This window comes from Elusimicrobiota bacterium (assembly GCA_016182905.1).
Taxonomy (GTDB): Bacteria; Elusimicrobiota; Elusimicrobia; order UBA1565; family UBA9628; genus GWA2-66-18.
In genome coordinates, this window is record JACPFR010000014.1 from 56,098 (window position 1) to 112,574 (window position 56,477).

Consider the following 56,477-nt stretch of genomic DNA (forward strand, 5'->3'; position numbering starts at 1 on the left):
CTCGCCAAGAAAGACTTACAGGTCCGGACTCGCGCCGGCGCTAGCCCCGTCCGACTGTTTCTGGAAACAGTTCCGCCTAGAGGACCAGGCCGAAGCGCCGCGCCGCCGCGGCGTACGCCGCGTAGCCGGCGGCCGTCGCCGCGCAGGCCGCGCCGAGCGCCGGCCAGTAGCCCCAGCCGCGCTTGAGCAGGGCGGGGAGCACCAGGAAGAAGAGCAGCGAGGGCAGGACCGCCCAGAAGACCCCGCTCGTCATCGCGGCGGCGCGCGCCGTGTCCTTCGTCTCGACGTACAGCCACGTGACGGCGAGCAGCGACGATAAGGGAAGGGAGATCAGGATCGCGCCCGCGAAGGTCGAGCGCTTGCCGAGCTCGGAGGCGCCGGCGATGATCAGCGCGGACACGACGAGCTTCAGCGCGAAGAGCATCAGCCCTCGTAGCCCTGGGGGTTCTGCTTCTGCCAGTTCCAGGAGTCGGCGCACATCTCATCGAGGCCGCGGGTCGTCTCCCAGCCGAGCTTTTTCTTCGCCAGCGAGGCGTCGGCCCAGATGGCGGCGGCGTCGCCGGGGCGGCGCGGCATGATCTTGTGCGGGATGGTCTTGCCGGCGGCCTTGGCGGCGGCGGCGATCACCTCGAGCACGGAGTAGCCGCGTCCGGCGCCGAGGTTGACGGCCTGGGCGCCCTTGAACGAGTCGAGCTTGTCGAGCGCGGCGACGTGGCCCTGGGCCAGGTCCACGACGTGGATGTAGTCGCGCACGCCGGTGCCGTCGTGGGTGGGGTAGTCCCCGCCCCAGACGTTGACGGACTCCTGGCGGCCGACGGCGGTCTGCATGACGAACGGCATCAGATTGTTGGGCACGCCGCGCGGGTCCTCGCCGATGCGGCCGCTCTCGTGGGCGCCGACCGGGTTGAAGTAGCGCAGCAGCGCGATCTTCCAGCGCTTGTCCTCGCTCGCCAGCTCGTAGCACATGTCTTCGATATCTAATTTCGTCTTGCCGTAAGGATTCACGGCCGATCTCGGGTGGCGCTCATCCACGGGGTTTTTTTCGACGGCGCCGTAGACCGTACAGGACGACGAGAAGACGAGGCGGCGGCAGTCGCCCTTCTCCAGCGCCGCGAGCAGGTGGTGGGTTCCCAGGACGTTGTTGTCCATGTAGAGCTGGGGCTTCTCGACGGACTCCCCGACGGCCTTCAGGCCCGCGAAATGCATGACCGCGTCGAAGCCTTCCCCGATCAGCGCGTCCAAACCGTCGGGGTCGCGCAGGTCGAGCTTCTCGAGGCGCATCGGCTTGCCCGCCAGCGCCTTGACGCGCTCGATGGATTCCGGGGAGGAGTTGGAGAAGTTGTCGAAGCCGACGACCTCGTGGCCGGCCTTCAGCAGCTCGAGGCAGGCGTGGCTGCCGATGTAGCCCGAGGCGCCGGTGACGAGGACCTTCATCAGAAGGGCGTCATCGCGCTCTGCAGGTGGTAATAAGGAGGGCGCGCGCGGTAGCGCGAGATGCACTCCTTCATGATCTCCTCGATGAAGTCGGCGTAGTTGTGGCCGATCACCTCGGCGCAGGCCGGCACGCAGTCGCCGTCGGAGATCGACGGGTTCGGGTTGATCTCGAGGATGTACGGGTTGCCGGAGCGGTCGACGCGGACCTCTATGCGCGCGTAGTCGTGGCAGTCGAAGATGCGGTAGGCGTCGAGGCAGATCTCGGAGATCAGGGCGGAGAGCTTCTGGGAGTACTTGGCCGGCCTCTCGACCCGGATTTTTGAATAAACGGAATTCTCCTCCCACTTCGCCTGGAAGGGGTAGATGCCCCAGGTCCCCTTGGGCAGGTCGTCGAAGATGGAGCGCGACAGCGGCAGCACCTTCACGCGGTCCTCGTTGCCCATGATGGAGACGTCGACCTCGTCGCCCTCGATGAATTCTTCGATCAGAACGGGACGATTGTACTTCTCGAGGAGCATCGCGACCTGGTCCTTCAAGGCCTTCAGGCTCGTCACGACCGACATGTTCGAGATGCCGATCGAGTTGTCCGTATTGGCCAATTTGACCATCAACGGATAACGAAGGTCCTCGCGGATGGGTTCGTTCTTCTCGAAGACGTAGTCGAACTTGGGCGTGGGCAGGCCGTGCTGCTCCAGGATCTTCTTCACCTTGATCTTGTCGATGCACAGCGCCAACGTAAGAGGATTGGAGCCGGTGTATGGGATTCCCAAGCAGTCGAGAATGGCCGCGGCATGGGGTTCCAGCAAGGACGAATTATTGATCCGCTCGCAGACGTTGAAGATCATGTCCACGTTGGCGTTGGCGATCTTGTCGAACGGCAGCGGCGTTTCATTCATGTCGAAGAACGTGACCTTGTGGCCCTTCGATTCGACGGCCTTTTGGATATTCCGGCCCACCGACGTCAAATCCGAATGGACCGCACCTTCTTCGCCGCCTTCGGCGTCGAAGATATTGCAGAGAATCCCGACATGTAGAGATTTCTTATCGAACCCAGTACCACGCACTTTTTCAATGCGTGCGGATTGAAGGATGCGGCGGCGGGAGACTTGAGCCGCGCCGAAGCGGTTCTTGCGCCTGGTCTTTCCCAAAGACGAGGTCGAGTCGAAGCGCACGATGTTGATGGAGACCTGGCGCAGGGTCTCGTCGAGGTTCTCCTCGGCCTCGGCGTAGGTGTCGCCGCGGCCGACGACCCAGCCGATCGTCTCGAAGCCTTCCGGCGGGACGAGCACGGCGTCGCCGGGCTCCTTCTGCACCGCGATCTCGTGGACCTTGGCGGGGTCGGGCTTCTCCTGGGGGAACTTGACCCCGGTGACGACGCCGGAGTACTCGGGTATGAGGTACTTGCCGACGAGGTGGCAGCGGGGATCCTTGAGGCGCTTGGGGCGGCAGTCCTGGCCGACGGCGATGCGCGCGGCCTCCTCGATGACGTCGACCTCCCAGACGGTCTTGATCCAGTCGTGGAGGTAGTCGCCGCCCATGCGCGCGTTGATCTCGACGAGCTTGGGGCCCGAGGGAGTGATCTTCGCCTCGAGGTGCAGCGCGCCGTTGGTCAGGCCCAAAGTCTTGACGACCTCCTTGGCCATGCGCAAAGTGTCGGAGAGGTCCTTGTCCTCGTGCCGGGACGGCATCGCGTCGCCGGTCTCGACGAAGAACGGCTCCTTGGTCGGGAAGTTGTCGTTGAAGGCGTGGAACTTGACCTCGCCGTTCTGCGCCAGCAGGTCGACGTCGATCTCGGCCCCGTCCATGAACTCTTCCGCGAGGATGTCCGTGCCGTACTTGTAGATGGGATCGAAGGCCGGCGTCATGTTCGTCTTGATGTAGTCGAGCGCCTTCTTCGCCTCGTCGAGATTGTCGAGCTTGACGACGAACTGCGACTTCACGCCCCACGCCGGCTTGAGCACGAGGGGGAAGCCGATGCGCGCCGCGGCCTTCTCGAGGTCGGTGTGGCTCTTGATCAGCGCCCACGCCGGCTGGTACTTGCCGAGCTTGGCGTTCTCGAGCGTCTGGCGCGTCAGGTACTTGTTGCGCGCGTTGAGCGCGGCCTGCGGCGTGTGGCCGATCCAGCCGAAGCGCTGCGCCAAGGTCGCGCACAGCGGCACCGCGTTCTCCCAGAAGGTGATGACGCCGTCGATCTTCTGCGTCTTGACGAGCTCCTCGACCTTCGCCACGCACGCGACCTCGTCGAGCGGGTCGCATTCGACGAAGCCGTCGGTGAGCTTGCTGACCCAGTTCGCCTCGGAGGACATCAGGATCATCTTCGAGCCCAGCTCCTTGAGGCGCGTGTAGATGAACTTCTTCTTCGGGTTGGGCGAGGAGATGACGAGAAGGGTCTTGTTGCGGAGGTCGGAGGAAGGCTCGGCGGCGACGGGCTCGGCGTGGCTCATGATGATAGTGTAGGGCATTCCCCGACGGGAATCAAATCGGCTACAATCCGGGAATCATGACTCCGGATATGAACCTGGTCGGCCTGTCCCAGCCGCTGCGCCACGCGCTCCAGGCGCTCGCGGTCGTGGCCGCGCGCCCCGGCGAGGCGCTGGAGCTGACCGGGATCGCGCGGCGCTTCTCGCTGCCGGAGGCCGCGCTCGCGAAGAGCTTCCAGGCCCTGGTCCGCGCGGGCGTGCTGAACTCCCGGCGCGGCCCCAACGGCGGCTACCGCCTGGACCGTCCGGCGAAGGAGGTCACGCTCGCCGAGGTCATCGAGGCGCTCGGCGGCAGCGACCGGCGGCACGGGCGCTGCCTGCTCGAGGAGCGGCAATGCTCCGCCGGCGGGACCTGCGCGCTGCACGCCGCGGCCGTCGAGGCCGACGAGCGCATGCGCTCGTCGCTGCGCTCTCTCACTTTGGCCGATCTCAAGCTGCCGCGGAAGTCCAAGCGCGCTTGATCCCCGGCCTGCTCCTCGCCGCGGCGCTCGCCGTCCGCGCGGAGCCGGCCCCCCAGGCGTCGAAGCTTCCCGAGGACCTCGGCCCCGCGACGATCGACGTCTCGAGCTACCCTCCCGAGCAGCGCCGCGTCTACAAGGAGGTGTTCCTGCGCGTTTACGGGTTCCTCGACGGCGGCCCGGCGCGGGCGATCAACTCGCCCCTGCTCGAGATCGACCCCGCGGGGGAAGCGGCCGAGCGCCGGGCTCATCCCGGGGAGTACTCGGACGCGAGCCTCGTCGCCCCTTCGCGCGACGGCTGGCGCCGGGAGGTTCTGCGCGTCAAGCTGCGGCCCCCGTGCTGCGGCGCCTGCCCTGTCCTGTCGGGGGAGGAGGCGCGGCAATTGTGGAACTTTTTGGTGTATGATTCGGTTCGCCGCAAGACCGGCCCGGCCGCCGCGGCCTGGTTCTCGAGCCGCCGTGAGCTGATCCGCCGTTTCGCCGCCGGAAAGGGGGGGAAATGAGAATCATCGCCATCGCCGCCGCCGTGCTGCTGTCCGCGACGGTCCGCGCCGCGGAAACGATCGAGAACGCCGTCCTGACCGCCGCGCCCGAGGTCCCGCCGGCCGTCGCCCGCAAGGCCCCAGCCACGGTCAAGGTCCTGCTCGAGACGAAAGAGGCGACGGGTCCGCTGCTGGAGAGCATCGGCAATCCGACCTTGTACCGCTTCTGGACCTTCAACGGGACGGTGCCGGGCCCGTTCATCCGCGTGCGCGAGGGCGACACGCTGGACCTCACGCTGAAGAACCCCTCGACCAGTTCGATGGCGCACAACATCGACCTGCACGCGGTCACCGGTCCCGGCGGGGGCGCGGCGGTCACCTTGGCCAAGCCGGGCGAGACCGCGCGGGCCCGCTTCAAGATGCTGGCCCCCGGACTGTACGTCTACCACTGCGCCGCGCCGCCGGTCACCGATCACATCGCCAACGGCATGTACGGCTTGATCCTCGTCGAGCCAAAGGAGGGCCTGCCGAAGGTCGACAAGGAGTTCTACGTCCTGCAGTCCGAGTTCTACACGAAGGAGGAGCTCGGCTTCGAGGGGCTGACGACCTACGCTCCGGAGAAGGCCGCGGCCGAGACGCCGACCTACGTCGTCTTCAACGGCAAGCACGGCTCGATGACGGAGGAGGGAGCCCTGAAGGCGAAAGTCGGCGACAAGGTCCGCGTCTACTTCGGCAACGCCGGCCCGAACAAGACCTCGTCGTTCCACGTCATCGGCACGATCTTCGACCGCGTCTTCCGCGAGGGCGGCCTGGCGAGGAGCGACGAGAACATCCAGACGACGGTGGTCCCGCCCGGCGGAGCCGCGACGGTCGAGTTCACCCTCAAGGTCCCCGGCGCCTACACCTTGGTCGATCACGCGATCTTCCGGCTCGAGAAGGGCGCCGTCGGGCTGCTCAACGCCGAGGGCCCCGAGGCGCCCGACCTCTACCGCGCCGTGAAATAAGAGAAGCCGCGCGCGGGGCCTCCGGGGCTCCGCGCGCGGCTTTTTCGCGTCTTAAGCGACGAGCTCCGGCTCGCGGTTCCCGTCGGGGCGGGCGTCGGCGGCCTTCTTCTCATCGGCGAACGAGTGGCCGGTGGCCAGCCCGATCATGAACAGGATCAGCGCGACGGCGCCGAGCGCGAACACGGTGTCCCCGGGCGCGCGCAGCCACCGCAACGTCGACATCAGCGGCGTCTGCAGGAACTCGGGGCTGCGGGCGTACCAGTAGCCCGTGTCGATCGACGCGACGGTCTGCAGCAGCCCGACGGGCAAAAGGCTCATCAGGCACATCGCCATGAGCCCGCCGTTCATGCCCCAGAAGGCGACGGAGATCATGCCGTCCTTCCAGCGCCGCCCGGCCGTCGCCGCCCGCAGGCAGAACAAGGTCAGCCCGATGCCGAGCATGCCGTACACGCCGAACAGCGCGGCGTGGCCGTGCAGCGGCGTCGTGTTGAGCCCCTGCATGTAGTACAGCGCGGCCGGCGGGTTGATCATGAAGCCGAACAGACCCGCGCCGACCATGTTCCAGAACGCGACGGAGACGAAGAACAGCACCGGCCAGCGGTAGTCGCGCATCCACGGGGCGGCGCGCGAGACCCGCAGGTGGTCCCACGCCTCGTAGCCCATCAGCGCCAGCGGCACGACCTCGAGCGCGCTGAACACCGAGCCGAGCGCGAGCGCCACGGTCGGCGTGCCCGTGAAGTACAGGTGGTGCAAAGTCCCGATGATGCCGCCCGCGAGGTAGATCGTCGCGGCGAGCAAGGTCGCCTCGGCGGCCTTCGCGTCGTCGACGAGCCCCATCTTCGAGAACAGGAAGGCGATCACGACGGTGGCGAACACCTCGAAGAAGCCCTCGACCCAGAGGTGCACGACCCACCAGCGCCAGTACTCGACCATCGTCAGGTGGGTGTGCTGGCCCCAGGACAGGCCCGCGCCGTAGAAGCCCGCGATGGCGATCGCGGAGACGAGGAACAGCCCGAGCAGCTTGGAGGTCCCGGGCTTGGCCGAGACCAGCGGCGGGATCACGCAGCGGCCGACGAGCGCCAGCCAGATCAGCAGGCCGGCGAACAAGCCGATCTGCCAGACGCGCCCGAGCTCGACGTACTCGTAGCCCTGATGGCCCCACAGGAACCAGTTGTTCCCGGCGAACTTGTGGAACACGCTCGCCCACTCGCCGGCCAGCGAGCCGACGACGATGACGACGAGCGCGCCGAGCAGGACGCCGACGCCGAGGGCCTGGCCCTTCGGCTCGCGGCCGAGGATGATCGGCCCGATGAACAGCCCCGCGGCGAGCCAGCTCGTCGCGATCCAGAACAGGCCGAGCTGGATGTGCCACGTGCGGGTGACGACGTAGGGAAGCCAGCGGTCGAGCGGCACGCCGAAGAAGCCGTCGCCCTCGACGCCGTAATGGGCGGTGACGATGCCGACGCTGATCTGCGCGAGGATGAGGCCGCCGACGACGGCGAAGTAAGCGAGCGAGACCTTCTGCGACGCCGTCAGCGCGAGCCCGAGCAGCGGGTCGCGGGCCGGCACGTCCTTCTTGTGCTCGCCGCCGTGGCCGGCGCCCGCGTAGTACCAGACCATCGCGCAGATGCCGGCGAGCAGCAGGATGATGCTGATGCCGGTCCAGAACATCGCGGAGGCGGTGGGACGGTTGCCGATCAGCGGCTCGTGCGGCCAGTTGTTCGTGTAGGTGTGGACGCTGCCGGGCCGGTTCGTCGACGCGGCCCACGAGGTCCAGAAGAAGAACGCGGACAGCTTCAGGGCCTTGTCGGGATCGGTCAGCGCGCCCTTGGGCATCGCGTAGGCGTGACGGCCGTTGGCGAACACGTCCGAGTAGTGTTCAAGGTTGGAACGGAACGCCGCCGCGCGGTCCGCGGACACGGTCAAGGTCCCGGTCGCGGCGTCGTAGCCGTTGGTCCGGAACAAGGTCTCGGCGCGCTGGCGCAGGGCCGCCTGGCGCTCGGCGGGAAGGGCCGCGTACGACCCGGCCTTCTCCGCCTCGGCCCAGCCGTCGAGCACGGCCGTCAGCTCGCGGTGCAGCCAGTCCGCCGTCCAGTCGGGGGCGACGTAGGCGCCGTGGCCCCACACCGAGCCGACCTGCATGCCGCCCAGCGCCCGCCAGACGTCCTGGCCTTCCATGATCGCCCCGTCGGGGAAAACGGCCTTCCCGGTCTCATCGACGACCGAAAGAGGGATCGGAGGCTTGTGGTTGTTCATCTCCACGCCGACCCAGCCCAGGACGGCGAAGGATCCGACGATCACGACGGTGAAGGCGGCCCATAATTTTCTCATATATGCTCCTCGTGTACGGCTCGTGACAACCCCGTAGCAACATAAATGCCAGACATTAATCTCCGGAATAGCGGAGGAAGACCCCGCACGGGTAGGACCAAAGACCCTTTTACGCGGGACGCGGGCGGGTTAACCTGTATCTATGGAAAGAAGCCGCGGCGGCCGCGTCTGGACCTTCGCCGGAGCCTTGGCCTTGGCTCTGACGGTCGGCGCCATGGCCCGCCGCGCGACCCAGCCGAAGGTTTCGGAGGAGCTGCACGACGCCGTCGTCTCTCCGGTCGCTCCCGCCGCTCTCGGCGGCGCGCGCGTGGTCTCGCCGAACGCGGGCTGGTTCGCCAGCCCCGCGGGACGCCGCGCCGAGGCCGAGCGCGCGTTGATGGCCTCGCGTCCGGAGAAGAGATCCAAGGCGGCGCGGGCGCGCGCCAAAAGGCTGCGTCGCCAGGCCGCGCGCGAGCGCGCGCTCGCCGTGACCGCTCAGTAGCGCGGGTCGCGCGCTCAGTAGACCGGCTTGATCCGCGCCAGACCCGCCTCGAGGCGTTCCTGGAAGGTCTTATCGAGCACGTCGGCGCAGACCGCGTAGCGGATCAGCGGCTCCGGCGTTCCCGAGTTCCCGGGGGCGGAGAAGTGCACGCCGACGATGCCGGTCTCGGTGATCACGGCGCGGTTGAACGCCTCGTGGCGGTTCTCCTCGGGCAGCCTCTTGCCGAAGGCTTCCTTCGGGGTCTTCCACAGCGTGAAGAAGCCGGCCTCGGTCGCGCACGCGGGCCTCAAGCCGGCCTTCTTCAGAGCCGGGATCAGGTAGGCGAGGCGCTTCTCGTAGAGGCCGCGGATCTCGTCGAGGGCGGCCTGCGCCGCGGCGGGGGTATTCAAAAACTCGCCGTAAGCGGCCATGACGCCGGGGACGGGCCCTGAGTCGGTGTTGCCCTTGACCAAAATGAAGTCCTCGACGAAATCCTTCGAGCCGACGAGGGCGCCGAGGCGCGCGCCGGGGTCGTTGTAGGACTTGCTCACCGAGTACAGCTCGAGCCACTCGAGCGCGGGATAGTCCTTGGCCGCCGACGCCAAGGTGGCGTGCGTGCCGGCGGCGGCGAGGCCGGCGTAGGCGCCGTCGTTGACGAGGCGCATGCCCTTCTCGAGGCAGAAAGCGATGAGCTCCCGCCAGTCGGCGGCGGAGGCGCCGACGGCCGCGGGGTTGCCGGGGCGTATGACGAAGACGAGGTCGGCGCGGTCCGCGCCGTCTTTCTTGAGGGCTTCCTTGAGGCGCGCGACGTTGAGGCGCATGTTGTCGGCGCTCGTCAGCGGCCACACCGTGCGCCGGGCCGCGAGATAGGAGGCGCTCCAGGTCCCGATCACGTCGTAGGCGGGGAGGTTCGAGGCGACGCGGAACGAGTCGCGCCGGGCCCGGTCCGGGAGGTGGAGGGCGCAGGCGAGCGGGATCAAGGCGCTCGCGGTCTTGATGCCCGCGATCGGCAAAGCGCGCAGGGCGGGATATTCCTCGACGTCGATCCCGCCGTGGAGCGCGACCATGGCCTCGGCGAAGCGGAGCAGATTCTTGTCTTCCGCGTAGGTGTGGAAGTCGTAGCCGGGATCCTGCGCGTACTTCGCCTTGAGCGCGCGGATCGCCGCGGGGGGGACCCCGTCGGGGTTGCCCAGGGACAGGTTCAGCGGCTCGAGGCCCGTCCTCTCGCGATACTCCCGGATCAGGACGTAGATGAGCTGGAAAAGATTGATGCCCGCGGGCGGTATGAGCCGCATGCGGGCATCATAGCGGATTCAGAACGCGTCGTAGAAGCCCGTCTCCATCGCCTTGTCGCCGCCTTGGTTGTCGAAGTCGTCGCCGGGCTTGCCCTTGTCGTTGTTCCCGCTGCCGTTGTTGTCCTTCGCGGGGGTCGACGAGCCCGAGGTCGGGGTGGAGTTGGCCGCCGCGCCGTTGCCGTAAGCGCTGCTGCCGCCGGTGACGGGGTTCGGCGGGGGCGGGGTGTCCTTGGGGCCCTGCCGGACGCCGGGCGCGCGGCCCGCGTCGAAGCCCTTGCGCTTGTTGAACACGATCTCTCCGGCGTCGACCGTGTGGGTCCGGGTCTCGGCCTTCTCGTAGACGGGCTGCTGCCCCGTGGTCCGGATCAAGGCGCCCGGCTTGCTGTAGTTCGGAGGCGCCTCCTCGGCGCCCGGGACCGGGGCGGGCGCGTCGGCCGGGCCGACGGCGCTGCGGCCGCCGCTCCAGAAGGCCTTGCCGCCGCGGCGCACCCCGCGGGAGGAGCCGCGGGAAACGGCCTGCCGGCCGCCGCCCACGAAGGCGCGGCCGCCGTCGACCGGCGCCCCGGTGATCATGGCGTTCGTCACCGCCGGCGCCTGCCCGGACACGGGGGAGTTCGCCGCGATGCCGCCGCCGGGGGTGTTGACTGTGATCACGCGCCCCCCGGCCGGCGCGGCCATGGACGTGCGGCCGTTGACCGTGTTGAAGGCCTTGTTCGCGCGCTGCTCGGCCAAGGCCGTTTGCGCGGCGAGGACGGCGATGGCGGCGGTGAAGAGGACAGTCATGGCACCCCCGAAGTCATCCAGAGTATAACCCCGAAGCGTCAAAAAGTCATTACACGCCGCTAAAAAGTCGGTAAAGACCTTGCGCTCGCAAAATATGTAGAATGACCGCGGCGGGAACCTTCACCCGTCTCATATTCGTAACATGAGGGTGTCATGCTGTTCGTGCCGGAACGCACTAATATAGGGAAGCCGAAGGGACTTCCAGGAGAATTCTCATGTCGAACCGATTCACGGAGCGGGCCCAGCGCGTCATCCTGATCGCCCAGGAAGAGGCCAAGCGCCTCAATCACGATTACGTCGGCACCGAGCATATCCTGCTCGGCCTGATCGCTCTGGGTGAAGGCGTCGCCGCCCAGGTCCTCGCCAATCTCGGCGTCGACCTGCGCCGCGTGCGCTCCGAGATCGAGAAGATCGTCGGCACCGGCGACAACGTCATGCTTCTCGGGGAGATCCCCTTTACCCCGCGCGCCAAGAAAGTCCTCGAGTACGCCGTCGAGGAAGCCCAGCACATGGGTCACTCCTACGTCGGCACGGAGCACCTGCTCCTTGGCCTCATCCGCGAGGAGGAGGGCGTGGCCGCGCGCGTGCTCGAGAACCTCGGCCTGCGCCTCGACGTGGTCCGCGAGGAAGTCCTCAACCTCCTCGGCGAAGGCCAGTCCCAGCAGCAGAGCGGGGCGGGCGCCGGAGGCGCCCAGCAGGGCTCGGGCTCGCCGACGCGCACCAAGTCCAAGACTCCGACGTTAGACGAATTCGGCCGTGATCTCACGGCGATGGCCCGCGAGGGCAAGCTCGACCCCGTCATCGGCCGCGACGACGAGATCGAGCGCATGATCCAGATTTTGGCGCGCCGCACGAAGAACAACCCCGTCCTCATCGGAGATCCCGGAGTGGGCAAGACGGCGATCGTCGAGGGCCTTGCCACCAAGATATCAACCGCGGACGTGCCCGAAATCCTTCTCAACAAGCGGCTGCTCACGCTCGACCTGGCCTTGGTGGTCGCGGGAACGAAGTATCGCGGCGAGTTCGAGCAGAGACTCAAAAATATCATCGAAGAGATCCGCCGCTCCAAGGGCGCGGTCGTGCTCTTCATCGACGAGCTGCACACCGTCATCGGGGCGGGTGCCGCCGAGGGCGCGATCGACGCGTCGAACATGATCAAGCCCGCGTTGTCGCGCGGCGAGCTGCAGACCATCGGCGCCACCACGCTCGACGAGTACCGCAAGTACATCGAGCGCGACGCCGCCCTCGAGCGCCGCTTCCAGCCGATCATCGTCGACCCGCCCTCCGTCGACGAGACCTTCACCATCCTGCAGGGCCTCAAGGACAAGTACGAGGCTCACCACAAGATCAAGTACGACGACTCGGCGCTGCGGGCCGCCGCCGAGCTCTCCGACCGTTATATCTCCGAGCGCTTCCTGCCGGACAAGGCCATCGACCTCATCGACGAGGCCGGCTCCCGCGCCCGCCTGCAGTCCTCGGCCACGCCTCCCGAGTTCAAGGACAAGGAGGTCGAGATCGAGAAGGTGGTCAAGGAGAAGTCCGCGTCCATCTCCGGCCAGGAGTACGAGAAGGCCGCCCGCCTGCGCGACAAGGAGAAGGAGCTGCGCAAGGCGCTCGAGGACAACAAGAAGAAGTGGCGCGAGAAGCGCGACCAGTCCACCCCGACCATCACGGGGGAGGACATCGCCGCCGTCGTGTCCAAGTGGACGGGCGTGCCCGTCACCGCGCTCACCGAGACGGAGACCGAGAAGCTCGTGCACATGGAGGAGAACCTCCACAAGCGCGTCATCGGCCAGGAAGAGGCGATCAAGACCCTGTCCCAGGCGATCCGCCGCTCGCGCGCCGGCCTCAAGGACGCGAAGAAGCCGATCGGCTCCTTCATGTTCCTCGGGCCGACGGGCGTGGGCAAGACGGAGCTCGCCCGCGCGCTCGCCGAGTTCATGTTCGGCAACGAGGACTCGATGATCCGCATCGACATGTCGGAGTACATGGAGAAGTTTGCGGTCTCGCGCCTGATCGGAGCGCCTCCCGGCTACGTCGGTTATGAAGAAGGCGGTCAGCTCACTGAGGCGGTGCGCCGGAAGCCCTATTCCGTCGTGCTTCTCGACGAGATCGAGAAGGCGCATCCGGACATCTTCAACATCCTGCTCCAGGTGATGGACGACGGCCTGCTCAACGACAACCTCGGCCATAAGGTCTCGTTCAAGAACGTCGTGGTCCTGATGACGTCGAACGTCGGCGCGCGCCTCATCTCCAAGGGCAAGTCGCTGGGCTTCGCCGCGGCCGACACGGCCGATCAGGAGGTCCGTGACTACAAGAAGATGAAGGAGACCGTGATGGACGAGGTCAAGCGCGTCTTCTCGCCCGAGTTCATCAACCGGCTCAACGACATCATCGTCTTCCATCCGCTCAACGAGAAGGAGATGACCGAGATCCTCGTGATGATGCTGGCCAAGGTCCGCGCGAAGATCGAGGCGCAGGGCTTCAAGATCGAGTTCACGCCGGAGACCGACAAGTTCCTCATCAAGAACGGCTTCGACGTCAACTACGGGGCCCGTCCGCTGGCCCGCACGATCCAGCGCTCGGTCGAGGATCCCCTGTCCGAGGACATCCTGCTCAAGAAGTTCGACCGCGGCGACACCATATACGTCGACGTCGACGCGGCGAACGACAAGCTGTCGTTCTCGAAGAACCCGGCCGTCAAGGCGCAGTGACGCCGTCGGACCAGCGGACCGAGCTGCTGGGGCGGCTGGAGCGCCTCGTGGCGCTGCGGCGCATGCCCCGCGGCGAACGGATGCTCCGGCATCCGTTCGCCGCGGTCGCGCGCTCGGCCTCGATGCGGTGGCTCAACCTGCTCTTCGCGCTGGGCCGCTCGTCCCGTAAAGCGGCGGCGACCTTCTTCGGCGAGCGCATGACCGTCATCGTCCCTTCGGGCTACGGCGAGGTCTATCTGTACGGGGCCACCGTCGACGCCGACGCCGAGGTGCGGCTCAACAAATTCCTCATCCGCGAACTGGCCGAAGGGATGGTCTTCTTCGATGTCGGAGCCTGCCTTGGTTACTACAGCCTGCTCGCGTCCGCGCTCGTCGGGCCCAAGGGAGCGGTGCATACCTTCGAGCCGAACCCGACGTTGATCTCCATCCTGCGCGGCAACCTCGCCGGGAAGAGCAACGTGCGCGTCGTCAACAAGGCGATGAGCGGGTCCTCGGGCACCGTCCAGTTCCACGTCGCGCCGCTGCCCTTCATCGGCACCTCGTCGATCCGGGCCGACTGGCAGCCGCGCAAGACGGAGCTCGTCACCGCCGAGGCGACCTCCCTCGACGATTACTGCCGGTCCGCGGGGGCCTTCCCCGACGTCGTCAAGCTCGACGTCGAGGGCGTCGAGGACCTCGTCCTCAAGGGCGCCGAGAAGCTTCTCCGCGAGAAGTCTCCGGTCCTCATACTCGAGGTGTTCACGCCGGCCATCGAGTCGGACCGCGCCGCCCTGCGGCTTCTGCGCGAGAGCGGCTACGAGCCCCACGCCATCGCCGACGACGGACGGCTGAAGGCCCTGGATTACGAGGGGCTGGACCGGTACCTCGCGGAGCTCCGGGCCCGCTACCGGACCATCCAGGACTCGCCCAACGATTTCGACAACATCGTCTTCAAACGCGAAGCGACTGGCGAAGAGGCGCGCCGCCTGCTATCCTGAGAGAACCGCGCCATGAGCAGAATCGTCGTCGATAGACGCATCCGGTGGGAGGCCTTGCGGGCGCAGGGCACCGACCTGCTGCTGGTGTCCGCGGTCGTCGTCATCGGCCTGGCCTACGGCCTCGGCTATCGCCTCGACTGGAGCGAGGAGAACGGCCGCCCCGAGGAGGACCAGGAGGTGGCCGAGATCTCGGCCCCGGCCGCCCTCGCGCCGATGATCCCCGCCCCCGTCCCCGCGCCGGTCCCGCCGCCGGAGGCCGCGATCGCCCCCTCGCCCGCGCAGACGACGATCGGGCCCGCGCCGGCGCCGTCGATGGCCCCGCATCCGCGCGACGTCCAGTGGGAGACGATGACCGGGCAGCTCTCCAAGATGGCCGAGCGCTATCCCGGCCGGGTCTCGATCTACCTGAAGGACCTCAAAACGGGGCGGACCTGGACGCATCACCCCGACGACTTGTTCCCCGCGGCGAGCCTGATCAAGGTCCCCGTGATGATCGCGACCTTTTACAAGATCCGCGACGGCCGCCTCGCCCTCGACGAGAAGATCGCGATCACGCGGCGCAACCGCGTCGGCGGCTCGGGCTCCCTGAAGTGGCGCCCCGACGGCACGAAGCTCACCGTGCGCGAGCTGCTCGTCCACATGATCAACGAGTCGGACAACACGGCGACGAAGATGGTCCTCGACCACCTCGGCATCGGCTACGTGCAGCAGCAGTTCCCGCGCATGGGCCTCCTCTATACGGGCATTTATGAGGAAGGCATGAGCATCAAGGGCGGGCGCGTCATGCACGAGAACTACACGACCGCGCGCGAGATGGCCTCGCTGATGGACAAGATCTACACCGGCCAGGCCGTCGACAAGGTCTCCAGCGAGGTCATGCTCGAGATCCTTAAAAAACCCAAGGCCGTCGCCTCGCGCCTGGCCAAGGGCATGCCCGCGGGCTGGGACATCGCGCACAAGACGGGCCTCCTGCGCCAGGCCTGCCACGACTCGGCGATCTTCCTGACCCCGAACGGCGACTACGCGGTCACCGTGCTCACCGGTCAGAACCGTTCCTACTCGCAGGCCAAGGACTTCATCACCAAGGTCGCCAAAGTGACCTTCAACCACTACGCCGGCCCCCGGTACTACGCGAAGGCCGGCTCGCGCCGCAGGGCGCGGGCGGCGCGCTAGTCGTGCGCGCCCTCCTGATCGCCGCGCTCCTCGCGGCCCCGGCTTTCGCCGGCGACGACGGCTACGAGGACCCGCCCGCGATCCAGCGCTACCTCGCGGAGCTCCAGCTCGGCGACAGCCTCGAGGACGTGCAGCGCATCTACCCGCCGGCGCAGGACTGGCCCTCCCACGTCGACCCGCGCGGGCGCGTGACGCGCTACCGCGTCGAGCGCGGCTACGCGAAGAGCTTCCCGAGCTGGACGCAGGCGCTGCTGCTGGGCTTCAAGCGCGGGAAGCTCGTCGACATCCAGGTGGTCTACAACTCCAAGCGTTCCGGCGAGAAGACCGCCGAGGAGCTGGCCCGCGACCTGTCGCTCACCTACGGCGAGGGCGAGCGCACCCGCGACAAGTTCTGGTGGACCGACTCCCGCACGGTCCTGCGCGTGTTCCCCGTCGAGGTGCCGACCTTCAAGGACGGCGTGCGCGGCGTCGAGTGGCGCACCTCCATCCAGGTCCTCGACAAGGGGCTGTGGACGCGCACCGACTAGACGCTTAGCGCTACGGCTCCCAGGGATGGACGACGCGCGTCCATTCCCCGCGCCCGAGGACGGCGTCGATGCCCTTCATCAGCTCCTCGAGCCTCTCGGGCTTGCGCTCCCCGGAGAAGTTCAGGCTGCGTCCGCCCTCGGACGTCTTGATGTACAGCGCTCCGGAGCAGCAGTCCGCGCAGGAGGGGCGCCCCTGCAGGGAGAACTCGGAAGGCTCCTCCGGCATGCTCCTCCAATCCGAGTCCGCGACCAGGCGGAACAGCTCGGCGGCGTCCTTCGGCGCGAGCGTCATCTGCTCGCGCGAGGTCTTCGTCTTGCCCAGCTCGAACTCGAGCCCCTCGAAGATCACGCGCTCGGCCTTGCCGTCGCGCGCGATCGTGATCAGGCCGCGGCTGGCGGGCAGGGGGCAGGTGAAGGACTGGCGCACCTCCACGATGGGGCCTTCAGGCGCGGGAGCCGGAGCCGGGGCGGCGGGGACGCCGCCGCGGCAGGCGGCGAGGACGGCGGCGGCGAGCGCGAAGAAGAGCCTCATCCTGGATAGTGTAGGGAACTTTTCGGGGGGGTCGATCGTATGATAGAGCGGGGTCTCGAACAGCGTTCGAACAGTTATCGAACAATAATCGAACTTGTGTTCGAAAAGGACTTCTGCTATACTAATTCCCTTGGGACCCCGAAGTGACGGGGATCTCGAGGAGGGAGAAATCACTCAATGGGAAACATGGACACGGGCAAGTCGAAGGCGCTGGAGCTGGCGATGGCGCAGATCGAGAAGGCTTACGGCAAGGAAGCGGTGATGATGCTCGGAGACCGGGCGGCCAAGATCAAGATCGACGCGATTCCCACCGGCGTGCTGTCCCTCGACTTGGCGCTCGGCGTGGGCGGCTTCCCGCGCGGACGCATCATCGAGATCTACGGTCCCGAGTCCTCGGGTAAGACCACGCTCGCCCTGCAGGCCGTCGCCCAGGCGCAGAAGCTCGGGGGCGCCGCCGCCTACATCGACGCGGAGCACGCGATGGACCCGGGCTACGCGAAGGCGCTCGGCGTCGACATCGACGGCCTGCTCATCGCCCAGCCGAACTGCGGCGAGGAGGCGCTCGAGATCACCGAGAAGCTGGTGCGCTCCTCGGCCCTCGACGTCATCGTCATCGACTCCGTCGCGGCGCTCGTGCCCAAGGCCGAGATCGAGGGCGAGATGGGCGACAGCCACATGGGCCTGCAGGCGCGCCTGATGTCCCAGGCCCTGCGCAAGCGCACCGCGGTCGGCTCGCAGAGCAAGTGCACGATCATCTTCATCAACCAGATCCGCAACAAGATCGGCGTCATGTTCGGCAACCCCGAGACGACGACCGGCGGCCTGGCGCTGAAGTTCTACTCGACGATGCGCCTGGAGATCCGCCGCATCGAGAACATCAAGGAAGGCGACGTCGTCGTCGGCGCGCGCGCCCGGGTCAAGATCGTCAAGAACAAGGTCGCCCCGCCCTACCGCACGGCGGAGTTCGAGATGATCCACGGCTTCGGCGTGTCCCGCGAGGGCTGCTTGATCGACCTCGGCGTCGAGGCCGCGATCCTCGAGAAGTCCGGCTCCTGGTACCTGTACGACGGCGAGCGCCTCGGTCAGGGACGCGAGAACGCGAAGGCCTACCTCAAGCACCACACGGCCGTCGCCGAGAAGCTCGAGAAGGCGCTGCGCGACAAGTACCTCGTCGTCCCCGTGGACGCCAAGGCGGCGGCGGAGACCGACGAGGAAGCCCCGGCCCCGAAGGCGGAGCCCAAGACGGCGGGCAAGTCGAAAGCCTGATCGCTCGGACGTGAAAAGGGCGCCGGTCCTTCGGGGCCGGCGCCTTTTTCTTTCGACTGTTTCCGGAAACAGTCGACTGGTAGAATAGACCGATGACCGAGAAGGACAAGGACGCGGCCGCGCGGCTCGAGGAGTACTGCCGCTACTTGAGCCTGGAGCGGGGGCTCTCGCCGCGCACGGTGTCCGCGTACCGCTCCGACATCGGCGCCTTCTACGCCTGGGCGGCGGAGAAGAAACTCGTTCCGGCCAAGGCCGGCCGTTCCGACCTCGATGACTTCCTGTGGGCCCAGCGCGAGAAGGGGCTCAAGCCCACCTCTCTGTTCCGCAAGGTCGAGTCGCTCAAGTCCTACTTCGGCTTCGAGATGCTCGAGGGGGGCCTTGCGGAAAGCCCCGCCGAGACCTTGCGCACGCCGCGCGTGCCCGCGCGCCTGCCCAAGTACCTGACCAAGGAGGAGGCGGCCCGCCTGCTTACCGCGCCGAATACCGAGGAGTACGAGGACGTCCGCGACCGGGCCATGCTCGAGCTGCTCTACGCCTCGGGCCTGCGGGCGACCGAGCTCGTGTCGTTGAAGCTGGAATCGGCCAACCTGCAGGACGGCTGGGTCCGCGTCCTGGGCAAGGGAAACAAGGAACGGATGGTGCCGGTGCACGCCCGGGCGCTCGCGGCGATCAAGGTCTACATCGCCGAGCGCGAACGGAGATTCAAGAACCCCGCGGCGGAGCTTTTTCTCGGACGGACCGGGAAAAAATTATCGAGGATCCAGTTCTGGCGGCGCTTGAGCGAGCTCGGAAAGCGCGCGGGCATCAAGCAGCACCTGCATCCCCATCTGCTGCGCCACACCTTCGCGACGCACCTCCTGCAAGGGGGCGCCGACCTGCGCTCCGTCCAAGAGATGCTCGGCCACGCCGACCTGGCCACGACGCAGATCTACACCCATCTCGACGCCTCGGCCCTGAAGGCCGCGCACGCCAAACATCACCCTCGCGGATGAGCGATTCGTAGGTTACACTATGCGCATGAAAGCTTTGATCCTCGCTCTCCTGCTCGCCGGACCCGCGTTCGCCGCCGAGACCGGCCCCGACGAGGAGACGCGCGTCAAGATCGCCCAGTACATGCTCAAGACGCCGATGAACGAGGCCGACCCCACATTGGTCTCCGGCTTCATGAAACTCGACCCCGAGTCCTTGCCCAAGAAGATGCGCGACAAGGTCCGCGCCAAGCAGATGGAGATCGACGCCGTAGTCAAGATCCACAACGGCAAGAAGAAGGGCCCGTTCCGCTTCCCCGCGGCCTGTCAGATCAAGATCTACGAGGGCCCCGAGGGGATGCGGGTCATGAAGCTGATCATGGGCAACGAGGAGATCACCGAGGAGGAGGAGGAGTACCTCGAGCTGAAGGGGAACTGCACCGAGGAGCAGTTGATGTGCGAGTTCTCGCTGAACATCGTGATGATGCGGCCAAAGGGCAAGCCGCCGCGAAAGCACTATTTCGTCATGCAGGGGGACCCCCTGATGGCGTGGGTCGCCGAGAAGCGCGGCGGCGGGGCCAGCGCCGGCAACCAGTACTTCCAGGAGATGAAGCCCTCCTGCCAGAAGTCCGCCTCGCAGTAGCGCGAGCGAGACTGAAGACGGCCCGGGTCGCGTCAACCCCAAGCCCCGTCGGACATGATTCTTCCGCCGGGCCTCATCACCCGCGCGCTCATGCGCGGCGCCGCGACGCGGTTTAATCGGGCCAAGGGAGTGACCTTCGCCGGTGGCCTGGGTCTGCCGCGACAAGGGTGCGTTATACGTCGCGGACAGACCCCGGAGGGCGGGTCAATCCCGCCCGTCCCCGGCGAAGGCCACTCCCTTGGCCCGGCCCGTATCAGCGTCGCGCGAGCTAGCTGAGCTTCGAGACGACCATCGCGCCGCCCATCCCGCCGCCCGCGCACGCCGCGAGCATGCCGTGCTTGCCCTTCGGGTTGTTCTTGAGCGCGTGCACGAGGTTGAGCATCAGGCGCGCGCCGGTAGCGCCCAGGGGGTGGCCGACCGCCAGCGAGCCGCCGTTGGGGTTGAGCGCGCCGGACTTGTTCTTGGCCTCCCAGTCGTGGCCGAACTTGTCCTTGCCGAGCTTGAAGATGGAGAGCACGGTCGCCGCGAACGGCTCGTGCAGCTCGATCTGGTCGAGCTCCGAAAACTCGACGCCGGCGCGCTTGAGCGCCGTCGGGGCGGCCAAGGCGGGGGAGACGCCCATGTGCGCGGGGTTGTTGCCCTCAAAGCCCCAGCCCTTGATCTCGGCGAGTATCTCCAGGCCGAGCTCCTTGGCCTTCTTCGCGGTCGTGACGACCACGGCGGCGGCGCCGTCGGAGCGGCCGCAGGAGTTGAACAAGGTGACCGTGCCCTTCGTGCCTTCCTGGTATTTCTTCCCGTCGAGGAACGCGGCGTTGTCCTCGTAGAACTTCTGCATCGGGTAGGCGGAGTTGTCGAACGCGGCGGGAGCCTTGGCGAACATCTGCGGCTTGCCGATGAGGTCCTCGCGCAGGAAGGGGTACTCGTCCTTCTCGAGAACGGTCGCGCCGTTTCGGACGACGGGGACCACGCTCGAGGCGAAGAAGCCGGCGTTCCAGCCGGCGATGGTGCGGCGGAAGCTCTCGCGGGCGTACTCGTCCTGCTCCAGGCGGCCGACGCCGTAGATCTGGGCGCAGACCTCCGCGGTCGCGGCCATGTTGATGCGCTTGACGGGATCGGTCAGGCCCTGCTCCATCGCGTCGCACACCTGCACGTCGGGGGAGGCGAGGAGCTCGGCCCACTTCTCCTTGACGACGGACAGCGAGCGCAGCGGCTTGGCGGCGCGGCTGCCGTCGATCGAGTACGGCATGCGGGACATGACCTCGACGCCGCCGGCCAGGTACACCTCGCCTTCGCCGGCCATGATGAAGCGGGCGGCGGAGGCGATCGCCTCGATGGAGGACACGCAGTTGTTCTGCACCGTCACGGCCTGGACGCGCTCGGGAAGGCCGGCGTTGAGGGCGGCGACGCGGGCGATGTTCGGGGCCGAGAAGGCCTGTCCGACCCAGCCGACGATGACCCCGTCGACGTTCTCCTTCTTGAGCCCGGACTTGGACAGGGCCGCGGCGATCGCGTCGACCATCAACTCCTCGGGCTTGATGCCGGCCAGCGACCGGGAGATGTGGCCGATCGCCGTGCGGGCCCCGCCGGCGACGACGATGGTCTCGGATTTCGCGTTCATATCGGTGTCCTCCGCCAAAAGTGAGTGCTCCGGAACATCATATAATAACGCCCGTGAAGCGGCTCGTATTCGTCGCCAGCCATGTCGGCTACCCCATGGACCGCACCCCCCTGGGCGGCGGCGCCATGGTCGGACTTCAGCTCGTGAAGCATTGGAAGCCGGAGCCGGCGGCCTGGTCGTTGACCGTGCTCGGCTCCGGGCCGGAGGCTCCCGTCGGCGGCTGCGACTACCACCGCCTGGCCGAGCGCCCCGAGGGGCTCGTGGACCTGGGAGAGATGGACTACGCCCGCTTCTGCCGCGATTTCGAGACGGAGACGACGGAGTGGATCCTGGAGCGGCCCAAGCAGTACCGGCCGCAGGACACCGTCATCGTCGTCAACGACGTGTCCGAGGGTCCCGCGCTCGCGAAGCTGGCCGAGGCGGGCTACCCGATCCTGTCGATCTGGCACGTCGACGTGGTGGACTATTTCAACAAGCTCTATCTGCGCCGCATCGTCGCGCCGGAGAAGCTCACGCGCCTGCATGAGCGCATGCGCTCCCTCGGCTTCGACTGGATCCTGCCCGACGTCCTCAACCTCGTCTTCGAGAAGCAGCGGGAGACCGTCTACCACTCCTCGCGGATGATCGTGCCCTCGCGCGCGATGGCGGATACGCTCATGCGCTGCTACGGCGACCTCGTGGGCTACGAGGAGTTGTCGCGCCGGATCGTGGTCGTGCCCTGGGGCGTTTGGTCGGACCAGCCCGGCCCCGCCGACGAGAACCGCGCCAACGAGCTGCGCGAGTACCATGAGATCACCGATGAGACGACCGTGCTGATGACCTTGTCGCGGATCTCGCCGGAGAAAGGCGTGCATCTCTTGCTGGAGGCATTACGCCTTCTCGAGGTGAACGGCAAAGTGGCGGGTAAAGATATACGGCTGTTCATCTGCGGGGAGCCGGCGTTCATGATGGGCCAGGCGTATGGGCGGAAGGTGCGGGCGGCCGCGGCGAAGCTTAAGCAAGTGAAGGTCGTGTTCCCCGGCTACCTGGATGCGGCCGCTAAACGGGCCTATTTCCAGCTCGGGGACCTGTTCGTGTCCCCGTCCATACACGAAAGTTATGGATTAAACGTCGTCGAGGCCATGCACGCGGGCCTGCCGGTGCTCGCCAGCGACCATTACGGCGTGCGCGACACTTTGCCGCCCGACGCCGGGCGCCTCGTCCACTACCCGACCCCGAAGAAGGCGCCGCCGCTGCTGGCCGCGGCGCTCGAGGAGATGCTCGCCGACCGCGCCAAGCTCAAGAGGATGGGCGAGGCCGCCCGCGAGGCCGCGTCGGCGATGCCGTTCACCGCGGCGGCCGACGCCGTGCGCCTGGCCGCGCTGGGGCTGATCTCATGAAGCCGGGCTTGCGCGTCGGCATCACGGTGGACCTTCCGGCCCGCGTCGAGCGGCACATGAAGCCGCATCTCGAGGGTCTCGTGCGCCACCCGCTGTACGCGACGTGGGCCATGGTCTACCACATGGAGACCGCCGCGCGCATGCTGCTGGCGCCCTACCTCGACGCCGACGAGGAGGCGGTGGGCGGCGCGGTGCTGGTCAAGCACCTGCGCCCGGCCCGCATCGGCGCGCCGCTTCACGTCTTCGCCAAGCTGGTCAAGATCAAGGGCCCGCGCGTCTTCGCGCGCACCGAGGTCCACAGCCGCGGCCGCAAGATCGGCGAAGGCTCGGTGCTGCAGATCGTCATGACCCGGGCCCGCTTCGCCAAGCTCATCCAGGAGGCGCGCTGATGGAAGGCTACAAGCTCGTCAGCGAGGTCCCCGTGCGCTTCTCCGACACGGACGGCCTCGGACACGTGAACAACGCCAATTACCTGAGCTTCCTCGAGGTGTCGCGCATCGACTACCTGCACAAGGTCCTCGGCTGCGTGAACATCGCCGAGTTCGGCGTGATCATCGCCCGCGTCGAGATCGATTACAAGAGCCCCGTCCTTCACCACGAGAAGCTGCTCGTCGGCTGCCGCGTCTCGGAGATCGGCGGCGCCAGCATCAAGATGGAGTACCGCCTCGAGGACAAGGCCACCGGCCGGCTCGTCGCGGAGGCGAAGTCGGTGATGGTCTCGTTCGACTACGGTCTCGGCCGCCCGACCCGTGTGAGCGACGATTGGCGCAAGAAGATGGAGGATTTCGATGGGATCTCGTGAGGTCGTCGCCGTCGCCGCAGTCCGCTCCGCCGTCGGCCGCCTCGGAGGGGGGCTGTCGTCCGTGCGCCCCGACGACTTGGCCGGACATGTGATCGCCGCCCTGCTCAAGAAGGTCCCGGGCCTGGACCCGGCGGAGATCGCCGACGTCTACCTCGGCTGCGCCAACCAGGCCGGCGAGGACAACCGCAACGTCGCGCGCATGGCCGCGCTCTTGTCGGGCCTGCCGTTCTCGGTCCCGGGCGCCACGGTCAACCGCCTGTGCGCCTCGGGCCTCGAGGCGATCAACTCCGCCGCGCGCGCGATCCTCGCCGGCGAGGGCGACGTCTACGTCGCCGGCGGCGTCGAGAGCATGAGCCGCGCGCCCTACTCCCTGCCCAAGGCCGAGGCGGGCTACGCCTTCGGCAACCTGACCGCCTACGACACGGCCCTCGGCTGGCGCTACCCGAACAAGCGCCTGGCCGAGCTGTTCCCCCTTGAGAGCATGGGCGAGACGGCGGACAACGTCGCGGTGAAATACAAGGTTTCTCGCGGTGATCAGGACGCGTATGCGCTCGAAAGCCACCGCCGCGCCGCCAAGGCTCGCGACGCGGTGTTCTCCGAGGAGATCGTTCCCATCCCGGTGCCGCAGAAGAAGGGGCCGCCCGTCGACTACGTCCGGGACGAGACCGTGCGCGAGGACGCGACCCTCGAAAAATTGGCCATGCTCAAGCCGGTCTTCAAGAAGGACGGGTCCGTGACGGCGGGCAATAGCTCGACGCTGAACGACGGCGCCTCCGCGATGCTTCTGATGGAACGCAAGAAGGCCGACGCGCTCGGCCTCGCGCCGTTCGCGCGCTGGGCCGGCTCCGCGTCCGCGGGCGTCGAGCCCTCGTTCATGGGCATCGGTCCCGTGGCCGCCATCAACAGATTGACGTCGAGGATCGGCTGGAAGGCCGGGGATGTCGATCTCGTGGAGATCAACGAAGCGTTCGCGGCGCAGGCGCTCGCGTGTCAGCGGGAGCTCTCGATCGACGGCGGAAGATTCAACGTCAACGGCGGCGGGATCGCCCTCGGGCACCCTCTCGGCTCGTCCGGCTGCCGGATCAGCGTGACCTTGCTCCACGAGATGCGGCGCCGGAAGGCGAAGCGCGGCCTGGCCGCGCTGTGCATAGGCGTCGGCCAGGGTCTCGCGACGGCCTGGGAAGCGCTCTAGGCCCATGCTCGTGCTGTCGCGCGACGGAGCGTGGCTTTCCCGCCTCGAGCTCCTCGCCGAACGCGGAGGCTGGCCGTTCGAGGCGCGCGCGGCGCTTCCCGCCCCGAGCCGCACGCCGCCGCCGGAGCGCGCGCTGGCCGTCCTCGACCGCGGTCTCGCGGGTCCGGCTCCCGCCAAGGCCGTCTCGGTCCTGCGCTCGCTCTATCCGGGCGTCGCGATCGTCCTGGCCTTCGACGCGAGCGAGATGGACCACGACGCGGTGACCGCCGCCGTGTCCTGCGGCGCCGACGAGGTGGTGGGGAAGGCCTGGACCGACGACAACCTGTCGTCGCGGCTGGCGGTGCTGCGCGACCGCTCGCTGTTCTCCCAGACGCGCCTCAGCGCCGACGGCGCGCTCAGGGCGGAGCGCCGCGCGCATCGCGTCCACGTCAAGGCGCGGGGGCGGTGGAAGGAGCTCGTTCTCGACGCGGGCGGCTTCGCGCTGCTGTGGCGCCTGCTCGAGCGCGAGGGCGTGGCCGTGTCGCGCGCGGAGCTGGGCGAATCGCTCGCCGCGGCGGCCGGCCGCGAGCTCGAGGCGGGGACCGTGGCGCGCCGCCTCGGCGCCCTCAAGAAGGCGCTCGCCGCCTGGTCGGGCGACATCGAGATCGCACGCGGCGGCCTTTACCGGATCGTGTCCGCGCCGCGGCGGGCAAGATGACGGCGGACGCGGTCCTCATCGTCTCCTTCGGCGGACCCGACAAGCCCGAGGACGTCATGCCCTTCCTCGAGACCGTGACCCGCGGCCGCGGCATACCGCGCGAGCGCCTGGCCGGCGTGGCCGAGCACTACGAGCATATCGGAGGCCGCTCCCCGATCAACGAGATCACCCGCCGCCAGGCTTCGGCGCTGCGCGGCGTCCTCGCGAAGGCGGGAGACCGCCGGCCGGTCTATCTCGGCCAGCGCAACTGGCATCCGTTCCTCGAGGAGACCCTCGCGAGGATGCGCGACGACGGCGTGCGCCGCGCGACCGCCTTCATCACGGCGGCCTACCGCTCCGAGGCCAGCCTCGAGCGCTACGTCGCGGCCGTCGAGGCCGCGCGCGCGAAGGTCGGCGCCGACGCGCCCGTCGTCGACTTCGTCGGTCCCTGGTTCGACCATCCCTCCTTCATCGACGCGATCGCCGCCCGGGTCCGCGAGAAGGGATTCCCCGCCGGCGCGGAGTGGGTGTTCACCGCGCACTCGATCCCGTGCGTCATGGCGAAGGGATCCGCTTATGTTCAGGAGCTCCGCGAGACGGCGTCGCTCGTCGCCGCGAGGCTCGGCCTCGAGAAATGGCGCCTGGCCTACACGAGCCGCAGCGGCGACCCGCGCTCGGCGTGGCTCGAGCCGGACGTCTCCCGGGTGATCGCCGACGCCGCCGCGCTCGGCGTGCGCGACATGGTCCTGATCCCGATCGGCTTCGTCGCCGACCACGTCGAGGTGCTCTACGACCTCGACGTCGAGGCGAAGGCCGCGGCCGACGCCGCCGGCGTGCGCCTGCACCGCTGCGAGACGGTCGGGGACCATCCGTCGTTCATCGCGATGATCGCCGACCTCGTCCGTCCGGGCGCGCCGGCCGGCGGGGAGCTCGCCGTGAGCTCCGCGTCCACGCGCTTCCGCGACGGGCGGACCGCGGCGAAGGCGGGCGAAGAGTCCTCCGTCTGCTACTGCTTCCCGGGCGAGTCCGATCCGCCGTGCCGCCGTCCGCCTCCGCCCGCTGGGCGTCGCCCTCAGGCCTGAGAACTGTTTCCGGAAACAGTCGCTCCAAAAACTACTGATAATCACTATTCCCGGGAATAGCGATCATCAGTAGTGATCGGGAGGATCGGCGACGACGACTAATCTTTTCGCCGGTCCACGACGAACGCCGCAAGGACCGACCGCCTCCGCTCACCTCGGCGAGGCGTACGGCGCGGTGGATGGGGACCAGACGAAATCGAAGTAGCTCCCGTCGCTCGCCCAGACCTCGGCTCGCCCCAGGTCGGCGATCAAGGTCATGGGGATGCCCGGATGGTCGCGCTCCCCCTCGCGCACCGAGCCGAGCGTGTACATGATGAAGCGCGAGTCCGGCGTCCACTGCGGCCTTTTCCGGGCCCACATCAGCCCGTCCGGGTTCACGAAATCGGGAGAGAAGCCCGAATCCAACGCCTCGATCTTCCTCTTGTCCGCGTCGTAGACCCGCAATTCGCGTTCGCGCCAGAGATAGGCGACCTTGCGTCCGTCCGGCGACCACACCGGGAACGAACCCGCGGCTCCCAGATACTCCTTCTTGCGCGTCTTCGGGTCGTAGATCGCGAGCGCATCGTCGTCGGCCCCGGCGGTCTCGCTCCCCTCGGCGACGCAGACGACCCGGCCGTCCGGAGAGACGTCCGAGGAAGAGCCGCAAACCGTCTCGGGAGGGTCGGAGGGCTCGCCGGGGAGCGAGAGCACGATGCGTCCGACGGAGCCGAACGCGGCCCCATCGGCGGAATCCCTCACCGCTTTTTCCGCGCCGCCCCGCAGAGGAGCCTCCTTCCCGGTCGCGAGGTCGATCGATTCGACCGTGTCATCCAGCGACCGCCGGCCGTCGTAACGGCTGGAGAGCGCGTACAAGCGGCGCCCATCCTTGGACACGAGCACCCCCACCACCGCCCGGCGGAGGCCGGGGCGCTTGTCCCTGAATTGATGCGGATGCCGCACGACATAAGAGGTCGTCCCGCTCAACAGATCCAAGGACACCACGCCGTCGGGGAGGATGTAGAAGACGCGACGGCCGTCCGGCGACCATTTCTGCCCTTCGCCGCGCTGCTCGCCGTCCTCGGAGCGCGCGATGGGCTTATCCTCCCAAGGCACTCCGAGCCATTCGGCGCCTCCTTGCGCGAAGGCGGCCACGCGGCGCTCGGCCAGCGCGGGCACGCGCTTGAGACGGCGCTTGACCGCGGCCCCGTCGGCGGAGAAGTGCCGGTCGAGGCCGTCCGCGTCGAGCCGCAGGCGCGCGAGGTCCGCCTTGTCCTTCGCCTTGAAGACGGGATCCTGGTCCAAGGAGAGCGCCTTCTCCATCGCCGCGACGGCCCGGTCGAGCCGCCCCGTGCCCTCATACGCGCGCGCGAGGCCCCACCACGCCTGGCGCGGCTCCGCGCCGCTGCGGCGCAGGCGGGAGAAATGATCGAGGGCCCCTTCGAAGTCGCGCCGCTCGAGACGGCAGCCGCCGTATTCCCGATTGAGCTCGGGCAGATTGTTTGTGACGTTGAACGCCTTCATGAAGTATCTCTCGGCCAGGTCGCACTGCTTGTTGCCGGCGTAAGCCGCCCCCACGGCGGTGAGCAAAGACGGGTGCTTCGGCGCTTGACGAAGCGCCTTCCTCCCGGTCGCGGCCATGTCGAGATACCGGCCGCGGGCCCCCTGCGCGACCGACAGAGCGGAAAGCACGCTGAGGTCGAGAGGGTTGCGGGCGCTGGCTTTCTCGGCGAAGGCCAGGGCGTCCTCCGGGCGGCCCTCCCTGAGGAGCGCGCCGACGAGCGCCGGGACCGCGCAAGTCTGGGCGGGATCGGCCGCGTACTCGCTCTGAGCCAGGCTCGACGCTTCCTCGCCTCGTCCCGTCCCCGACAATGCCGAAATCCGGTAGCAGGCGTCGTTCGTCCACCCGGCCGGAGAGGCGAGAGTCGCCTCGTTCTCCGCTCGCATCTTATCCAAGTCCCCGTACAGCAGGTGCTCGTAGGCGCGGGCGTCGTGAAGGAAAGCGAAATTCCCGTCGCCGAGCTTTCCCGCTTCGTCCAGCGTCCGGCCGTAACCCATCACGTCCCCCGCGATCAGACGCAGCCACGCCTCGGCCTCGAGACCGCGGATGTCCCGAGGCTGGGCGGCGCGCGCCCGGGCGACGTGCTCCGTCGCTGCGGCGGGCCCGCCGCGCTGGAGCCAGGTCTGGGCGATCGAGAGCTCCCACAGGAACGGGTCCAAACGGGCGCCCTCGGAGGCTTTGAGCTTCGTCGCGGCGGCCTCGGGCTTGCCGGCGGAGAGCAGGTCGTAGGCCTGGAAGCTCGCGCTCGCCCAATCCAGGTACGGTCCCTTGACCCCGGCGCGCCTCGCCCGTTCGATCACGGCTCTCGACTCCCGGACGCTCGGCTGAGCGTTCGCAAGGAAATAAGCGTTGAGGTCGGTCGGGTTCGAGCTGAAGAAGGTCTCGTATTCGGCCGCCAGAGCCTCGAGCTGGCCGGTGTTGACGCAGGTGATCTGGTAGGCGCGGTGAAGAGCGGGGTCCTCGGGGTGCCGTTTGAGCTTGGCGCGCAGGAAGTAGAAGGCCTCGGCGGTCTTGCCCGAGTCATGCAAGGACCAGAACTTCTCGACTGGGTCCGCCGGCACGGGAGCCGCGGCCGCGGACGACCCCAGGAGCGCGCTCAGGAGGATCCCGATCATCGCGGCAGTATACCCCCGTCCCGGGAACCGCGCAAGCGCGCGGATTAAGCCGGGGACGCGGTCCGGCGGGAGGCGCCGGACGGCGGCCCCAATCCTGAAGGCTTGCATCGGCGCGAGTCACGTCTCCGCGACGCCGGACTGTTTCCGGAAACAGTTTGGCCGCTAATCTTTGCGCCGGTCCACAACGAACGCCGAGCCCGGCTTGCCCTTGGCGACCTTCTTGAGCTCGGCGCCGAGGTGCGCGACCTGCGCGAAGCCCGCGAGCTTGCGCTCGCGGTTGTGGCAGATGCCGATGGCGACCGAGAGCAGGGGGAACTCCTTGAGGTTGCCTTGACGGTCGCGGGCGACGATGGCGCCCCGCTTGCGGTCCTCCTCGCTATAGAAGGAAGGCGCGATCGCGTCGAAGTCGTCGCAGATACGCTGCGCCAGGGCTTCCATCTTGTCCGGCGTCGAGAGGACGATGAAGTCGTCGCCGCCGATGTGGCCGACGAAATCCGCGCCGGCGCCGCCGCGCAGCTGGTCGACGAGCACGCGCGCCGTGCCCTTGAGCACGCGGTCGCCCTCGTCGTAGCCGTACGCGTCGTTGTACGCCTTGAACTGGTTGAGGTCGATGTACAGGACGGCGAAAGGGCGGCCGTCGGCGGCGGCGCGCTCGATGCGCGTCTCGATGGCGAGGTTCCCGGGCAGGCGCGTCAGCGGGTTGGCGTCGATGCCTTGGCGGCTGCGCTTGAGGATCATGCGGATGCGCGCGAGGAGCTCGCGCACGTCGACGGGCTTGGTGATGAAGTCGTCGGCGCCGAGGTCGAGGCCGGCGACCTTGCTGTCCCGGGTGCCCGACGCCGAGAGGATGATGACCGGGAGGTTTTCCAACAGGGGATCCTGCCGCAGGGTCTCGCAGACCTGGAAGCCGGTCATGCGCGGCATCTTGAGGTCGAGCACCGCGATGTCGGGGGGGTTGGCCCGGATGGCCTCGAGCGCCGACTGCCCGTCGCCGACGGCCGTCACGACGAAGCCCTCCCGCTCCAGGGTCTCCTTGAGGGCCTGGAGGAGGTCGGGCAGGTCGTCCGCGATCAAGATGGTCGCGGGGCCGTGCTCGGATGAGGCGCCGTTCATGCGGCAAGGATAGCCCATTTTTGGTAGTGGGTCAATTTGAATCCTGACCGCTCAAGTATCTTGTTTTTCCTCGGATCGCGTGTTAAACTTTTGGCATGGCGAAACGGAAAAGGACGAAGGACGAGAACCAAATAGCGGCTTCAATTATAGATCAGCTCTCGCAGTTGTCAGGTGGAACAGATGGGAAGGACCCACTGGCAGTCCTCCTGGGCCGCAGAGGAGGTCTAAAGGGTGGTAAAGCCAGGGCAGCGGCGTTGAGTCCTGAGAGGCGCAAGGAGATAGCTAAGAAGGCCATTGCCGCCCGATGGTCTAAAAAACGCGCTTAGGTGGGATAGCAGATGCCATGGCGTTTGACATGGCAAATAGCATCTTGACGGGTAGGAAATTTCCTAGTACACTGTGTGGGAAGTTGTGGTACGTTGTAGTAATAAAAAGGCTGACAGACCACGTGGGGTGATCTGCCAGCCGTCCGACGGTACTACTGGTGCGTTTTCGCGAACGCCATCACGATCCCTAAGATCGAGATGACCAACTGTATCACGTCTATCATACGGCTCTCCTGGGGCCCTGGACCCCTCCAGCTCTAACTGGAGGGGTTTTTCACTTACAGGGCCCGGGGCAGTGCCCCGCAATCCCACAAACCCCAGGAGTTCGCGACCCGTCCATTGGAGCATACGGGCGCACCCCATGTCAAGCCCCTGGGGGTGGCTCGAAGAATAAAAAGAATAAAGTTGACAGCCTCCCTAAACCATGCTATACTTTCCGCATGGCTGAAACTAAGACCTCCGAGAGCGCCGCTGAGAAGTTCGCGGCAACTGACTATCCGACAATTGACCTTGAAACGGCGGTCAGCCGTGCCCGCGAGGTCTATAAAAACGACAAGCAGCACGCCGTCTCAATTGACGTTCTCGCAGAGCATTGGGGGTATAAGCCGAAAAGCAGCGGGCTGGGCCTGACGGCTTCTGCGCTGAAGAAGTACGGGTTGCTGACCAAGGCCGATATCGGTAAGGTCAAGTTGACGGAGCTGGCGCTCCACATCATTCTTGATGCGGAAAGCGCGGAAGGCGTTGCCGCGATTAAACAGGCGGCCACCACGCCGGAGCTCTACGGGACTCTCTGGAAAAAGTATGGTCCAGAGCTCCCCTCTGATACCAGCCTTAAAAAGATGCTGGTAATGGACCTCAATTTCCATGAGCGGATCGCCGTTGATGTGATGAATAAATATCGCAAGACGCTTGCCTTCGCAAAAATGGATCAAGGCAGCAGTGCGGCTATTCCCGAGGGTGGCGATCAGAAGCCGGCGGGAAATCTGCCTATCCAGCCGCAGATCCCAGCTCAAGTGATTCGCCCGAAGCAGCCGGGAGCCCGCGAGTTTCGTCTTTCGCTCGGAAACGGCGAGGCGTTTATCTCGGTTCCTCCGGGTACTACTGCTGAGGACGTGGACCTGCTGATTCAGACGCTTACTCTTTGGAAGCCTCGGATGGTTACGAAGGCCGAGTAATGACAAATTTGTCGGACGGAGGACGCATGAGCGTAATGCGCGCCAGGAGAGTTGTGCGGCCTGTTCAGGAGGCCGCCTAGAGATAGGTTTAAAAAAGCACTGGCCCAGAGGGTTGTTCCTTGGCGGGAACCTCTGAGCCAGCGCACCTAGCAACGGACCGTCGTACAGCGCCTCTCGTGGCAAAGCCAAGGGGGGCGCCGCTCTTTTTAGATTATAGCAGATAGGCTGGCCTTTATCCAGGCTTTCCCCCTTGACAATACTTGAGCGGTCAAGTATAATGTAGCCATGAACAAGCTAGACCCCACCCGACAGAAAGCCGTGATCGCCGCCCTTGTCGAAGGCAACTCCATTCGGGCCACTTGCCGCATGACGGGCGTTGCTAAGGGCACAGTCCTTAGCCTCTTGGCTCGTGTGGGCACTGCTTGCTCCGAGTATCAGGGTAAGAAACTGCGCAACCTCCCCTGCAAGCGGCTACAGGTGGACGAGATTTGGTCGTTCTGCTACGCCAAGGACAAAAATGTTCCGAAGGCTATGCGCACGACGAAGGGTATCGGGGATGTGTGGACTTGGACGGCGCTCGACGCTGACACCAAGCTTGTTCCGTCATGGTTCATTGGGGATCGTGGGGCGATCTCGGCCAAGACCTTCATGCTTGATCTTGCCGACCGCCTTGCCAATCGCGTTCAGTTGACGAGCGACGGCCACGCGGTTTATATCAACGCCGTCGAGAAAGCCTTCGGCGGCGATGTGGACTTTAGCCAGCTCGTAAAGATTTACGGCAACGCGCCCGGCGGTGAGGGAAAGTACAGCCCCGGTGAGTGCTGCGGGACGCGCAAGGAGCGCGTGAACGGTCGTCCTGACCCCAAGCATGTGTCTACTTCCTTTGTAGAGCGTCAGAACCTGACCATGCGTATGTGCATGCGCCGCTTCACGCGCCTGACCAACGCTTTCAGCAAGAAAGTCGAGAACCTCGGCCATGCCGTCGCGCTTCACTTCATGTACTACAACTTCTGCCGCATCCATCAGACCCTGCGCGTCACTCCCGCGATGAAGGCGGGCGTCACCGATCATGTATGGGAGATTGAGGAAATTCTCGCTTTGGTTTCAAATTGAACCACTACCCCATTTTTCCGAAAATTGACAGGTCGCGCCGACAAATCGTATGATGGCCCGTCGTCGCCGAAAATGCCGACTCTACCCGAGCAGTCTAAGGAAGGCCGGAAAAACGCCTTGGCTCTCGCGTTGAGCGTCGGCTGGGAGCTCGCGTCGTTCAGCCTGCTCGGCGTCGGTCTTGGATATTGGCTCGACAAGCGTTTCGGATCCTCGCCGTGGGGAACGCTCGCGGGCGCGCTCTTTGGAATCGTGATTGGACTCTATCGCCTCATCCGGACCTTCAGCCTTCCGAAAAACGGCGGCGCGGGCCGCCGCTGAAGGCGCCGTCGTCGCGGCGCTCGGCGTTCTCGCCGCGGGACGCGTCTGGTCGTCGCAAGCCGACCGGAGAAGCCTGATGATCGGGACGGCCGCCGCGTGGGCGGCGTCGTCGGTGAGCGTCGCCTGGCTGCTGTGGGCGAGGGGACGCGCGATGAAGACCTTTTGGTGGGCCTTCGGCGGCGGGATGGTTCTGCGGGCCGGCGTGCTCGGGGCCCTGGCGGTCTGGGGCTACGGCCGCGAGTCGTTGTCGTTCGAAGCTTTGCTGCTCTCGTACGTGTTCGCTCTGCTGGCGCTGTTGATGACTCTGGAGATGAGGCACCTCAGGATCAAATGAATTTCGAAAGCATTCTCGCGCACCACCTGGTCGACCACAAGACCTCCCATAAGGTCATCGCCACCGTCGCCGGGCTTCCCGTCGACATGGGCCTCTCCCCTCTGATCCGCACGATGTGGATCGCCTGCGCCGTCGCGATCGTCACCCTCACCTTCGCCGCCCGGTCCCAGTCGAGCCTGGCGCGGGTGATGCGCTCGATGTTCGAGCCGCTCGCCCTCTTCGTGCGCGACGAGATCCTCGAGCCGATCTTCGGCCACCACGCCGGCCACTATCTGCCCTACTTCCTCACCTTGTTCTTCTTCCTGCTGACCTGCAACCTGCTTGGCCTCGTGCCCAGCATGTCCGGCGTGACCGCGAACCCGTGGGTCACGGCGGCGATGGCGATCTGCACCTTCGGCCTGATCCAGTACGCGGGAGTCAAGGAACAAGGGCTGGTCTCTTATGTCGTGCACATCGTCCCCGGCGGCGTGCCGCTGGTCCTTTGGCCGCTGCTGTTCGTCATCGAGGTGTTCGGCATGTTCGCCAAGTGCATCTCGCTGTGCATCCGGTTGTTCGCGAACATGCTCGCCGGCCACGTCGTCTCGCTCGCGTTCCTCTGCATGATCTTCATCTTCTCGGAGATGAACAAGGTCGCCGGCACCGGCATGATCGTCCCGTCGATCGGCCTCGCCCTTTTCATCTACACGATGGACGTCCTGGTGTCGTTCCTCCAGGCGTACATCTTCACGTTCTTGACCGCCCTGTTCGTGGGCGGAGCCGTTCACCCGCACTGACAGCGGAGGTCGCACCCCGGAAGCCTTAAGGCGCCCGGGATCATGACGCATCAGGAGACTGACATGGACTACCTCGGACTTTCTTACCTCGGAGTTTTCTTGGGCGCCGGCCTCTGCCTCATCGGCGGCGCGTACGGCATCTCTAAGCTCGCCAGCGCGGCCCTCGAGGGCGCGGCTCGCCAGCCCGAGTCGGCCGGCGCGCTCCAGACGATGATGATCATCCCGGCCGCCATGATCGAAGGCCTCGGCCTGCTGGCGCTCGTCAGCGTCCTTCTCGCCGCGCTCGCCCTCAACGCGGGCGTTCCCGTCGCGAGCAAGTCCGCCTCGACCGGCACGGAAGCCCCGGCCGCGCACTAAGGATCAAAAAAGCCTCCCGGGCGGCGAGGACTTCCCGCCCGGGAGCACCGATTTTTCGTGATCTGACGCAGGAGCCGATAAAAATATGGGCGATCTTCTCAAACCCGATCTCGGGCTGACCGTCTGGACCATCGTGACCTTCCTCTGCCTGGTGGGCATCCTCAAGGCTTTCGCCTGGGGCCCGCTGCTGAAGTCGATCGACGAGCGCGAGGCGCGCCTGAAAGCCGACCGCGAGGGCGCCGAGAAGGCGCGCGCCGAGGCGGAGCGGATCCAGCGCGAGCTCGAGGCGCAGATGGCGGGCGTCCAGGCCAAGAGCAAGGAGCTGCTCGCCGCCGCGACGAAGGACGGCGAGGCGCTTCGCGCCCGCCTCAAGGCCGAGGCCGAGGCCGACGCCGCCGCGATCAAGGCGAAGACGACGCTCGATCTCGCCGCCGAGAAGGACAAGCTCGTCGGCGACCTGCGCAAGGAAGTCGCCTCCCTGTCCGTGCTCGCCGCCGAGAAGCTCCTCCACAAGTCCGTCGACGCCGGCGTGCAGAAGGCGGTTCTCGAGGGCTTCTTCAAGGACCTCGAGTCCACGAAGAAGGCGGGGAGCAACTAAGATGCAGGCCTCCGATCGCGTCCTGGCCGGCCGCTACGCGGCGGCGCTTTTCCAGGCCGCGTCCGCCAAGGGCGAAGAGCAGAAGGTCCAGGCGGACCTCGGCTCCGCGCACAAGCTCCTGCTCGACGCGATGGCGGCGCTCCGCCATCCGCGCGTTCCCCCGGCCAGCAAGAAGAAGCTGCTGCACGACGCGATCGGAGACAAGGTCGGCGCGACGACCCTCGGCTTCCTGAACCTGCTCGTGGACAAGAAGCGCTTCGAGCTGATGGTGATGGTGTCCGCCGTCTACGCGAAGCTCGCGGCCGAGAAGCGCGGCGCGGCGAAGGCGCACGTGCGCACGGCGAAGCCCCTGTCCCCCGACGAGCTCAAGACGCTCGCGGCCAAGCTCAAGACTTTCAGCGGCAAAGAGATCGAACTCGACGTAAAAGAAGACCCGGAACTGATCGGCGGCATCGCCGTGAAGATCGGAGACTGGGTCCTTGATTCCAGCCTGCGCGGACAGTTGCGCCGGCTGAAGGAGAGCTTCAACTAACATGGCCATCCGACCCGAAGAAATCACCGCCGTCATCAAGAAGCAGATCGAAGGCTTTTCCGGCTCCACGGAGCTGAAGGAAGAAGGCTCGGTCCTGCAGGTCGGCGACGGCATCGCCCGCGTGTACGGCATCGAGAACGCCATGTCGGGAGAGCTCCTCGAGTTCCCCAACGGCGTCATCGGCATGGTCCTCAACCTCGAGAAGGAGAACGTCGGCTGCGTGCTGTTCGGCACCGACACCTTGGTCAAGGAAGGCGACCCCGTGCGCCGCACCGGCAAGGTCGCCCAGGTCCCCGTCGGAGAGGCGATGATCGGCCGCGTCGTGGACGCCCTCGGCCGCGCGATCGACGGCAAGGGCGCTATAAAAACGGTCAAGAGCCGTCCCTTGGATATCGTCGCTCCCGGCGTCATGGAGCGCGCTCCGGTCGTCGAGCCCCTGCAGACCGGCGTCAAGGCCGTCGACGCGATGATCCCGATCGGCCGCGGCCAGCGCGAGCTGATCATCGGCGACCGCCAGACCGGCAAGACCGCGATCGCCATCGACACCATCATCAACCAGAAGAACCAGCCGAACCGCCCGATCTGCATCTACGTCGCCGTCGGCCAGAAGCAGTCCACCGTCGCGGCCGTCGTGCAGAAGCTGCAGGACGCGGGCGCCATGGACTACACGATCGTCGTCTCCGCCGGCGCTTCCGAACCGGCGCCGATGCTCTACATCGCTCCCTACGCCGGCTGCTCGATCGGCGAGGAGTTCCTGTGGCAGGGCAAGGCCGTCCTCGTGATCTACGACGACCTGTCCAAGCACGCCGCGGCCTACCGCCAGCTCTCGCTGCTGCTGCGCCGCCCCCCGGGCCGCGAAGCCTACCCCGGCGACGTGTTCTATCTGCACAGCCGCCTGCTCGAGCGCGCCTGCAAGCTGTCCAAGGAGAACGGCGGCGGGTCTTTGACGGCTTTGCCGATCATCGAGACGCAGGCCAACGACGTGTCGGCGTTCATCCCGACCAACGTCATCTCCATCACCGACGGCCAGATCTACCTCGAGTCGAACCTGTTCTACTCCGGCATCCGCCCCGCCGTCAACGTCGGCCTCTCCGTGTCGCGCGTCGGCGGCGCGGCGCAGACGAAGGCGATGAAGGGCGTCGCCGGCCGCCTGCGCCTGGACATGGCGCAGTACAACGCGCTGGCCGCGTTCGCGCAGTTCGGCTCGGAGCTCGACGCGTCCTCGCAGAAGCAACTCGCGCGCGGCGAACGCCTCGTCGAGATCCTGAAGCAGGGCCAGTACGTGCCGCTGTCCGTCGAGCGCCAGGTCCTCGCGATCTACGCCGGCACCAACGGCTTCGTCGACGAGGTCCCGGTCAAGGACGTGCGCCGCTACGAGTCGGAGCTCTTCGCTTACGCGGAGTCCCGTCACGCCGCGACGATGAAGGAGCTCGGCGACAAGAAGGTCATCGACGACGCCCTGAAGGCGAAGATCGAGGCCCTTCTGAAGGAATTCAAGGGCCAGTTCAAGTAATGCGCGGAACGATCCTCGCCGCGCTCCTCCTCGTCTCGCCGCTGCTCGCGGCGACGGCGGCGCGCGCGCAGGAGATGCTCAGCGGCTCGCTGATCGAGGCGCTGACGGCGGTCGGCAAGCCGGAGCTCGGCGGCGTGTTCACCTACGTCGGCGACAAGAACGCGCCGCGCGCGTTCGCGGACCTCATCGCGCGCGACCCGAAGGCGATGAAGCGCTACACGGGCAAGCTGATGGACGACCTCAAGGCCGCGGGCGGCCTCACCGCCTGGGACCACGAGGTCTGCGCCACCCTCGTCAACCACTACGCCGGGGCCGTCGAGATGCCCGGCATCAAGAGGCCCGACGCCAAGCGCCTCAAGGCCCTCAACGACTGCGTCCTGGCTCCCGTCATGGAGCTCCAGGACATCGTCCTGCGGAGGAAGAAGTGAGCCCCCGCGCCCTCGGCCGCATCCCGACGGCGACCGGAGGCGGCACCCGCGCGCGTTATCGCGCGCTTGTCACCGGCGCCGCCGGCTTCATCGGCTCCAACCTGTGCTGGGAGCTGGCCGCGCGCGGCTGGCAGGTCGTCGCGCTCGACGATTTCTCCGCCGGCACGTTCGAGAACCTCCGCGGCTTTCCCGGCGACGTCGTCGCCGCCGATTTCGGGAACACCGCCTACTGGGCGCCGCGCGTCGGGAAGATCGACGCCGTTTTTCATCAGGCCGCCATCTCCGATACCACGGTCATGGATCAGGCGCTGATGATGAAGGTCAATGTCGAGTCCTTCCGCGACCTCCTCGGCTGGGCCGCCAAATCCAAAGTAAAGAAAGTCGTGTATGCCTCCTCGGCCGGCACCTACGGCGACGCGCCGGTGCCGCAGCGCGAGGACGCCGAGCTTCGGCCGATGAACGTCTACGGCTTCTCCAAGTGCGTCATGGAGACCGTCGCCGCCAACGCCAAGGGCGTGAAGGCCGTCGGCCTGCGCTACTTCAACGTGTTCGGCCCGCGCGAGTCCCACAAGAACAAGTCCGCGAGCATGATCTGGCAGCTGGCCCTGCAGATGAAGGCCGGCCGCCGCCCGCGCATCTTCGAGATGGGCGAGCAGTACCGCGACTTCATCTACGTCAAGGACGTCGTCGACGCGAACATCCGCGCGTTCGAGAAGGCGGCCCCGGGCGCGTACAACGCCTGCACCGCGCGCAAGACCGATTTCAACGGCATCGTGGCCGCGCTCAACTCCACGCTCGGCACGAGCCTGCAGCCCGAGTACATCAAGAACCCCTACAGCTTCTACCAGAACGAGACGCTCGGCGATCCCGCGAAAGCGCAGAAGGCCTTCGGCTTCCGCGCGCAGTGGACCGTCGAGCGCGCGATCCCGGATTACATCGGCGGACGGAAAATCGCCGTCGGAGTCTGACCAATGGCTTCCCTCAGAGAACTTCGCAGCAAGATCAAGTCGACCAAGTCCACCGAGCAGATCACGAAGGCCATGAAGATGGTCGCGGCGGCGCGCATGCGCAAGTCGCAGCTCGCGATCCTGGCCGCCCGCCCGTTCGCCTCCAAGATGGAGCGCATGGTCCGGGAGCTCGCTTTGCTCGAGGTCCGCGCGGACCTCGCCGCCAAGCAGGCCGTCCAGATCCACCCCTTCTTCGATAAGCGTCCCGACGGCGCGGAGCTGCTCGTCCTCGTCACCGGCGACAAGGGCCTGTGCGGCGCGTTCAATTCGAACGTGATCCGCGCCGCGCTCGAATGGTTCCGCCAGCGCCGCGGCCGCAAGGTCTACTGCGTCGCGATCGGCCGCAAGGGCCGCGACCTCGTGGCGCGCCTCAAGGGCCAGGAGATCGAGATGGTCTCCGAGCTCGTCGGCGTGTTCCCGAAGATCACCTTCGCCCACGCCGAGCTGGCCGGCCAGGCCGTCATCGACGCGTATCTCAACAAGGGCGTCGCCTCGGTGACCGTCCTCTACAACGAGTTCAAGTCCGTCGCGACCCAGCGCCTGCTGACCGCCGCGCTGCTGCCGATCCCGGTCCCCGAGGCCGCGCCCGAGGCGGGCGGCGAAGCCGCCCCGCTTCCGGACTACGGCTTCGAGCCCGGCCGCCAGGCGCTCCTGGCCGAGCTGCTGCCTCGCCACATCAAGGCCCAGTTCTACCGCATCCTCCTCGAGTCCCAGGCCGCCGAGCTCGCGTCGCGCATGAACGCGATGGACTCGGCGTCGAAGAACGCGAAGGAGATGCGCGAGGGATACGTCCTGGACGCGAACCGCACTCGCCAGGCGATGATCACGAAGGAGATCGCGGAGCTCGTCGGCGGGGCCGAGGCCCTGGCCGCTTAATCATGGAGAACCCTTTGACCCAGAAGACCGGATCGGAACAGAGACGTCACCCGCGCACCGCGGTCGGCGCCACCTTCGACGTCAGCATGCAGGGCCCCGCCGCGGCGAAGTGCCGCGCGACGATCACCGACCTCTCCGAGGGCGGCATGACCTTCCGCACCGACGCGGAGCTCGAGAAGGGCATGACGCTCCACCTGCGCCTGAACACGGACCTTCAGATCCGCGGCGAGGTCCGCAGCGTCCTCGGCCCCGTCGGCGGACAGCGCCGCTACGGCGTTCGATTTCACAAGATCGGGCTCGCCCCGACCACGACCAACTGAGAGAGCGATAACATGAACATCGGCAAAATCGTCCAAGTCATCGGCCCCGTCGTCGACGTGGAGTTCCCGTCCGGGAAGCTCCCGGCGAACTACAACGCGCTCAAGATCAAGATGCCCGGCGAGAACGGCACCGGCGCCACCTTGACCGTCGAGGTCGCCAGCCACCTCGGCGACAACATCGTGCGCACGATCGCGATGGCCGCGACCGAGGGCCTGACGCGCGGCACCGCCGTCGAGGACACCGGCGCGCCGATCTCGGTGCCCGTCGGCAAGGCCTGCCTCGGCCGCCTGATGAACGTCCTCGGCGAGGCCAAGGACAACAAGGAGCCGATCAAGTCGGCGACGCACCTGCCGATCCACCGCGAGGCGCCGAAGCTGACCGAGCTCGTCACCAAGCCCCAGATCTTCGAGACCGGCATCAAGGTCGTCGACCTGCTGGCGCCGTACATGAAAGGCGGCAAGGTCGGCCTGTTCGGCGGCGCCGGCGTCGGCAAGACCGTCACCATCCTCGAGTTGATCAACAACGTCGCCAAGGAGCACGGCGGCGTGTCCGTGTTCGGCGGCGTAGGCGAGCGCTCGCGCGAGGGCAACGACCTCTACCGCGAGATGGAGGAGGCCAAGCTGTCCGACGGCGCGCCCGTCCTCTCCAAGACCGTGCTGGTGTTCGGCCAGATGAACGAGCCGCCCGGGGCCCGCGCCCGCGTCGGCCTCACCGCGCTGACGCAGGCCGAGCACTTCCGCGACGCGGAAGGCCAGGACGTCCTGCTCTTCATCGACAACGTGTTCCGCTACGTCCTTGCCGGCGCCGAGGTCTCGGCGCTGCTCGGCCGCATGCCGTCGGCCGTCGGCTACCAGCCCACTTTGACGACCGAGATCGGCGCCCTGCAGGAGCGCATCACCTCCACGAACAAGGGCTCGATCACGTCGATCCAGGCCGTCTACGTCCCCGCCGACGACCTGACCGACCCCGGCGTCGCCAACACGTTCACCCACCTGGACGCGACGACCGTCTTGTCGCGTCAGATCGCCGAGCTCGGCATCTTCCCGTCGGTCGACCCGCTCGAGTCCACCTCCCGCATCCTGGACCCGAACATCGTCGGCGCCGAGCACTACGACGTGGCCCGCGGCGTGCAGAAGGTCCTGCAGCGCTACCGCGAGCTCCAGGACATCATCGCCATCCTCGGCATCGACGAGCTGTCCGAGGACGACAAGCTGGTCGTGTCCCGCGCCCGCAAGATCCAGAAGTTCCTGTCCCAGCCCTTCTTCGTGGCCCAGCAGTTCACCGGCCGCGCGGGCAAGTACGTCAAGCTCAAGGACACCATCCAGAGCTTCAAGGGGCTTATCGAGGGCAAGTACGACGCGCTGCCCGAGCAGGCCTTCTACATGTGCGGCGGCATCGACGAGGCCGTCGCCAACGCCGAGGCGCTGAAGTAACACCGAGGATCTCATGTCCGACAAGCACCTGACGCTCGAGCTCGTGACGCCGGAGAAGGTGGCGTGGTCCGCTCCCGCGGACTTCGTCGTCCTGCCGGCGTACAACGGTGAGATGGGCGTCCTGCCCGGCCACCAGTCGTTCCTGGTCAAGCTCGCCGCGGGCGAGGTGCGCGTCACGGTCAAGGACGAGGTCAAGCACTTCGCGGTCTCCGGCGGCTTCGCGGAGATCAAGAACGACACGGTGTCGCTGTTCGCCGAGACGGCCGAGGACGCGAGCCAGATCGACGCGGAGCGCGCGCACCAGGCGCTCGAAAAGGCGAAGGCGGTCGTGCACGCCGGCCTCGATCCGATGCAGCTCGCCGCGATGGAAGCGGCGATCCGCCGCGCGCAGGTGCGCGTGCGCGTGTCGCGCCGCGCGAAGTCGCCGCCGCCTCGCAACCCGGAACCCTAGGGCCGTGAGGAAGGACGAGGGGCTCAAGACGCGCGGCGGCCTCAAGGCGCCGCCCCCGCCCATCCAGGGCAACCACTCGAAGGTGATCCGGCGCGTGCCGGGCAAGTTCGAGTGGAAGGACGTGCCGCTCGAGCCGTACAAGACCGACACGGCCGAGTATAAAGGGATCTCTCGGCGAGAGCTCGTCGGAAAACGCGGCGAAACGCCGCGTTTTCATGTGCGCTACTTCGAGATCGCGCCCGGCGGCTTCTCGACGCTCGAGAAGCACGAGCACGAGCACGTCGTCATCCCGATGCGAGGCAAGGGCGAAGCCCAGGCCGGCTGCTACATCTGGACCGTCGGCGTCGGCGACGTGGTCTACGTCTCTCCCTCCGATCCCCACCAGTTCCGCTGCCCCGCGGACGCGGCCGAGCCCTTCGGCTTCCTGTGCATGGTCAACGCCGAGCGCGACAAGCCGACGAGCGTCGACGGCCTCGGCGTCTGCCACATCTGCGAATAACGGCTGATTCCGGGATCAGCCGCCGAATTCTCGCATAGGTCCTTTACGCCTGCCGGCATAGGCCTAAAGGCCCGCTTAGCATCCACTCCGGTTTCCTATATTCCCTTTCGTGATACGACTCGCGCTCATCGCCGCATGCTGCGCGTCGCCGTCTTTCGCGCAGGTCCGCGTCGCGCCCATGGGGGCCGCTCTCCCGTCGGCGCCGGTCCCCGTCTTGAATGCTCCGCTCGCGCCCGCGACGCATCCGTCGTTCGCGCCTTTTGCCGCGGTTCCTTCAATGAGCGCCCCCTCGATTTCACTCGCTCCCGCCTTGGTCGCCGCGCCGTCCGTCGCGCCGGTTTCCGCCGCGTCGGCGGCTGAACCCAAGCCTGCGCGGCCGACGGCCGCGTTGCCCGCGCTGCAGTCCGCGCTCGCCCCCGAGACTCCGGCCCTCGGCACGCTCTACGACGGGGCCGCGCCCGCGCCGGTTCCCGTCGATCCGCCGAAGGCGGATCAGCCCCCCGCGCCCGCCCCCCTCGGCTCCGGCCTCCGCATGGCCCGCCCCGAGCATGAGGCCTGGCTCAAATCCGTCGTCGACCTGCTCGCGATCACGCGCACCGGCCGCCGCGTCCTGCGCGACGTCGACGCACTCGCCCGGCGCCGCGGCGTCCCCATCCTGCTCGACGTGAAGCCCATCGGCAACAACGGCGAGTTCCGCTACGACTCCGATCTCCTGATCATGGACTCCGGCCACCTCAAGCGCGATCCGTACCAGAGCGCGCCCATCCTGGCGCACGAACTCCAGCACGTGCTCCAGCGCGGCCTCGAGCTGCCCGCCGATGCGCTCGAGCTTGAGATCGAGTCGTACACCGTCGAGTCGCGCGTGTGGTCCGAGCTCGGGATCGAGCCCGACGCAGGCACCTTCGCCCGCGACGCGCGCAGGCGCCTCCTGAAGGATTTCCCCGGCTTCGTGAAGTGGCTGGGCGAGCAGTACAAGAACAACATCCCGCTGTACGGCTCGACGATGGATGCTTACGTCGAGAAGCTGGAGAAGAACCTCGCGAAGGCGAAGAAGTCCGAGGCGCAGACGCGCAAGAAGATCACGGCGCTCGAGCGCGTGCTTGAGAGCATGAAGGCGAACGGGATGTCCGCGGAGGCGATCGCCGCGCATCGCCGCGAGGACCTGGAGCCGCTCGAGCGCGGCCTCGTCGACGGAGCCATCAACCGGGGCTGGATCGAGCGCGACCTCGCGCGCCTCAAGACGCCCGAGGTCCGCGCCGCCTTCCGCGCCTACGCGCGCGGCATCGCCCGCCGCGCCCGTTCCCTCTCGCGCCCCTGACGCAGATTTTGTAGAACGGTGGCATGAGCCACTCTCCCGCCTTCCTGAAGATCGTCGATGACGCGAAGTCCCGCGTGAAGCAGACCGACGTGCCGACCGTGCTCGCCCGCGTGAAGAAGGGCGAAAAGCTGCTGCTCGTCGACACGCGCGAGGACAACGAGTGGGCCAAGGGCCGGATCGCCGGCGCGATCCACCTCGGCAAGGGCGTCATCGAGCGCGACGTCGAGGCGACGATCCCCGACAAGACCGCCGAGGTCATCCTCTATTGCGGAGGGGGGTTCCGCTCCGCGCTGTCCGCCGACAACCTCCAGAAGATGGGCTACCAGAACGTGGTCTCCATGGACGGCGGCTGGCGGAGCTGGAACGAGGCGGGCGGACCCGTCGAGAAGTAGGCGCATGCTCCGCTTCGGGATCGGGCTCGGCCGCGGCCCCGACGGCGAGCAGGCCGCGCGGGAAGCCCTGCGCGCGGCGAGGCGGTCGGTGCGGCGCCCGGACCTGACGATCGCCTTCGGCTCGATCCACCTCGACCAGAAGGCGGTGCAGCGCGTCCTGGCCGGCGAGGTCGACGGGCGGCGCCTTCTCGGCGGGTCCTCGTACAAGGAGGTCACCAACGCGGGCGTGACCAACGGGACCGTGGCCGTCCTGTCCTTGGACCTCGGCGGCGCGCCCGTGAGGTTCGCGCAGGCGTCCGTCGGCGCGCCGGCGCGCACCGGCGCGTCGTTGGCGAAGGGCCTCGGCGGGGGGAGCCTGGACCGTCCGCTCGCCCTGTACTTCGGCTCGGTGGCCACCGGCCGCGACCGGGAATCCCTGGCGGAGATGCGCCGGACTTTGGGTCCCGTGCCGGTGTTCGGCGGGATGACCTGCGGCGACTACGACCTGGGCATGGGGCATCCGGATTTCTGGACCAACTACCAGTACGGCGAGCGCCTCACGCGCGGCGCCGCCCGCGCGGCGCTGTTCTCCCTGCCCGGCGGGGCCGACGCGGCGTTCGCCTTCGAGCACGGCTGGGATCCGGTCGGCCCCCCGTTCACGATCACTCGCTCCTCGGGCGGACGCGTCTACGAGGTGGACGGCGTCCCGGTGCTGGACTACTACCGCCGCCTGCTCGGCGACGTGCGCGACCGGGACTTCTTCTCGCTGATGATCCAGCGCTTCGGCTTCGCCGTCGAGTCTCCCGACGGGCGGAGCGTCTTCAAGATGCCGGTGTCGGTGGACACGCGCGGGAGATCGGTGGAGCTTTTCCCGGTCGAGGAGCTTCAAGGGCGCCGCGCGCGCCTCACCTTGGCCAGCCGCCACGGCCTGCTGGCCGGCGCGCGGACGGCGGCGCAGCGCTGCCTCGAGGCTCTCGGCCGCCCGGCGGACCTGGTGTTCTTCGTCAGCTGCTGCAGCCGCGGCGCCATCCTGAACAGCCGCCTGGGCCGCGAGCTCGAGGAGGTGCGGTCGGTGTTCGGCCGCGGCACGCCCGTGTTCGGCTATTACTCCGGCGGCGAGATCGTCCCCGCCGTCGCGCGCTACGACGCCGCCGCCGCTCCGGCGTCCTCCTGCTCCGGCTTCCACACGACGACCGCCACCTTGCTGGCGCTGGCCGCGCCGCCGCGCTCGCGCCCGCGCGCGCTGCCCAAGCGCCCGTCGGCGGCGGAGGCCGAGGACCTGCGCGCCGCGCTCGAGCGCAGCGAGACCACCCTCGACCGCACGGAGAGCATACTCGCCAACCTCAGCCGCAAGTCGTACGAGGACGGCGAGAAGCTGCGGCGGCAGAGCGAGGTCATCCGGCGCTACACCCCGCACGGCATATGGGCCGAGGCGGGCCGGCTCGCGGCTCGCGGCGAGTACGAGGTCCCCGACGGCTCCTTCACCGGCGCGTTCCTGTTCATGGACGTGAAGGGCTTCACCTCGTTCAGCGAGGGCCACAGTCCCGCCGAGGTCGTGCGCGAGCTCAACTGCATCTTCGAGCCCGCGACCGAGTTGATCTACGAGCACGGCGGCGACGTGGACAAGTTCATCGGCGACTGCATCTTCGCCGCCTTCCCGAGCGCGGACGCGGCGCTGACGGCGGCCCGGGAGGTGCTGGCCCTCGTCGCCGAGCGCCGCCGCGAGGGGAGCCCCTTCGACGTGCGCGTGGGGATCAACTGGGGAAGGGCCGTGCGCGCCAACGTCGGCGCCCGGGACCGGCGGGAGTACACCTACATCGGCGACGCGGTCAACCTGGCGCAGCGCATGGAATCCAACGCGGCTCCCGGAAAGGTCCTCGTGGCGGGCGCCGCGTGGCGCCGGCTGCGCCGCCGGCCGAAGGCGCGGCGCCGGGTCGTGCAGGTCAAAGGAAAAGCCAAGCCCATCGCCGCGTTCGAGGTGGACGCGTAGCCCAGGAATGTTAGAATCGGCGGATGAAAACGCTCGCGCTTGTTTTCCTCGCCGCCGCCGCCGCCGCCGCCGTCGCCGCGCCGGTCCCGCACGGTAAGCCGTACTGGCTTAAGACCTACTCGCAGTCGCCGTATCGCGAGACCTGGAGCGGCGACCTTGCGGTGAAGAAGCTCGACGCCGCTCTTCCGAAGGTCGTCGCCGCCGTCGAGAAGAGCGGCGGGCGCCTGACCCAGCCGCTGGCGCTGTTCGCCGGCTCCTCGACCGAGCAGCAGCTCTCCTTCATCGTCCCGCAGAAGAGCGCGAAGGCCCTTCTGCAGGAGATGCGCAAGCTCGGGAAGGCCGCCGATCCGGCGGTGCGCCCGCACGCCGCGCCTGTCCCGCTCGACGAGGTCCGCGAGAAGCTCGCGCGTCTGACGAGGGAGAGGGCCGGGAGCAAGGCCGCGTTCGCGTCGGCTCCGGCCACGGCCGAGGCCGTCGACGAGATGATCGAGCACCTGACCTTCGCCGAGGCCGTGGCGAGCTCGACGGACGGCGAGGTCCTGTGGAACCTCACGGTGAAGGAAGCGCGTTGAGGCGCCTCCTCCCCGCGCTCGCGCTGGCTTTCGCGGGCTGCGCGGAGATCGGCCTCGAGCCCGCCGGCCTGCCGCCCCCGCCGAAGGCGCGTCCGACGCTGCGCGCGTCGCGCCCGGCCTCCGCGACCTTCGGCTCCATGCTGATCGCGCGCCGCAAAGTCGACGGTCTGCGCGTCGAGATCTTCGTCATCGGCGAAGGCAAGGTCCGCGGGAATCTCCTGTCCGAGCTGAAGAGCCCCGAGGCGCGGCTCACTCCGCCGTTGACCGCCGTCCTGATCCGTCATCCGAAGGAGGGCGCGGTGCTGTTCGGCGCGGGCCTGCCCGAGGACATGGGAGGACTGGGCGCCCGGCGTCTCAAGGGCTCCGCCCTTTCTCCTTTCAAGGAAAAACCGGGCCGGGACATCGTGTCTCGACTGGAGGCGCGGGGGATCAAGACCGAGGACGTGAAGACGGTCATCCTGCCCGACCTGGCCCCGGAGTGGGCCGGGCGAGCCGGGGCCTTCCCCAACGCGACCATCATCCTATCGTCCCAGGCCTGGACCAACCCGAAACGGCGGGCCTTGGAGCGGGACATGCCCGACCCCCGGGCCTTCATCCCGGAAGAACGGTTGAAATTACAGGATTTCTCGCAAGCGCCCCCTTATGGGACCTTTGACCACGGCATCGACCTCTTCAAGGACGGGACGGTCATTTTGATCGACCTGGATGGGGGGGCGGCCGGCGGCCTGGGGGCCTGGGTGAACCAGGATTCGGGGTCCTTGCTCCTGACCGGACCCGGGGCCTTCGTGTACGACAACGTCTTCGATGACGCCCTGCCGGACAAGAAGTTCGTGGTGGACATCTCCAGCTTCATGTGGAACGCCCGGGCCATGAAGCTGGCCTCCGAGGCCGCGCCGCGGCTCGTGATCCTGCCCGCGTACGACCTCTCCACGCTCAAATTATCGCCGCGACCCGACATTTCGCTCGTTCCGTAGCGGCCACTGGTTTTCTGGCGGCGTTGAAGTCCATCTATTATCATCGAGTGTCGGATAAGCGAAAAACCATCGAATTTTTCGGCACTCCTTGTCATCTCGCTCCTTTCGCCGAAAACAGGCCGGGATCCAGCGCGCGAAAAACGGCGCGCGCGCGAAAATCGAAAATATTCCGCGCCGGCTTCCGCGCGCCGCGCGACAAAATAAAAATATTTTTGATTCCGCCGGAAGCGCGTTTCTCGACGAGAAAAACGATCCGCGCGCGGCGCGGAAAAAAATATTTCAAAACAGATGTTGACACGCGCGGAATGTTGTGCTAATATTTCATCACTCCGGCAGCGCCTCAAAACGCGGCCAAGTGGCAAGATAAAATTGCCCCCGGCTTCATGGGAAGAAACATGAGGCCAGGAAACATTTTTTGTTCTTTGACAATTCGGTTTTTGCAAGCGAATGGGCGCCCTACTTTTCCCCCCGGAAAAGAGGGCGTAAGGAATTATTAGGTGTGTTGGATTGCGGCATCAGAGCATCGACGTCGCAATCCTACAAGAGCAAAGAAGAGTCAATTCTTCTTCATTTTTGATGCAAGCGGAAGTAGCGAGGGTCTTACCCCCGCCAAAACGCCCAAATTTAAATGGAGAGTTTGATCCTGGCTCAGAATTAACGCTGGCAGAGTGCATAACACATGCAAGTCGAGCGAGACTAGTAGCAATACTAGTCTAGCGGCAGACGAGTGAGTAACACGTAAACAATCTACCCTTGAATGGCGAATAACCAATCGAAAGGCTGGCTAATACGCCGTACTCTCCCTTGAAGGCATCTTCGAGGGAGGAGAGATCCGCAAGGATCGTTCTTGGAGGAGTTTGCGGCCCATCAGCTAGTTGGCGGTGTAATAGACCACCAAGGCTACGACGGGTACCCGGCCTGAAAGGGCGGACGGGCACGATGGCACTGAGACACGGGCCATACTCCTACGGGAGGCAGCAGTGGGGAATTTTGGACAATGGGCGAAAGCCTGATCCAGCAACTCTGCGTGAGGGACGAAGGTCTTCGGATCGTAAACCTCTTTTACATGGGAAGAATGGCAGCAATGCCTCGACGGTACCATGTGAATAAGCCACGGCTAACTATGTGCCAGCAGCCGCGGTAAGACATAGGTGGCAAGCGTTATTCGGAATTACTAGGCGTAAAGCGAGTGTAGGCGGACGATTAAGTCCGATGTTAAATCTCCAGGCTTAACTTGGAGTCGCATCGGATACTGGTCGCCTCGAGTGGGGTAGGGGGCAGCGGAATTCCCGGTGTAGCGGTGAAATGCGTAGATATCGGGAGGAACACCTATGGCGAAAGCAGCTGCCTGGGCCTTTACTGACGCTAAGACTCGAAAGCTGGGGGAGCAAACAGGATTAGATACCCTGGTAGTCCCAGCTGTAAACGATGGTCACTAGATGTGGGAGGTATCGACCCCTTCCGTGTCGTCGCTAACGCTTTAAGTGACCCGCCTGGGGAGTACGGCCGCAAGGTTAAAACTCAAAGGAATTGACGGGGGCCCGCACAAGCGGTGGAGCATGTGGTTTAATTCGACGCTACGCGAAGAACCTTACCTGGGCTCGAACGACTGGTAGTAGTCCGATTGAAAGATTGGGCGACCCGCAAGGGAGCCAGCCGAGGTGCTGCATGGCTGTCGTCAGCTCGTGTCGTGAGATGTTGGGTTAAGTCCCGCAACGAGCGCAACCCCTATCCTGTGTTGCTACCCGCAAGGGAGGACTCTCAGGAGACTGCCGCGGATAACGTGGAGGAAGGTGGGGATGACGTCAAGTCCTCATGGCCTTTATGTCCAGGGCTCCACACGTGCTACAATGGCGTACCCAGTGGGAAGCGAAACCGCAAGGTGGAGCAAATCCTCAAAGTACGCCTCAGTTCGGATCGGGGGCTGCAACTCGCCCCCGTGAAGGTGGAATCGCTAGTAATCGCTGATCAGCAGGCAGCGGTGAATACGTTCCCGGGCCTTGTACACACCGCCCGTCACACCACGAAAGCCCATTGCAACCGAAATTACCGCTTGCCGGTAATGAAATTGTGATTGGTGATTGGGGTGAAGTCGTAACAAGGTAGCCGTACGGGAACGTGCGGCTGGATCACCTCCTTTCCATTCATTTCCTCGATTCGTCGAGGAGCTGATAGGTCGAACCCTTAACGGCTCGATAGACGCGTCGCAAGACGCGGGCCGTTTTCGAGAAACGTTGTGGGGCGCTCATTGGCTTGCAAAACCGTAATTGTATCGTCTTAGTGCACCGCCGGGCTCGTAGCTCAGGGGTAGAGCACACGCTTGATAAGCGTGGGGTCGGAGGTTCGAAACCTCCCGGGCCCAATTTTTTGTTTGGGCCCTTAGCTCAGCTGGGAGAGCGCCTGCTTTGCAAGCAGGAGGTCGCCGGTTCAATCCCGGCAGGGTCCACATCGCGCCGAAAGGCGCGCCGCGTGTCTTCACTAAGACAAAAACCGATTTTCTTTGACAACTCATCCGGATCTGCGAACGCACGCAGCCACGACAAGCCCCTGACGGGGCGTGGCTCGGAGCCGAGCGGAGAAAAAAGCAAATTAAGTAACGAGTTAAGTAAGCGTCTTACACGCACAAGGTTTCGTATTGACCAAAGCCTTGTGCGATAGAAGAATATGGTCAAGATAAAAAGTGTGTGTGGTGGATGCCTAGGCGTTAGAAGTCTATGAAGGACGTGGCTAGCTGCGATAAGCCCCGGGGAGCCGCTAACAGGCTTTGATCCGAGGATCTCCGAATCGGGAAACCGGTCCAGTCGAAAGACTGGACATGTGGACGTAAAGGCCCGGCCGTCAGGTCGGGAGATAGCGTTCTCAAGACAACGCGGGGAAGTGAAACATCTCAGTACCCGCAGGAAAAGAAATCAACAGAGATTCCCCTAGTAGTGGCGAGCGAACGGGGAATAGCCCAAACCGATGCGGCATGCCGTGTCGGGGTTGCAGGGCTCGTCCGGTGTAGAACCGGGGAGTTACCAAACGTCGGATAGGAGAACGGTCCTGGAAAGGCCGGCCATAGCGGGTGACAGCCCCGTATCCGAAATCTAGACGACTCCTGACGAGTTCCTAAGTACCACGGGACACGTGAAATCCCGTGGGAATCCGGGGGGACCACCCTCCAAGGCTAAATACTCTCTAACGACCGATAGTGAACCAGTACCGCGAGGGAAAGGCGAAAAGAACCCCTGATGGGGAGTGAAAAAGAACCTGAAACCGCACACATACAAGCTCTACGAGTCCTATGATACGCTTCGGCGTATAATGGATGAGTAGGTGCCTGTTGAAGAATGACCCGGCGAGTTAATGAGTGGAGCGAGGTTAAGGGGCCCGTGAAAGCGTGCTCCGCAGCCGTAGCGAAAGCGAGTCTGAAAGGGCGTCAGTTCCATTCATTAGACCCGAAGCCAAGTGATCTAACCATGGCCAGAGTGAAGGTGGAGTAAAATCCACTGGAGGCTCGGAGTGTTAAACGTTGAAAAGTTTCTACATGAGCTGTGGTTAGGGGTGAAAGGCTAATCGAACTTGGTGATAGCTGGTTCTCTCCGAAATAGCTTTAGGGCTAGCGTCCGCCGTTAAATCACGGGGGTAGAGCACTGGTAGATGTAGCGAGAGCAACCCTCTTTGCGAAGTCTGTCAAACTCCGAATACCGTGGTGTACTAGCGGGCAGTCAGTTCGTGGGGGATAAGCTCCACGTGCAAGAGGGGAACAACCCAGAACGTCGATCTAGGTCCCAAAGTGTATGCTAAGTGGAAAACGCTGTGGATTTGCATAAACAGCCAGGAGGTTGGCTTAGAAGCAGCCACCCTTTAAAGAGTGCGTAACAGCTCACTGGTCTAGCGAATCTGCGCGGAAAATGACACGGGGCTCAAGCATACCACCGCAATCGCGTCTGCTGCAGGTCCTCCGGGATCTGTAGCGGGGTAGGAGAGCGTTCCTGGCGCAGTGAAGGCATACCGTGAGGAGTGCTGGAGCGCCAAGAAGTGAGGATGTCGGGATAAGTAGCGAGAAACAATGTGAGAATCATTGTCGCCGAAAACCTAAGGTTTCCTAGAACAATGTTCGTCAGTTCAGGGTTAGTCGGGCCTAAGCCGAGGCTGAAAAGCGTAGGCGATGGACATCCGGTTAAAATTCCGGAACCAGGTTTTGGACGTCAGTGTAAGCGGTGACGCAGAAAGGTAAGGGATCCCGTCCGATGGATGGCGGGCTAAATGCGTAGGGGTGTTCCTCTAGTAAAGTACGGAGGGGCGTTAACCTGAAACATGAATGCGAGCTCCGGGCGACCGGAGCGAAGTCTCCCAACTACGCTGCCAAGAAAACCCGCGTATACTGTCCAGAATCTGCCCGTACCGTAAACCGACACAGGTGGGTGGGGTGAAAATCCTAAGGCGCGCGAGTGAGACTTGGTTAAGGAACTAGGCAAAATTATCCCGTAACTTCGGAAGAAGGGATGCTGCTTGTTAACTCAAGCAGCCGCAGTGAAAGGGGCATCGTGACTGTTTAACAAAAACACAGGACTCTGCTGAAATCGCAAGATGATGTATAGGGTCTGACTCCTGCCCGGTGCTGGAAGGTCAAGGGGAGTGGTTAGCCGCAAGGCGAAGCTACGAACTCAAGCCCCAGTAAACGGCGGCGGTAACTATAACCGTCCTAAGGTAGCGAAATTCCTTGTCGGGTAAGTTCCGACCTGCACGAATGGAGTAACAAAGATGCCGCTGTCTCAACCAAGTGCTCGGCGAAATTGTGGTACGAGTGAAGACGCTCGTTACGCGTGGTTAGACGAAAAGACCCCGTGGAGCTTTACTGTAACTTGTCATTGTGTTATGGATTTAATTGCGTAGAATAGCTGGGAGCCTTTGATGCAGGGGTTGTGGCCCTTGTTGAGGCGCAATGTGAAATACCAGCCTATCGAATCTGTGACACTAACCTACGGCCGTAATCCGGCCTAGGGACCGTGACAGGCGGGCAGTTTGACTGGGGCGGTCGCCTCCTAAACGGTAACGGAGGCGTTCCAAGGTTCGCTCAGGGCGCATAGTAATCGCCCAAAGAGTGCATTGGCAGAAGCGAGCTTGACTGCAAGGCCTACAAGCCGGGCAGGGACGAAAGTCGGACAAAGTGATCCGGTGGTACCTCGTGGGAGGGCCATCGCTCAACGGATAAAAGCTACCCCGGGGATAACAGGCTGATCTGGTCCAAGAGTTCACATCGACGACCAGGTTTGGCACCTCGATGTCGGCTCATCGCATCCTCCCGCTGGAGCAGGTGGGAAGGGTTGGGCTGTTCGCCCATTAAAGCGGTACGTGAGCTGGGTTCAGTACGTCGTGAGACAGTACGGTCTCTATCTACCATGCGCGTTAGGAAACTTGAGAGGAGCTGTCCCTAGTACGAGAGGACCGGGATGGACGAACCGCCTGTATGCCAGTTATCCCGCCAGGGGTATCGCTGGGTAGCGGTGTTCGGAAGGGATAAACGCTGAAAGCATCTAAGCGTGAAACCCTCCTCAAGATAAGGTTTCCCGGGTCGCAAGACCCCCGAAGGACGCAGGAAGACTACCTGCTTGATAGGCTGCGAGTGTAAGGGCCGCGAGGTCTTAAGCGAAGCAGTACTAATCGTCCGAGAGTCTTGGCCGTATTCTTCGATCAGGCGGGAGGGCATAAGGCCTTCCCCCGTGTGAAGATTGTTTACTTTCACTCGACTTAATTTGCTATAATGCACATGGAGTTCATCCCGAATGGAAACCGGGGTGATGGCGTCGCTATGCGTCGTTCAACCAGACTCCCGCCGGCTCCGCAAGGGGCCAAAGATTCAAGAGGTTTGTGAGATCGGTGATATTTCCGGCAGGGATACACCCGTTCCCATTCCGAACACGGCCGTTAAGCCTGCCAGGGCCGATGGTACTAACGCCCAACTCGGCGTTGGGAGAGTAGGTCGTCGCCGGTCTCATCAACCTCTTGAATCATCTCGTGAAGAACAGTCTCGCAGTCCGTCGCGCGATCTTGTCCATGGTCATGGCGTTCGCGGCCCTTCCGGCCGCGGCGCAGATCTCGGGCTTGACCGCGCGCCAGTCGTCGAGAGGCTCTTTGAAATTCCTGGCTTACTACCAGGGCGTCGCTGACCAGGACCTCAATTTCTCGGTCAGCAATTCAGGCGTTTGCACCGCGGCACCGCCCAACGGCGGCGTGGCGTTCCCATGCAATAGCTCGGCGGACATCGAGGCGAAAGGCTCGGGCGGCGCCGGCATGTTCAAGATAGCCTGGCAGGCCGCGGAACGCTTCCAGTTGTACGCGCACGTCGGCACGGGAGACTACAGCATCAAGGTCCCCTCGACCACCGCGGAAAACACCATTTCGGGCGACAAGCTCGGCATCATCTATGGCGCGGGCCTCAAAGCCTCAATCGTCCCCGATACGATCGTCAACCCGGCGATCGCGCTGGATCTCAACATCACGAGATCGCATTACAATTTCAATCGCATCACCCCGGGGGGGACTCCGGGCATCAATAACGGTTTCAGCCAGCGTTTGGAGCTGATGACGTATCAGGTCGCCGTCGAGACGAGCCACCTGTTCGAGATCGACTCGAACTGGAAGCTCGAGCCTTACGGCGGCGTGAAATGGACGAGAGTCCAGGCCGATCTGAAGGATCTCGCCGGCGGCGGCCACTCCGGCGGGCAGAAGGACACGGGAACGCCGTTCTTGGGCCTCAGGGTTCCCGCCGAGGATCGCATCGCCTTCTTCGGAGAGGCTTCGTTCGTCGATGGGCTTCACTACGGCGGCGGGTTGGAACTCAGATTTAAGTAGCCAGAGGAATTTTAGATGAAACTCACGAAGCAGCAGAAGATCGAGTCGTCGAAGGTGCTCGCCGAGAAGCTCAAGGCGGCGCCCCATCTCTTTTTCACCGAGTTTCAGGGCATGAAGTTCGTGGAGCTCGACGAGCTCCGCATGCAGCTCAAGCCCCTGAAGTGCCGCCACGCCGTCGTCAAGAGCTCGCTGATCAAGTACGCGCTCAAGAACGCCGGCATCGACGGCGTCGACGCGAAGATGCTCAAGGGCCCGGTCGGCCTGATCGTGGCGGACAACGACGATCCCGTCTCGCCCGCGAAGGTCCTCGCGACCCTCGGCAAAAAGTTCCCCCAGCTCAAGGTCCGCGCCGGCTTCGTCTCCCAGAAGTGGATGACGCCCGCCGACTGCGACAAGCTGTCCAAGCTGCCCTCGAAGCAGGAGCTCATGGGCAAGGTCGTCGGCCTCGTGTACGCGCTGGTCAGCCAGCCCGTCGCGATCGCCCAGGCCCCGACGCGGGACGCGGTTTTGGTCGTGAAAGCACTCGAGAACAAGCTTAAAGAATCTGGCGCGGCTGCCGCGTAACAAAAGCAGTCGGCAGTCCCCGAGAGGGGATAAAGCCTTCGCATAAGGCGCTGTCAGAAAAAGGAGAAAACGAAATGTCTACCACCAAGTTGTCGCCCGCGCAGCTCGTCGAGGCCGTCGGTCAGCTGACCGTCCTCGAGGCCGCCGAGTTCGTCAAGCTCGCCGAGGAGAAGTTCGGCGTGAAGGCCGCCGCTGCCGCCCCCGCCGCCGCCGCCGGCGGAGCCGCTCCCGCCGCTGGCGGAGCCGCCGCCGAAGCGCAGACCGAGTTCACCGTCGTCCTCGCCGGCGCCGGCACCAACAAGATCAACGTCATCAAGGTCGTTCGCGAGCTGACGGGCCTCGGCCTGAAGGAAGCGAAGGACCTCGTCGAAGCCGCTCCGAAGCCCGTGAAGGAAGGCCTCCCGAAGGCCGCCGCCGAGGAGATGAAGAAGAAGTTGGCGGAAGCGGGCGCCACCGTCGAGCTCAAGTAAGTGCCCCTGACGAGGTAAATTCCGAAAGATGAGACCGTCGCCCCCGAGAGGGGGCGACGGTCCCGTCGCTTTTTAGTCCCAAGCCTATTTCGAAGATCCGCACGGGAGAATACGCGTGAAACAGATCAAGTTCGGCAAGATTCCGGAAGCGATGGCCATGCCTGACCTCCTGGAAATGCAGACGAATTCGTTCCGTGATTTCATGCAGGAAGGCGTCGAGCCCGAGGACCGCAAGCTCCTCGGTCTGCAGGCCGCGTTCCTCGACGTTTTCCCGATCGAGTCGACCGACGGATCGATGGTCCTCGATTTCGTGCGCTACGAGTTCGCGCCGCCGCGCTTCGCGACCGCGCTCGAGGCCCAGAACCACGACTCCTCCTGGACCCGCCCGCTCAAGGCGATCCTCCGCCTCTCGTCGCGCCAGCCCTCCGGCAAGCTCAAGCAGATCGTCGAGCAGGAAGTCGTGGTCTGCGAAGTTCCGATCATGACGGCGACCGCGTCGTTCATCATCAACGGCGCCGAGCGCGTCGTCGTGTCGCAGCTGCACCGCTCGCCCGGCATCATCTTCGAAGAGGACGACGAGAAGAAGATCTCCGCTCTCGGCAAGAAGCTCTTCCTCGCGAAGATCATCCCGTACCGCGGCGCTTGGATCGAGTTCGAATTCGACCTCAACAACGTCCTGTTCGTGCGCATCGACCGCAAGAAGAAGTTCGAGGCGACCAGCTTCCTTCGCGCCTGCGGCATCGAGTCCGACGCGGACATCCTGAAGATCTTCTACCCGTACGAGACGCTCGAGGTCGGTCCCGCGACGATGGAGTCGCTGCTCCATCGCATCTCCTGCGAGGACGTCGTCGACCAGTCCACCGGCGAGGTCCTCCTCGAGGCCGGCAAGAAGGTCACGCACGAGTCCATCAAGCGCATGCTCGACAAGAAGGTCGCGAGCATCAAGGTCCTCACCGGCGACCCCGAGAAGGACGAGCCGACCATCATCGAGACCCTGCGCAAGGACAAGATCAAGTCCATCAAGGAAGCCCAGCAGGATATCTATAAAAAGTTGCGCGGCCAGGAGTTCATCGTCCCCGGGCAGGCCGAGGCCTATCTCGACAACCTGATCTTCAAGAACCTGCGCAAGTACGACCTCTCGAAGGTCGGCCGGCATAAGGTCGCCGTCAAGCTGCACCACTACCTCTGGAAGCTCGCGACGCGCCGCGACGTGACGCCCCGTCCCGACAACCGCAAGCACAAGCACTTCGCGCTGCCCGCGTTCACGCGACGCACGCTCTGCCTCG

The 56,477-nt window shown here is 65.7% G+C and carries 53 protein-coding genes, 2 tRNA genes, 3 rRNA genes and 1 pseudogene (1 of these 59 running past the window's edge); 49 read left to right on the plus strand and 10 right to left on the minus strand.

The annotated features are described in order from the left end of the window. Positions 1–76 precede the first annotated feature (76 nt). The 3 genes from HYV14_05610 to HYV14_05620 are packed head-to-tail and all read right to left on the minus strand — an operon-like array spanning position 77 to position 3,878. On the minus strand, positions 77–427 hold the full coding sequence (locus HYV14_05610) for a DUF3147 family protein (protein ID MBI2385476.1): 351 nt from the start codon (positions 425–427) through the stop codon (positions 77–79). After that, positions 424–1,434, minus strand: coding sequence for a UDP-glucose 4-epimerase GalE (gene galE / locus HYV14_05615; protein MBI2385477.1), 1,011 nt, complete (start codon positions 1,432–1,434; stop codon positions 424–426). The genes HYV14_05610 and galE overlap by 4 nt, the downstream gene beginning before the upstream one ends. Next, positions 1,434–3,878, minus strand: a complete 2,445-nt coding sequence (locus HYV14_05620; protein MBI2385478.1) for an ATP-grasp domain-containing protein — start codon at positions 3,876–3,878, stop codon at positions 1,434–1,436. The genes galE and HYV14_05620 overlap by 1 nt, the downstream gene beginning before the upstream one ends. 56 nt (positions 3,879–3,934) lie before the next feature. Here HYV14_05620 and HYV14_05625 point away from each other — a divergent pair, with 56 nt between their 5' ends. Genes HYV14_05625 through nirK form a run of 3 tightly spaced genes read left to right on the plus strand, consistent with a single transcriptional unit; the run spans position 3,935 to position 5,858 of the window. After that, positions 3,935–4,375 carry an Rrf2 family transcriptional regulator gene (locus tag HYV14_05625; GenBank protein MBI2385479.1) on the plus strand — a complete coding sequence of 147 codons (441 nt, stop codon included), beginning with the start codon at positions 3,935–3,937 and terminating at the stop codon, positions 4,373–4,375. Continuing rightward, positions 4,372–4,875, plus strand: a complete 504-nt coding sequence (locus tag HYV14_05630) for a hypothetical protein (GenBank protein ID MBI2385480.1) — start codon at positions 4,372–4,374, stop codon at positions 4,873–4,875. Before HYV14_05625 ends, HYV14_05630 begins: the two co-directional genes overlap by 4 nt. Next, the gene (gene nirK, locus HYV14_05635; protein ID MBI2385481.1) at positions 4,872–5,858 is read left to right on the plus strand and encodes a nitrite reductase, copper-containing; all 987 of its coding nucleotides are present in this window, start codon (positions 4,872–4,874) and stop codon (positions 5,856–5,858) included. The genes HYV14_05630 and nirK overlap by 4 nt, the downstream gene beginning before the upstream one ends. A gap of 51 nt (positions 5,859–5,909) precedes the next feature. Here nirK and HYV14_05640 read toward each other — a convergent pair whose 3' ends face one another. After that, positions 5,910–8,189 (minus strand): nitric-oxide reductase large subunit, encoded by a 2,280-nt coding sequence (locus tag HYV14_05640; GenBank protein ID MBI2385482.1) that lies wholly within the window; start codon positions 8,187–8,189, stop codon positions 5,910–5,912. A 142-nt stretch (positions 8,190–8,331) separates the two neighbouring features. Between HYV14_05640 and HYV14_05645 the strand changes: the two genes are divergently transcribed. Beyond that, positions 8,332–8,670, plus strand: coding sequence for a hypothetical protein (locus HYV14_05645; protein ID MBI2385483.1), 339 nt, complete (start codon positions 8,332–8,334; stop codon positions 8,668–8,670). Positions 8,671–8,684: 14 nt separating this feature from the next. On the opposite strand, the gene HYV14_05650 is transcribed toward HYV14_05645, so the two are convergent. Next, positions 8,685–9,944, minus strand: a complete 1,260-nt coding sequence (locus HYV14_05650) for an aminotransferase class I/II-fold pyridoxal phosphate-dependent enzyme (GenBank protein MBI2385484.1) — start codon at positions 9,942–9,944, stop codon at positions 8,685–8,687. Positions 9,945–9,962: 18 nt separating this feature from the next. Further along, a complete protein-coding gene (locus tag HYV14_05655; GenBank protein MBI2385485.1) occupies positions 9,963–10,727 on the minus strand; it encodes a hypothetical protein in 765 nt (254 codons plus the stop codon). 215 nt (positions 10,728–10,942) lie between these two features. On the opposite strand from HYV14_05655, the gene HYV14_05660 reads away from it, so the two are divergent. The 4 genes from HYV14_05660 to HYV14_05675 are packed head-to-tail and all read left to right on the plus strand — an operon-like array spanning position 10,943 to position 16,118. Then, on the plus strand, positions 10,943–13,441 hold the full coding sequence (locus tag HYV14_05660; GenBank protein ID MBI2385486.1) for an ATP-dependent Clp protease ATP-binding subunit: 2,499 nt from the start codon (positions 10,943–10,945) through the stop codon (positions 13,439–13,441). Beyond that, positions 13,438–14,418 (plus strand): FkbM family methyltransferase, encoded by a 981-nt coding sequence (locus tag HYV14_05665; protein MBI2385487.1) that lies wholly within the window; start codon positions 13,438–13,440, stop codon positions 14,416–14,418. The genes HYV14_05660 and HYV14_05665 overlap by 4 nt, the downstream gene beginning before the upstream one ends. Before the next feature lie 12 nt (positions 14,419–14,430). Next, positions 14,431–15,591, plus strand: coding sequence for a serine hydrolase (locus tag HYV14_05670; protein ID MBI2385488.1), 1,161 nt, complete (start codon positions 14,431–14,433; stop codon positions 15,589–15,591). Positions 15,592–15,593: 2 nt separating this feature from the next. Continuing rightward, positions 15,594–16,118 carry a hypothetical protein gene (locus HYV14_05675; protein MBI2385489.1) on the plus strand — a complete coding sequence of 175 codons (525 nt, stop codon included), beginning with the start codon at positions 15,594–15,596 and terminating at the stop codon, positions 16,116–16,118. Between the two features lie 10 nt (positions 16,119–16,128). On the opposite strand, the gene HYV14_05680 is transcribed toward HYV14_05675, so the two are convergent. Continuing rightward, positions 16,129–16,650 carry a hypothetical protein gene (locus HYV14_05680; protein MBI2385490.1) on the minus strand — a complete coding sequence of 174 codons (522 nt, stop codon included), beginning with the start codon at positions 16,648–16,650 and terminating at the stop codon, positions 16,129–16,131. A gap of 186 nt (positions 16,651–16,836) precedes the next feature. Between HYV14_05680 and recA the strand changes: the two genes are divergently transcribed. The 3 genes from recA to HYV14_05695 all read left to right on the plus strand — a co-directional run bounded on the left by recA (position 16,837) and on the right by HYV14_05695 (position 19,527). Continuing rightward, a complete protein-coding gene (gene recA, locus HYV14_05685; GenBank protein ID MBI2385491.1) occupies positions 16,837–17,916 on the plus strand; it encodes a recombinase RecA in 1,080 nt (359 codons plus the stop codon). A 92-nt stretch (positions 17,917–18,008) separates the two neighbouring features. Next, the gene (xerD, locus tag HYV14_05690; GenBank protein ID MBI2385492.1) at positions 18,009–18,908 is read left to right on the plus strand and encodes a site-specific tyrosine recombinase XerD; all 900 of its coding nucleotides are present in this window, start codon (positions 18,009–18,011) and stop codon (positions 18,906–18,908) included. A 25-nt stretch (positions 18,909–18,933) separates the two neighbouring features. Further along, positions 18,934–19,527, plus strand: coding sequence for a hypothetical protein (locus HYV14_05695; protein ID MBI2385493.1), 594 nt, complete (start codon positions 18,934–18,936; stop codon positions 19,525–19,527). 268 nt (positions 19,528–19,795) lie between these two features. Here HYV14_05695 and HYV14_05700 read toward each other — a convergent pair whose 3' ends face one another. Further along, positions 19,796–21,145, minus strand: coding sequence for a thiolase family protein (locus tag HYV14_05700; GenBank protein ID MBI2385494.1), 1,350 nt, complete (start codon positions 21,143–21,145; stop codon positions 19,796–19,798). Between the two features lie 53 nt (positions 21,146–21,198). Between HYV14_05700 and HYV14_05705 the strand changes: the two genes are divergently transcribed. Genes HYV14_05705 through hemH form a run of 6 tightly spaced genes read left to right on the plus strand, consistent with a single transcriptional unit; the run spans position 21,199 to position 26,276 of the window. Beyond that, positions 21,199–22,524, plus strand: a complete 1,326-nt coding sequence (locus HYV14_05705) for a glycosyltransferase family 4 protein (protein ID MBI2385495.1) — start codon at positions 21,199–21,201, stop codon at positions 22,522–22,524. Next, complete coding sequence (locus HYV14_05710; GenBank protein ID MBI2385496.1) at positions 22,521–22,913, plus strand: thioesterase; 393 nt, start codon at positions 22,521–22,523, stop codon at positions 22,911–22,913. The genes HYV14_05705 and HYV14_05710 overlap by 4 nt, the downstream gene beginning before the upstream one ends. Continuing rightward, positions 22,913–23,326 (plus strand): acyl-CoA thioesterase, encoded by a 414-nt coding sequence (locus HYV14_05715; GenBank protein MBI2385497.1) that lies wholly within the window; start codon positions 22,913–22,915, stop codon positions 23,324–23,326. Before HYV14_05710 ends, HYV14_05715 begins: the two co-directional genes overlap by 1 nt. Then, the gene (locus HYV14_05720) at positions 23,313–24,518 is read left to right on the plus strand and encodes a thiolase family protein (protein ID MBI2385498.1); all 1,206 of its coding nucleotides are present in this window, start codon (positions 23,313–23,315) and stop codon (positions 24,516–24,518) included. Before HYV14_05715 ends, HYV14_05720 begins: the two co-directional genes overlap by 14 nt. 4 nt (positions 24,519–24,522) lie before the next feature. After that, positions 24,523–25,215: a response regulator transcription factor gene (locus HYV14_05725; protein ID MBI2385499.1), complete on the plus strand. Its 693-nt coding sequence runs from the start codon at positions 24,523–24,525 to the stop codon at positions 25,213–25,215. Beyond that, entirely contained in the window at positions 25,212–26,276 is a 1,065-nt protein-coding gene (gene hemH / locus HYV14_05730) for a ferrochelatase (protein ID MBI2385500.1), read from the plus strand. The genes HYV14_05725 and hemH overlap by 4 nt, the downstream gene beginning before the upstream one ends. Positions 26,277–26,426: 150 nt before the next feature. Here the strand turns inward: hemH and HYV14_05735 are convergent, their stop codons facing one another. Then, on the minus strand, positions 26,427–28,928 hold the full coding sequence (locus HYV14_05735) for a tetratricopeptide repeat protein (protein ID MBI2385501.1): 2,502 nt from the start codon (positions 28,926–28,928) through the stop codon (positions 26,427–26,429). A gap of 162 nt (positions 28,929–29,090) precedes the next feature. After that, the gene (locus HYV14_05740; GenBank protein ID MBI2385502.1) at positions 29,091–30,041 is read right to left on the minus strand and encodes a response regulator; all 951 of its coding nucleotides are present in this window, start codon (positions 30,039–30,041) and stop codon (positions 29,091–29,093) included. Between the two features lie 95 nt (positions 30,042–30,136). Between HYV14_05740 and HYV14_05745 the strand changes: the two genes are divergently transcribed. From HYV14_05745 to rpoB, 32 genes and pseudogenes are all read left to right on the plus strand, one after another. Further along, entirely contained in the window at positions 30,137–30,367 is a 231-nt protein-coding gene (locus tag HYV14_05745) for a histone H1 (protein MBI2385503.1), read from the plus strand. 440 nt (positions 30,368–30,807) lie between these two features. Then, positions 30,808–31,542, plus strand: a complete 735-nt coding sequence (locus HYV14_05750; GenBank protein MBI2385504.1) for a hypothetical protein — start codon at positions 30,808–30,810, stop codon at positions 31,540–31,542. Positions 31,543–31,752: 210 nt separating this feature from the next. Continuing rightward, a pseudogene (locus HYV14_05755) lies at positions 31,753–32,655 on the plus strand (IS1 family transposase). Positions 32,656–32,772: 117 nt separating this feature from the next. Then, positions 32,773–32,973, plus strand: coding sequence for an AtpZ/AtpI family protein (locus HYV14_05760; GenBank protein ID MBI2385505.1), 201 nt, complete (start codon positions 32,773–32,775; stop codon positions 32,971–32,973). A gap of 76 nt (positions 32,974–33,049) precedes the next feature. Further along, on the plus strand, positions 33,050–33,307 hold the full coding sequence (locus HYV14_05765; GenBank protein MBI2385506.1) for a hypothetical protein: 258 nt from the start codon (positions 33,050–33,052) through the stop codon (positions 33,305–33,307). Then, positions 33,304–34,080, plus strand: a complete 777-nt coding sequence (gene atpB, locus HYV14_05770) for a F0F1 ATP synthase subunit A (protein ID MBI2385507.1) — start codon at positions 33,304–33,306, stop codon at positions 34,078–34,080. Before HYV14_05765 ends, atpB begins: the two co-directional genes overlap by 4 nt. Before the next feature lie 63 nt (positions 34,081–34,143). After that, the gene (gene atpE, locus HYV14_05775; GenBank protein MBI2385508.1) at positions 34,144–34,437 is read left to right on the plus strand and encodes an ATP synthase F0 subunit C; all 294 of its coding nucleotides are present in this window, start codon (positions 34,144–34,146) and stop codon (positions 34,435–34,437) included. 85 nt (positions 34,438–34,522) lie between these two features. After that, complete coding sequence (atpF, locus tag HYV14_05780; protein MBI2385509.1) at positions 34,523–35,035, plus strand: F0F1 ATP synthase subunit B; 513 nt, start codon at positions 34,523–34,525, stop codon at positions 35,033–35,035. A 1-nt stretch (position 35,036) separates the two neighbouring features. Next, positions 35,037–35,567 (plus strand): ATP synthase F1 subunit delta, encoded by a 531-nt coding sequence (atpH, locus tag HYV14_05785; protein ID MBI2385510.1) that lies wholly within the window; start codon positions 35,037–35,039, stop codon positions 35,565–35,567. Between the two features lies 1 nt (position 35,568). Next, positions 35,569–37,080 carry a F0F1 ATP synthase subunit alpha gene (locus HYV14_05790; protein MBI2385511.1) on the plus strand — a complete coding sequence of 504 codons (1,512 nt, stop codon included), beginning with the start codon at positions 35,569–35,571 and terminating at the stop codon, positions 37,078–37,080. Continuing rightward, positions 37,080–37,508 (plus strand): hypothetical protein, encoded by a 429-nt coding sequence (locus HYV14_05795; GenBank protein MBI2385512.1) that lies wholly within the window; start codon positions 37,080–37,082, stop codon positions 37,506–37,508. Before HYV14_05790 ends, HYV14_05795 begins: the two co-directional genes overlap by 1 nt. A gap of 20 nt (positions 37,509–37,528) precedes the next feature. Next, positions 37,529–38,476 (plus strand): NAD-dependent epimerase/dehydratase family protein, encoded by a 948-nt coding sequence (locus HYV14_05800; protein MBI2385513.1) that lies wholly within the window; start codon positions 37,529–37,531, stop codon positions 38,474–38,476. A 3-nt stretch (positions 38,477–38,479) separates the two neighbouring features. Beyond that, positions 38,480–39,391, plus strand: coding sequence for an ATP synthase F1 subunit gamma (atpG, locus tag HYV14_05805; protein ID MBI2385514.1), 912 nt, complete (start codon positions 38,480–38,482; stop codon positions 39,389–39,391). A 14-nt stretch (positions 39,392–39,405) separates the two neighbouring features. After that, entirely contained in the window at positions 39,406–39,711 is a 306-nt protein-coding gene (locus HYV14_05810) for a PilZ domain-containing protein (protein MBI2385515.1), read from the plus strand. Between the two features lie 12 nt (positions 39,712–39,723). Further along, positions 39,724–41,145 (plus strand): F0F1 ATP synthase subunit beta, encoded by a 1,422-nt coding sequence (gene atpD / locus HYV14_05815; protein MBI2385516.1) that lies wholly within the window; start codon positions 39,724–39,726, stop codon positions 41,143–41,145. 13 nt (positions 41,146–41,158) lie between these two features. After that, on the plus strand, positions 41,159–41,596 hold the full coding sequence (atpC, locus tag HYV14_05820) for an ATP synthase F1 subunit epsilon (protein MBI2385517.1): 438 nt from the start codon (positions 41,159–41,161) through the stop codon (positions 41,594–41,596). A gap of 4 nt (positions 41,597–41,600) precedes the next feature. Continuing rightward, a complete protein-coding gene (locus HYV14_05825) occupies positions 41,601–42,095 on the plus strand; it encodes a cupin domain-containing protein (protein MBI2385518.1) in 495 nt (164 codons plus the stop codon). 109 nt (positions 42,096–42,204) lie between these two features. Beyond that, positions 42,205–43,413, plus strand: a complete 1,209-nt coding sequence (locus tag HYV14_05830; GenBank protein MBI2385519.1) for a hypothetical protein — start codon at positions 42,205–42,207, stop codon at positions 43,411–43,413. A 23-nt stretch (positions 43,414–43,436) separates the two neighbouring features. Further along, a complete protein-coding gene (locus HYV14_05835) occupies positions 43,437–43,805 on the plus strand; it encodes a sulfurtransferase (GenBank protein MBI2385520.1) in 369 nt (122 codons plus the stop codon). A 4-nt stretch (positions 43,806–43,809) separates the two neighbouring features. Further along, positions 43,810–45,774 carry an FIST C-terminal domain-containing protein gene (locus tag HYV14_05840; protein MBI2385521.1) on the plus strand — a complete coding sequence of 655 codons (1,965 nt, stop codon included), beginning with the start codon at positions 43,810–43,812 and terminating at the stop codon, positions 45,772–45,774. 23 nt (positions 45,775–45,797) lie between these two features. Further along, a complete protein-coding gene (locus HYV14_05845; protein ID MBI2385522.1) occupies positions 45,798–46,346 on the plus strand; it encodes a hypothetical protein in 549 nt (182 codons plus the stop codon). Next, positions 46,343–47,320 carry a hypothetical protein gene (locus tag HYV14_05850; GenBank protein ID MBI2385523.1) on the plus strand — a complete coding sequence of 326 codons (978 nt, stop codon included), beginning with the start codon at positions 46,343–46,345 and terminating at the stop codon, positions 47,318–47,320. Before HYV14_05845 ends, HYV14_05850 begins: the two co-directional genes overlap by 4 nt. A gap of 47 nt (positions 47,321–47,367) precedes the next feature. Beyond that, positions 47,368–47,637: a hypothetical protein gene (locus HYV14_05855; GenBank protein ID MBI2385524.1), complete on the plus strand. Its 270-nt coding sequence runs from the start codon at positions 47,368–47,370 to the stop codon at positions 47,635–47,637. Positions 47,638–47,944: 307 nt separating this feature from the next. Next, positions 47,945–49,461: ribosomal RNA gene (locus tag HYV14_05860) — 16S ribosomal RNA — on the plus strand. 149 nt (positions 49,462–49,610) lie between these two features. Next, a tRNA-Ile gene (locus HYV14_05865) sits at positions 49,611–49,682 on the plus strand. 11 nt (positions 49,683–49,693) lie between these two features. After that, a tRNA-Ala gene (locus tag HYV14_05870) sits at positions 49,694–49,766 on the plus strand. A 216-nt stretch (positions 49,767–49,982) separates the two neighbouring features. Continuing rightward, a 23S ribosomal RNA gene (locus HYV14_05875) occupies positions 49,983–52,989 on the plus strand. Between the two features lie 189 nt (positions 52,990–53,178). Then, positions 53,179–53,297, plus strand: a 5S ribosomal RNA gene (rrf, locus tag HYV14_05880). Together the 16S, 23S and 5S rRNA genes with 2 tRNA genes alongside form the textbook arrangement of a ribosomal RNA operon. A gap of 23 nt (positions 53,298–53,320) precedes the next feature. Then, on the plus strand, positions 53,321–54,157 hold the full coding sequence (locus HYV14_05885) for an autotransporter domain-containing protein (GenBank protein MBI2385525.1): 837 nt from the start codon (positions 53,321–53,323) through the stop codon (positions 54,155–54,157). Positions 54,158–54,172: 15 nt separating this feature from the next. After that, complete coding sequence (locus HYV14_05890) at positions 54,173–54,721, plus strand: 50S ribosomal protein L10 (protein MBI2385526.1); 549 nt, start codon at positions 54,173–54,175, stop codon at positions 54,719–54,721. Between the two features lie 74 nt (positions 54,722–54,795). After that, positions 54,796–55,191 (plus strand): 50S ribosomal protein L7/L12, encoded by a 396-nt coding sequence (gene rplL, locus HYV14_05895; protein MBI2385527.1) that lies wholly within the window; start codon positions 54,796–54,798, stop codon positions 55,189–55,191. A gap of 151 nt (positions 55,192–55,342) precedes the next feature. Beyond that, a protein-coding gene (gene rpoB / locus HYV14_05900; GenBank protein MBI2385528.1) for a DNA-directed RNA polymerase subunit beta crosses the window boundary here: on the plus strand, positions 55,343–56,477 show its start. 2,909 nt of this gene lie beyond the right edge of the window; 1,135 of the gene's 4,044 nt are visible here — the first part of the coding sequence; its start codon is at positions 55,343–55,345; its stop codon lies off the right edge, out of view.

Excerpts from the sequence above, each read along its gene's own strand:
- HYV14_05725 (MBI2385499.1), top strand. The coding sequence starts at position 24,523 with ATGCTCGTGCTGTCGCGCGACGGAGCGTGGCTTTCCCGCCTCGAGCTC.
- galE (MBI2385477.1), bottom strand. The coding sequence starts at position 1,434 with ATGAAGGTCCTCGTCACCGGCGCCTCGGGCTACATCGGCAGCCACGCC.
- HYV14_05750 (MBI2385504.1), top strand. The coding sequence starts at position 30,808 with ATGGCTGAAACTAAGACCTCCGAGAGCGCCGCTGAGAAGTTCGCGGCA.
- HYV14_05655 (MBI2385485.1), bottom strand. The coding sequence starts at position 10,727 with ATGACTGTCCTCTTCACCGCCGCCATCGCCGTCCTCGCCGCGCAAACG.
- HYV14_05640 (MBI2385482.1), bottom strand. The coding sequence starts at position 8,189 with ATGAGAAAATTATGGGCCGCCTTCACCGTCGTGATCGTCGGATCCTTC.
- atpH (MBI2385510.1), top strand. The coding sequence starts at position 35,037 with ATGCAGGCCTCCGATCGCGTCCTGGCCGGCCGCTACGCGGCGGCGCTT.
- HYV14_05695 (MBI2385493.1), top strand. The coding sequence starts at position 18,934 with ATGAAAGCTTTGATCCTCGCTCTCCTGCTCGCCGGACCCGCGTTCGCC.
- HYV14_05790 (MBI2385511.1), top strand. The coding sequence starts at position 35,569 with ATGGCCATCCGACCCGAAGAAATCACCGCCGTCATCAAGAAGCAGATC.
- HYV14_05890 (MBI2385526.1), top strand. The coding sequence starts at position 54,173 with ATGAAACTCACGAAGCAGCAGAAGATCGAGTCGTCGAAGGTGCTCGCC.
- atpC (MBI2385517.1), top strand. The coding sequence starts at position 41,159 with ATGTCCGACAAGCACCTGACGCTCGAGCTCGTGACGCCGGAGAAGGTG.
- nirK (MBI2385481.1), top strand. The coding sequence starts at position 4,872 with ATGAGAATCATCGCCATCGCCGCCGCCGTGCTGCTGTCCGCGACGGTC.
- atpE (MBI2385508.1), top strand. The coding sequence starts at position 34,144 with ATGGACTACCTCGGACTTTCTTACCTCGGAGTTTTCTTGGGCGCCGGC.
- atpF (MBI2385509.1), top strand. The coding sequence starts at position 34,523 with ATGGGCGATCTTCTCAAACCCGATCTCGGGCTGACCGTCTGGACCATC.
- HYV14_05840 (MBI2385521.1), top strand. The coding sequence starts at position 43,810 with ATGCTCCGCTTCGGGATCGGGCTCGGCCGCGGCCCCGACGGCGAGCAG.
- HYV14_05720 (MBI2385498.1), top strand. The coding sequence starts at position 23,313 with ATGGGATCTCGTGAGGTCGTCGCCGTCGCCGCAGTCCGCTCCGCCGTC.
- HYV14_05745 (MBI2385503.1), top strand. The coding sequence starts at position 30,137 with ATGGCGAAACGGAAAAGGACGAAGGACGAGAACCAAATAGCGGCTTCA.
- HYV14_05645 (MBI2385483.1), top strand. The coding sequence starts at position 8,332 with ATGGAAAGAAGCCGCGGCGGCCGCGTCTGGACCTTCGCCGGAGCCTTG.
- HYV14_05845 (MBI2385522.1), top strand. The coding sequence starts at position 45,798 with ATGAAAACGCTCGCGCTTGTTTTCCTCGCCGCCGCCGCCGCCGCCGCC.
- hemH (MBI2385500.1), top strand. The coding sequence starts at position 25,212 with ATGACGGCGGACGCGGTCCTCATCGTCTCCTTCGGCGGACCCGACAAG.
- HYV14_05710 (MBI2385496.1), top strand. The coding sequence starts at position 22,521 with ATGAAGCCGGGCTTGCGCGTCGGCATCACGGTGGACCTTCCGGCCCGC.
- HYV14_05700 (MBI2385494.1), bottom strand. The coding sequence starts at position 21,145 with ATGAACGCGAAATCCGAGACCATCGTCGTCGCCGGCGGGGCCCGCACG.
- HYV14_05835 (MBI2385520.1), top strand. The coding sequence starts at position 43,437 with ATGAGCCACTCTCCCGCCTTCCTGAAGATCGTCGATGACGCGAAGTCC.
- HYV14_05670 (MBI2385488.1), top strand. The coding sequence starts at position 14,431 with ATGAGCAGAATCGTCGTCGATAGACGCATCCGGTGGGAGGCCTTGCGG.
- HYV14_05680 (MBI2385490.1), bottom strand. The coding sequence starts at position 16,650 with ATGAGGCTCTTCTTCGCGCTCGCCGCCGCCGTCCTCGCCGCCTGCCGC.
- HYV14_05660 (MBI2385486.1), top strand. The coding sequence starts at position 10,943 with ATGTCGAACCGATTCACGGAGCGGGCCCAGCGCGTCATCCTGATCGCC.
- HYV14_05625 (MBI2385479.1), top strand. The coding sequence starts at position 3,935 with ATGACTCCGGATATGAACCTGGTCGGCCTGTCCCAGCCGCTGCGCCAC.
- recA (MBI2385491.1), top strand. The coding sequence starts at position 16,837 with ATGGACACGGGCAAGTCGAAGGCGCTGGAGCTGGCGATGGCGCAGATC.
- HYV14_05620 (MBI2385478.1), bottom strand. The coding sequence starts at position 3,878 with ATGAGCCACGCCGAGCCCGTCGCCGCCGAGCCTTCCTCCGACCTCCGC.
- HYV14_05795 (MBI2385512.1), top strand. The coding sequence starts at position 37,080 with ATGCGCGGAACGATCCTCGCCGCGCTCCTCCTCGTCTCGCCGCTGCTC.
- HYV14_05735 (MBI2385501.1), bottom strand. The coding sequence starts at position 28,928 with ATGATCGGGATCCTCCTGAGCGCGCTCCTGGGGTCGTCCGCGGCCGCG.
- atpB (MBI2385507.1), top strand. The coding sequence starts at position 33,304 with ATGAATTTCGAAAGCATTCTCGCGCACCACCTGGTCGACCACAAGACC.
- HYV14_05765 (MBI2385506.1), top strand. The coding sequence starts at position 33,050 with ATGATCGGGACGGCCGCCGCGTGGGCGGCGTCGTCGGTGAGCGTCGCC.
- HYV14_05740 (MBI2385502.1), bottom strand. The coding sequence starts at position 30,041 with ATGAACGGCGCCTCATCCGAGCACGGCCCCGCGACCATCTTGATCGCG.
- HYV14_05650 (MBI2385484.1), bottom strand. The coding sequence starts at position 9,944 with ATGCGGCTCATACCGCCCGCGGGCATCAATCTTTTCCAGCTCATCTAC.
- xerD (MBI2385492.1), top strand. The coding sequence starts at position 18,009 with ATGACCGAGAAGGACAAGGACGCGGCCGCGCGGCTCGAGGAGTACTGC.
- atpD (MBI2385516.1), top strand. The coding sequence starts at position 39,724 with ATGAACATCGGCAAAATCGTCCAAGTCATCGGCCCCGTCGTCGACGTG.
- atpG (MBI2385514.1), top strand. The coding sequence starts at position 38,480 with ATGGCTTCCCTCAGAGAACTTCGCAGCAAGATCAAGTCGACCAAGTCC.
- HYV14_05715 (MBI2385497.1), top strand. The coding sequence starts at position 22,913 with ATGGAAGGCTACAAGCTCGTCAGCGAGGTCCCCGTGCGCTTCTCCGAC.
- rplL (MBI2385527.1), top strand. The coding sequence starts at position 54,796 with ATGTCTACCACCAAGTTGTCGCCCGCGCAGCTCGTCGAGGCCGTCGGT.